This is a genomic window from Mesorhizobium sp. M4B.F.Ca.ET.203.01.1.1 (assembly GCF_004791025.1).
Lineage (GTDB): Bacteria > Pseudomonadota > Alphaproteobacteria > Rhizobiales > Rhizobiaceae > Mesorhizobium > Mesorhizobium abyssinicae.
The window spans coordinates 168993-225823 of record NZ_SRUO01000006.1 but is presented as its reverse complement, the minus strand read 5'-3'; the positions used below and the strand labels follow the sequence as shown (position 1 = coordinate 225823).

General features: G+C 64.4%; 55 protein-coding genes (2 of these 55 cut by a window edge). 27 read left to right on the top strand and 28 right to left on the bottom strand.

The annotated features are described in order from the left end of the window. The 4 genes from EN846_RS16100 to EN846_RS16085 all read right to left on the bottom strand — a co-directional run. Positions 1-504, bottom strand: partial view of a sugar-binding transcriptional regulator gene (locus EN846_RS16100; RefSeq protein ID WP_127392937.1) — the 5' portion only. 477 nt of this gene lie to the left of the window's left edge; only the first 504 of its 981 coding nucleotides appear in the window; the start codon lies at positions 502-504; its stop codon lies beyond the left edge, outside the window. A 1-nt stretch (position 505) separates the two neighbouring features. Continuing rightward, positions 506-1465, bottom strand: coding sequence for an ABC transporter permease (locus EN846_RS16095; RefSeq protein ID WP_245509051.1), 960 nt, complete (start codon positions 1463-1465; stop codon positions 506-508). Between the two features lie 44 nt (positions 1466-1509). Further along, a complete protein-coding gene (locus tag EN846_RS16090; RefSeq protein WP_127392936.1) occupies positions 1510-3036 on the bottom strand; it encodes a sugar ABC transporter ATP-binding protein in 1527 nt (508 codons plus the stop codon). 69 nt (positions 3037-3105) lie between these two features. Beyond that, on the bottom strand, positions 3106-4125 hold the full coding sequence (locus tag EN846_RS16085; RefSeq protein WP_127392935.1) for a substrate-binding domain-containing protein: 1020 nt from the start codon (positions 4123-4125) through the stop codon (positions 3106-3108). A gap of 65 nt (positions 4126-4190) precedes the next feature. Here EN846_RS16085 and EN846_RS35875 point away from each other — a divergent pair, with 65 nt between their 5' ends. After that, a complete protein-coding gene (locus EN846_RS35875; RefSeq protein WP_245509050.1) occupies positions 4191-5012 on the top strand; it encodes a hypothetical protein in 822 nt (273 codons plus the stop codon). 27 nt (positions 5013-5039) lie between these two features. On the opposite strand, the gene EN846_RS16075 is transcribed toward EN846_RS35875, so the two are convergent. Together EN846_RS16075 and EN846_RS16070 are read right to left on the bottom strand one after the other, a co-directional pair. Beyond that, positions 5040-5912 (bottom strand): MBL fold metallo-hydrolase, encoded by an 873-nt coding sequence (locus EN846_RS16075; protein ID WP_127392934.1) that lies wholly within the window; start codon positions 5910-5912, stop codon positions 5040-5042. A gap of 188 nt (positions 5913-6100) precedes the next feature. Further along, positions 6101-7363 (bottom strand): ubiquinone biosynthesis hydroxylase, encoded by a 1263-nt coding sequence (locus EN846_RS16070; RefSeq protein ID WP_128345964.1) that lies wholly within the window; start codon positions 7361-7363, stop codon positions 6101-6103. 98 nt (positions 7364-7461) lie between these two features. Between EN846_RS16070 and tesB the strand changes: the two genes are divergently transcribed. The 7 genes from tesB to EN846_RS16035 all read left to right on the top strand — a co-directional run bounded on the left by tesB (position 7462) and on the right by EN846_RS16035 (position 15749). Further along, a complete protein-coding gene (gene tesB, locus EN846_RS16065; protein ID WP_127309649.1) occupies positions 7462-8325 on the top strand; it encodes an acyl-CoA thioesterase II in 864 nt (287 codons plus the stop codon). 255 nt (positions 8326-8580) lie between these two features. Beyond that, complete coding sequence (locus EN846_RS16060; protein ID WP_127283490.1) at positions 8581-8919, top strand: P-II family nitrogen regulator; 339 nt, start codon at positions 8581-8583, stop codon at positions 8917-8919. Between the two features lie 31 nt (positions 8920-8950). Beyond that, positions 8951-10306, top strand: coding sequence for an ammonium transporter (locus EN846_RS16055; protein WP_127283491.1), 1356 nt, complete (start codon positions 8951-8953; stop codon positions 10304-10306). Between the two features lie 279 nt (positions 10307-10585). Then, positions 10586-10861: a hypothetical protein gene (locus EN846_RS16050; protein WP_127283492.1), complete on the top strand. Its 276-nt coding sequence runs from the start codon at positions 10586-10588 to the stop codon at positions 10859-10861. Between the two features lie 496 nt (positions 10862-11357). Continuing rightward, entirely contained in the window at positions 11358-14018 is a 2661-nt protein-coding gene (locus EN846_RS16045) for a DNA translocase FtsK (RefSeq protein ID WP_127391876.1), read from the top strand. Between the two features lie 142 nt (positions 14019-14160). Continuing rightward, entirely contained in the window at positions 14161-14826 is a 666-nt protein-coding gene (locus tag EN846_RS16040) for an outer membrane lipoprotein carrier protein LolA (protein ID WP_127283494.1), read from the top strand. Between the two features lie 116 nt (positions 14827-14942). Further along, positions 14943-15749, top strand: coding sequence for an exodeoxyribonuclease III (locus EN846_RS16035; protein ID WP_127309645.1), 807 nt, complete (start codon positions 14943-14945; stop codon positions 15747-15749). On the opposite strand, the gene EN846_RS16030 is transcribed toward EN846_RS16035, so the two are convergent. The 3 genes from EN846_RS16030 to EN846_RS16020 all read right to left on the bottom strand — a co-directional run bounded on the left by EN846_RS16030 (position 15746) and on the right by EN846_RS16020 (position 18334). Then, on the bottom strand, positions 15746-16837 hold the full coding sequence (locus tag EN846_RS16030; RefSeq protein WP_127391877.1) for a glycosyltransferase family 9 protein: 1092 nt from the start codon (positions 16835-16837) through the stop codon (positions 15746-15748). The two genes, EN846_RS16035 and EN846_RS16030, sit on opposite strands and share 4 nt — an antisense overlap. 135 nt (positions 16838-16972) lie before the next feature. After that, complete coding sequence (locus tag EN846_RS16025; protein ID WP_127283497.1) at positions 16973-17428, bottom strand: Crp/Fnr family transcriptional regulator; 456 nt, start codon at positions 17426-17428, stop codon at positions 16973-16975. Positions 17429-17650: 222 nt separating this feature from the next. Further along, positions 17651-18334 (bottom strand): response regulator transcription factor, encoded by a 684-nt coding sequence (locus tag EN846_RS16020; RefSeq protein WP_126057506.1) that lies wholly within the window; start codon positions 18332-18334, stop codon positions 17651-17653. A 144-nt stretch (positions 18335-18478) separates the two neighbouring features. Here EN846_RS16020 and EN846_RS16015 point away from each other — a divergent pair, with 144 nt between their 5' ends. Further along, positions 18479-19015, top strand: coding sequence for a L,D-transpeptidase (locus tag EN846_RS16015; RefSeq protein ID WP_187331387.1), 537 nt, complete (start codon positions 18479-18481; stop codon positions 19013-19015). A gap of 99 nt (positions 19016-19114) precedes the next feature. On the opposite strand, the gene EN846_RS16005 is transcribed toward EN846_RS16015, so the two are convergent. Beyond that, the gene (locus EN846_RS16005) at positions 19115-19360 is read right to left on the bottom strand and encodes a hypothetical protein (RefSeq protein ID WP_127283499.1); all 246 of its coding nucleotides are present in this window, start codon (positions 19358-19360) and stop codon (positions 19115-19117) included. A gap of 130 nt (positions 19361-19490) precedes the next feature. On the opposite strand from EN846_RS16005, the gene gcvA reads away from it, so the two are divergent. After that, positions 19491-20411, top strand: coding sequence for a transcriptional regulator GcvA (gene gcvA, locus EN846_RS16000; RefSeq protein WP_127391879.1), 921 nt, complete (start codon positions 19491-19493; stop codon positions 20409-20411). Positions 20412-20418: 7 nt separating this feature from the next. On the opposite strand, the gene EN846_RS15995 is transcribed toward gcvA, so the two are convergent. From EN846_RS15995 to tsaD, 6 genes are all read right to left on the bottom strand, one after another. After that, positions 20419-20835 (bottom strand): DUF1761 domain-containing protein, encoded by a 417-nt coding sequence (locus EN846_RS15995; RefSeq protein WP_127391880.1) that lies wholly within the window; start codon positions 20833-20835, stop codon positions 20419-20421. A gap of 82 nt (positions 20836-20917) precedes the next feature. After that, positions 20918-21574 (bottom strand): methyltransferase, encoded by a 657-nt coding sequence (locus EN846_RS15990; protein ID WP_127391881.1) that lies wholly within the window; start codon positions 21572-21574, stop codon positions 20918-20920. Next, positions 21571-21996, bottom strand: a complete 426-nt coding sequence (locus EN846_RS15985) for an EVE domain-containing protein (RefSeq protein WP_127283503.1) — start codon at positions 21994-21996, stop codon at positions 21571-21573. The genes EN846_RS15990 and EN846_RS15985 overlap by 4 nt, the downstream gene beginning before the upstream one ends. Positions 21997-22105: 109 nt before the next feature. Continuing rightward, a complete protein-coding gene (locus EN846_RS15980) occupies positions 22106-22402 on the bottom strand; it encodes a YciI-like protein (protein WP_127283504.1) in 297 nt (98 codons plus the stop codon). Between the two features lie 19 nt (positions 22403-22421). Then, complete coding sequence (locus EN846_RS15975; protein WP_128345966.1) at positions 22422-23441, bottom strand: NAD(P)H-dependent glycerol-3-phosphate dehydrogenase; 1020 nt, start codon at positions 23439-23441, stop codon at positions 22422-22424. Further along, positions 23438-24523, bottom strand: coding sequence for a tRNA (adenosine(37)-N6)-threonylcarbamoyltransferase complex transferase subunit TsaD (tsaD, locus tag EN846_RS15970; protein WP_187331386.1), 1086 nt, complete (start codon positions 24521-24523; stop codon positions 23438-23440). The genes EN846_RS15975 and tsaD overlap by 4 nt, the downstream gene beginning before the upstream one ends. 101 nt (positions 24524-24624) lie before the next feature. On the opposite strand from tsaD, the gene hemC reads away from it, so the two are divergent. The 6 genes from hemC (at position 24625) to EN846_RS15940 (ending at position 30725) form a co-directional block, all read left to right on the top strand. Then, positions 24625-25551, top strand: coding sequence for a hydroxymethylbilane synthase (gene hemC, locus EN846_RS15965; protein WP_127391792.1), 927 nt, complete (start codon positions 24625-24627; stop codon positions 25549-25551). A 1-nt stretch (position 25552) separates the two neighbouring features. Further along, positions 25553-26269, top strand: a complete 717-nt coding sequence (locus EN846_RS15960) for a uroporphyrinogen-III synthase (RefSeq protein ID WP_127391791.1) — start codon at positions 25553-25555, stop codon at positions 26267-26269. A 139-nt stretch (positions 26270-26408) separates the two neighbouring features. After that, entirely contained in the window at positions 26409-27863 is a 1455-nt protein-coding gene (locus EN846_RS15955) for a COG4223 family protein (protein WP_127391790.1), read from the top strand. Between the two features lie 10 nt (positions 27864-27873). Beyond that, positions 27874-29460, top strand: a complete 1587-nt coding sequence (locus tag EN846_RS15950) for a heme biosynthesis protein HemY (RefSeq protein WP_127391789.1) — start codon at positions 27874-27876, stop codon at positions 29458-29460. Positions 29461-29496: 36 nt separating this feature from the next. Then, a complete protein-coding gene (locus tag EN846_RS15945) occupies positions 29497-29973 on the top strand; it encodes a TerB family tellurite resistance protein (RefSeq protein ID WP_127311882.1) in 477 nt (158 codons plus the stop codon). Positions 29974-30008: 35 nt separating this feature from the next. Then, on the top strand, positions 30009-30725 hold the full coding sequence (locus tag EN846_RS15940; protein WP_127287384.1) for a glutamine amidotransferase: 717 nt from the start codon (positions 30009-30011) through the stop codon (positions 30723-30725). Positions 30726-30757: 32 nt separating this feature from the next. Here the strand turns inward: EN846_RS15940 and EN846_RS15935 are convergent, their stop codons facing one another. Then, positions 30758-31429, bottom strand: coding sequence for a peroxiredoxin-like family protein (locus tag EN846_RS15935; protein ID WP_127391788.1), 672 nt, complete (start codon positions 31427-31429; stop codon positions 30758-30760). 264 nt (positions 31430-31693) lie between these two features. Between EN846_RS15935 and EN846_RS15930 the strand changes: the two genes are divergently transcribed. The 6 genes from EN846_RS15930 to EN846_RS15900 all read left to right on the top strand — a co-directional run bounded on the left by EN846_RS15930 (position 31694) and on the right by EN846_RS15900 (position 38133). Beyond that, complete coding sequence (locus EN846_RS15930; protein ID WP_127283060.1) at positions 31694-31924, top strand: hypothetical protein; 231 nt, start codon at positions 31694-31696, stop codon at positions 31922-31924. 309 nt (positions 31925-32233) lie between these two features. Beyond that, positions 32234-32896: a hypothetical protein gene (locus EN846_RS15925; RefSeq protein WP_127391787.1), complete on the top strand. Its 663-nt coding sequence runs from the start codon at positions 32234-32236 to the stop codon at positions 32894-32896. A 579-nt stretch (positions 32897-33475) separates the two neighbouring features. Next, entirely contained in the window at positions 33476-34339 is an 864-nt protein-coding gene (locus tag EN846_RS15915) for a hypothetical protein (protein ID WP_127391785.1), read from the top strand. A 268-nt stretch (positions 34340-34607) separates the two neighbouring features. Beyond that, on the top strand, positions 34608-36692 hold the full coding sequence (locus tag EN846_RS15910; protein ID WP_127391784.1) for an adenylate/guanylate cyclase domain-containing protein: 2085 nt from the start codon (positions 34608-34610) through the stop codon (positions 36690-36692). Positions 36693-36951: 259 nt separating this feature from the next. Next, complete coding sequence (locus tag EN846_RS15905) at positions 36952-37611, top strand: L,D-transpeptidase (protein WP_128345968.1); 660 nt, start codon at positions 36952-36954, stop codon at positions 37609-37611. A 9-nt stretch (positions 37612-37620) separates the two neighbouring features. Continuing rightward, complete coding sequence (locus EN846_RS15900) at positions 37621-38133, top strand: OmpA family protein (RefSeq protein WP_135858941.1); 513 nt, start codon at positions 37621-37623, stop codon at positions 38131-38133. Between the two features lie 76 nt (positions 38134-38209). On the opposite strand, the gene EN846_RS15895 is transcribed toward EN846_RS15900, so the two are convergent. The 4 genes from EN846_RS15895 to EN846_RS15880 all read right to left on the bottom strand — a co-directional run bounded on the left by EN846_RS15895 (position 38210) and on the right by EN846_RS15880 (position 44138). Next, positions 38210-38956 carry a DUF4239 domain-containing protein gene (locus EN846_RS15895; RefSeq protein ID WP_245493227.1) on the bottom strand — a complete coding sequence of 249 codons (747 nt, stop codon included), beginning with the start codon at positions 38954-38956 and terminating at the stop codon, positions 38210-38212. 366 nt (positions 38957-39322) lie between these two features. Beyond that, positions 39323-41041 carry an adenylate/guanylate cyclase domain-containing protein gene (locus EN846_RS15890; RefSeq protein WP_127309192.1) on the bottom strand — a complete coding sequence of 573 codons (1719 nt, stop codon included), beginning with the start codon at positions 41039-41041 and terminating at the stop codon, positions 39323-39325. A gap of 504 nt (positions 41042-41545) precedes the next feature. Further along, the gene (locus EN846_RS15885) at positions 41546-42721 is read right to left on the bottom strand and encodes an MFS transporter (protein ID WP_127283068.1); all 1176 of its coding nucleotides are present in this window, start codon (positions 42719-42721) and stop codon (positions 41546-41548) included. Positions 42722-42743: 22 nt separating this feature from the next. Further along, on the bottom strand, positions 42744-44138 hold the full coding sequence (locus EN846_RS15880) for an FAD-binding oxidoreductase (protein WP_127283083.1): 1395 nt from the start codon (positions 44136-44138) through the stop codon (positions 42744-42746). A 134-nt stretch (positions 44139-44272) separates the two neighbouring features. On the opposite strand from EN846_RS15880, the gene EN846_RS15875 reads away from it, so the two are divergent. The 3 genes from EN846_RS15875 to EN846_RS35870 all read left to right on the top strand — a co-directional run bounded on the left by EN846_RS15875 (position 44273) and on the right by EN846_RS35870 (position 46259). Beyond that, complete coding sequence (locus tag EN846_RS15875) at positions 44273-45151, top strand: LysR substrate-binding domain-containing protein (RefSeq protein ID WP_245478145.1); 879 nt, start codon at positions 44273-44275, stop codon at positions 45149-45151. A gap of 483 nt (positions 45152-45634) precedes the next feature. Beyond that, complete coding sequence (locus EN846_RS15870) at positions 45635-46129, top strand: hypothetical protein (RefSeq protein WP_245494397.1); 495 nt, start codon at positions 45635-45637, stop codon at positions 46127-46129. Then, positions 46038-46259: a hypothetical protein gene (locus tag EN846_RS35870; RefSeq protein WP_245494399.1), complete on the top strand. Its 222-nt coding sequence runs from the start codon at positions 46038-46040 to the stop codon at positions 46257-46259. Before EN846_RS15870 ends, EN846_RS35870 begins: the two co-directional genes overlap by 92 nt. 229 nt (positions 46260-46488) lie before the next feature. On the opposite strand, the gene EN846_RS15865 is transcribed toward EN846_RS35870, so the two are convergent. The 7 genes from EN846_RS15865 to EN846_RS15835 form a co-directional block, all read right to left on the bottom strand. Next, positions 46489-47727, bottom strand: coding sequence for an MFS transporter (locus tag EN846_RS15865; protein WP_127392819.1), 1239 nt, complete (start codon positions 47725-47727; stop codon positions 46489-46491). 160 nt (positions 47728-47887) lie between these two features. After that, complete coding sequence (locus EN846_RS15860) at positions 47888-48988, bottom strand: aminotransferase class I/II-fold pyridoxal phosphate-dependent enzyme (RefSeq protein ID WP_127392818.1); 1101 nt, start codon at positions 48986-48988, stop codon at positions 47888-47890. A gap of 119 nt (positions 48989-49107) precedes the next feature. After that, positions 49108-49563, bottom strand: a complete 456-nt coding sequence (locus EN846_RS15855; protein ID WP_127283072.1) for a MucR family transcriptional regulator — start codon at positions 49561-49563, stop codon at positions 49108-49110. Positions 49564-49679: 116 nt separating this feature from the next. Beyond that, positions 49680-50384, bottom strand: a complete 705-nt coding sequence (locus tag EN846_RS15850) for an ROK family protein (protein WP_127283073.1) — start codon at positions 50382-50384, stop codon at positions 49680-49682. 11 nt (positions 50385-50395) lie between these two features. Continuing rightward, the gene (gene zwf, locus EN846_RS15845) at positions 50396-51772 is read right to left on the bottom strand and encodes a glucose-6-phosphate dehydrogenase (protein ID WP_127392817.1); all 1377 of its coding nucleotides are present in this window, start codon (positions 51770-51772) and stop codon (positions 50396-50398) included. Between the two features lie 17 nt (positions 51773-51789). Continuing rightward, a complete protein-coding gene (gene gnd, locus EN846_RS15840) occupies positions 51790-52803 on the bottom strand; it encodes a phosphogluconate dehydrogenase (NAD(+)-dependent, decarboxylating) (RefSeq protein ID WP_127392816.1) in 1014 nt (337 codons plus the stop codon). A gap of 97 nt (positions 52804-52900) precedes the next feature. Then, positions 52901-55306, bottom strand: coding sequence for a glucan 1,4-alpha-glucosidase (locus EN846_RS15835; protein WP_135858939.1), 2406 nt, complete (start codon positions 55304-55306; stop codon positions 52901-52903). 225 nt (positions 55307-55531) lie between these two features. Between EN846_RS15835 and EN846_RS15830 the strand changes: the two genes are divergently transcribed. Next, positions 55532-56803, top strand: coding sequence for a histidine kinase (locus EN846_RS15830; protein ID WP_127393216.1), 1272 nt, complete (start codon positions 55532-55534; stop codon positions 56801-56803). Beyond that, positions 56797-56831 carry the start of a response regulator transcription factor gene (locus tag EN846_RS15825; RefSeq protein WP_127283078.1) on the top strand. The gene runs 706 nt beyond the window's last position, so the window shows 35 of its 741 coding nt (coding positions 1-35); it begins with the start codon at positions 56797-56799; its stop codon lies off the right edge, out of view. The genes EN846_RS15830 and EN846_RS15825 overlap by 7 nt, the downstream gene beginning before the upstream one ends.

Below are 56831 nucleotides of genomic sequence, written 5' to 3'. Positions count from 1 at the left end.
GAGCCGCTCGGCGAGGCGCGTCGCCAGATGGTTGACGTCGGTATAGTGCTTGCCCTGGACGCCGCCGGTCAGCGGCACGACGGTGACGTCGAAGGCGCGCTCCGGCTGCAGGTTCTCGGCGAGGGCGCTGATCGCCTTGCCGCCGGTAATGGCGATGACGTCGCCGTCGCGCAAGGTCTCGAGCAACTGGTTGGCCGCCGCGCGCCCCACCTGCTGCAGCGTGCTTTCGGGACTGCCGGCCACGGTCGGCGTCACGATCGCTCCTGCCAGGCGGGCAATTTCGATCAGCTGCTTTTCGATATCGACCAGGGCCTGGAACGGGCTCTCGACGGCGATCCTCAGCATGCCGAGCTTGCGCCCCTGGGCGATCAGCCGATTGACCTTGGACGCCGACAGGTTGAGCGCCGCGGCGATGTCGTTCTGCTTCATGCCGTCGACGAAATGCAGCACCAGCACAGTGTGGATCTGCCGGATCGTCTCGAAATCTTCCCTGCTGTCCGCCATCTCAGCCCCGCCGCTTGTTGAAGTAATAATCGGCGGTGACCGCCGTCAGCAGAATGGACCCGCGGATGATGTCCTGCCAATAGACGGACACGTCGAGCAGGGCGAGCGAGCTTGAAACGACGGACAAAAGGACGGTGCCGAGGATGGCGCCGAGAATGGTGCCGATGCCGCCGGTCAGGCTGGCGCCGCCGATCACCGCGGCGGCGATGACGTTCAGCTCCATGCCGGCGCCGAATGTCGGCTGGGCCGAGCCGAAGCGGGCCATGTAGATGACGCCGGCAAAGCCGCACAATGTCGAGCACAGCGTCGTGGTCAGGAACACGACTTTCCTGGTGCGGATGCCGGAGTAGGCCGCCGCCTTCTCGTTGCTGCCGGTGTAGAAGACTTTGCGGAACATCGTCGTGCGGCGCAGCATGAAGTCGGACAGGATGACAAAGACGATGAAGATGATGATGACGACCGGAATGCCGCCGACCGCGCCCTGGCCGATGAACTTGAACTCAGGCGGCAGAGTGTAGAGCCCCAGCGGGCGGCCGCCGGTGCCGAGCAGGCAGAGCCCGCGTGCAATCACCATCACCGCCAGCGAGACGATGAAATGGTGCAGCCCCACTCTGGTGACGAAGAATCCCATGAAGGCGCCGATGGCAGCGCACGCCGCTATCGCGACCAGCGACGCCAGCCAAGGGTCCATCCCGTTGAGGAAAAGCAGGCCGGCGACCACCATGGCGAGCGCGGTGACCGAACCGACCGACAGGTCGATGCCGCCGGAAATCAGCAGGATCGTCATGCCGACCACGACGATGCCTTCCACGGCGAAGGCCATCGCCATCGCCCGCATATTGTCCCAGGTCAGGAAATAGGGCGATGCGAACGACATGACGCCAAACAGCACGGCGATGATGAGGATCAGGCCGGTCTCACGCATCCTGATCAGGCCGCCGAACCTTGCGCCGAGCCCCATCCGGGCAGCTTGCGTCGTGCTATCCATACTGTCCCCCACGATGCTCATGCCGCGCTCCGTTGCCGGCCTTCATCGGCAAGCGATGCCAGGACCATGATGTTTTCTTCCGTCATCTCAGCCCCCGCGACTTCGCCGGTGATGCGTCCCTCGCGCACGATCAGCACCCGGTCGCAGATACCGATCAGTTCCGGCAGCTCGGAGGAGATGACCACGATGCCGACGCCATCGCGCGCCAGCCTGCGCAGGATGCGATGAATTTCGGCCTTGGCGCCGACGTCGACGCCGCGCGTCGGTTCGTCGAGGAAGATCACCTTCGGGTCGACCGACAGCATCTTGGCGATCGCCACCTTCTGCTGGTTGCCGCCCGACAGCGTCGAAACCGGCTGACCGACATGGCCGCATTTCAGCGACAGCTGCTTGCCGATCGCTTCCGCTCGCTGCTTCTCGCGCCGCTCGTTGATGAGGCCGGAGCGCGTGGCGATCCTGTCGACCGCGAGCGCGGAGATGTTGGCGGCGATCGACATGTCGAGGAACAGCCCGTCACCCTTGCGGTCCTCTGACAGGTAGACGATGCCCGCGGCGATGCTGTCGCCGTAATGGGTCAGCGACAGGCGCTTGCCGCGCAGGATGACATCGCCGGTCACCTCGCCTTCGAGCCGGCAGATGCCCTTGACGATCTCGCTGCGGCCGGCGCCGATCAGGCCGCCAATGCCCAGGATCTCGCCCTTGCGCAATTGAAAGCTGATATCGCGGAAGGCAGTCGCCTCGCAGAGACCGGCAATCTCGAGCAGTATGTCTTCGGACCTTTCGTCGTCGCGCAGCTTCTCGGGGTAGAGGCTGTCGATGACGCGGCCGACCATGGAGGCGACTACTTGTTCGGGAGTCGTCTCTGCAATCTCGAGCGTGGTGATGTAGCGGCCGTCGCGCAGCACCGTGACGCGGTCGCAATTGTCGAAGATCTCGGCCATGCGGTGCGAGATGTAGATGATGCCGATGCCTTCGCCGGCAAGCTGGTGAATGATCTCGAACAGCTTTTGCGCCTCGCGCTCGGTCAGCGCCGCCGTCGGTTCGTCGAAGATGAGGATGCGGCAATCGAGCGTCAGCGCCTTGGCGATCTCGACCAGTTGCTGCTGGGAAATGGACAGGTTGCGTACCGTCGCGGCCGGATCGATGTTGCCAAGCCGCGCCAGGATCGCCGTCGCGCGCTTCTCGAGGTCGCGGTAGTTCATCAGCAGCGCCTTGCTGGCGTTGGTGAGCGACATGAAGATGTTCTCGGCCACCGAGATATCGGGGCACAGCGCGATCTCCTGGTGCACAAAGCCGATGCCAAGCTTCTGCGCCGCCAGCGGCGAAGGGATGGAGACAGAGCGGCCATCGACCTGGATGTCGCCGCTGTCCGGCGCCAAGATGCCGTCGATCACCTTCATCAGCGTCGACTTGCCGGCGCCGTTCTCGCCGGCAATGGCGTGGATTTCACCGGCGCGCAGCTCGAATCCGACATCGCGCAAGGCACGGACAGGGCCGAACGATTTGCTGAGGCCGGATATTTTGAGGAGGACCGGGGTTTCCACTGAGATTCTCGCCTGCTCAGGAATGGTTGAGGCAACCGCGCCGGTCGGCGCGGCTGCCCGCGGGACGGATCAGCTTGGATCGCGGCCTTGCATGTATTTGTTCAGGTCGAACGAGTCGGCGTTCTCCTTGGTAATGACGGCGAAGCCGTTATCGGCGAAGGGGATGCTCATCGGGTTGTAGCCCGACGTCTTGTAGTCGTTGAACGGGTCGATCAGTTCCGGATGCGCCGCCATGAAGGTGGCGACGAAGCCGAGATAGCCCTGCATGCCCTGGTTGGGGCTCAGCGCCATGTGGATGTTGCCGGCCTTGATCTGCTCCAGCGTCGCCGGGGTGATGTCGGCATGCATGATCAGCACCTTGGCCTTGGCCTCGAGGACGGCGGCGACCGCGCCCTCGGCCGAGCCGGCTTCGGGAATCCACAGCGCCTTCAGGTTCGGATTGGCCTGCAGCATCGAGGCCACCGCCTTGTTGGCGACATTGGCGTCCTGGTTGGAGGCCTGGCGGCCGACCAGCTTCATCCTCGGATAGTTCTTAGCGAGATAGTCGATGAAGGCGGTGACGCGCAGGTCGTGGTTGCTCTGCCCCGGATTCTCCAGCACGCCATATTCGGCGTCGTCGCCGACCTGCTTGACGATCTCCTCGGCGGCGAATTTGGCTTCCGCCAGATTGTCCGAGGTGATGTAGGACACGCGCTTGGATTTCGGCGAGTCGGCGGCGAAGGTGACGACGGTGGTGCCGTTCTCGACGGCGCGGTTGATCGGCTCGATGAACGGATCGGCCTGCATCGGGTGCAGCAGCACGCCGGCCGGCTTCTTGATCAGATCCTGTTCGAATGAGGCGATCTGCTTGGCGATGTCGTAGTCAGGCGTGCCCGAAAACACGGTCTTGCAGCCCATCGCCTGGGCCGCCTGCTTGAAGCCCTGATAGACCGGCACCCAATAGGGATGCGCGGAGACCATGACGTTCATCACATAGGTCTCGTCCGGCTTGCACTGAAACTTGCTCTCTGCCGACGCGGCGCCTGGCATCGCCAAGGTCAGCGTCATCACGGCGGCGCTCAATGCGCCCGCCAGCCCAATCCTGTTCATTCTCTCCTCCGGGTTCCCCGACGATGAAAGCCTCGTCGTGTCAGCTCTGCAAGAAATTTCAGCACATGAAATCTCTGGCAACATTGAATATTGCGGGATTTGTTGCGTGTCAATGGCATTGCACGAAATATCATTATGTGAAATTTCTTGCAGCGCGCGTCAACCAAACTGCGGCGTCGTCCGCAAGAGGCTGCATCGTTTGCCTTGCGGGTGAGCGACCGAAAGCCAGGACATTCGATCGGTGTGCGGATGCTTGCAGGGAATACCTCTCCCTCTGCACCGGTCGCAATTCTTGCGTGTTGAAGCAACGGCGCAGTTCTCTTATTGTCGCCGGAGTTTTCCGGGGGGATTTCGACATGCCTTTCCTGCTTGCTATCCTTGGCGTGTTGGGAGCGGCCGCGTTCTGGTGGTACCGGATGAAGGCCATGAACGAGGCCGCGCGCGAGGTCGCCGACGTCGTCGGCCGCGTTCAGGGCAACATCCGCCGCAAGAAGCTGCGCAAGCAGGCTGCGCTGTCGCCGCTGACGGCGATCGACAATCCGGTGGTGGCGGCGGCGACGCTGATCACCGCCATCGTGTCGGAACAGGGCCCCATCCTGCCGCAGCGCGAAGCCGTCATCCGCGAAGTGATTTCGGGGATTTCGGATGGCCAGAAGAAGACCGACGAGGCCGTCGTCTACGCCAAGTGGGCAGCGGCGCAGATTGATGACACCACGATCGTCATCGACAAGCTGGCGCCGTTCCTGCGCGAGCGCCTCGACCCGCACGAGCGGGAAGATCTGCTGCAGATGCTCAATCGTGTCGCAAAGGGCGGCGAGCAGAGCCTGAAGATACCGGACCAGCGAATTTTGCGGCTGCGGCAGAAGCTCGGCTTCGAGGTCAATTGACGCCAGCTGGCCGGCCGTTCCTTGTCGTCACCGCGGCAAATGCTCCTCGAACCAGAACGATGAGTGGCGTCGCGAGATGGTTCCCACCGACGGCAAGGGAAAATGCGATGTCATGACGATGCGTCCGCTTTCCGAGCAAGCCTCCAGGAATGCCCAGCGCGTCCGGCGCGCCTGGTCGGGGTCTGCGTCGTACCGAAAGTTCCAGTCGGGGTATATGCACTGCATCGGCCAGTGCATGAGATCGCCGGAGAACACCGCCCCTATGCCGAGAGATCTCAGTCCGATGGCAACGTGTCCCAGGGTGTGGCCGGGCGTCGGCTCCAGCCGCACTTCCTTGTCGAGTTCATGGTCCATGTCGACAAACACCGCCCGACCAGCCTCGACGATTGGCAGCACATTGTCCTCATAGGTCCGTGTGGCATCGCCAGAGGCCGCCTGTGCGGCCTCGAACTCACGCCGCGCCATGATGTAGCGGGCGTTGGGGAATGTCGGTATCCAGCGACCGTCCACCAATCGAGTGTTCCAGCCGCAATGATCGACATGAAGATGGGTGCACAGCACAAAGTCGATCTGCTCGGGAGCGACACCTGCATTCGCCAACCGCTGCAAGAACGTGCCGTCATTGCGGCGGTGCCAATGCGGGAAATCCGCGATTGTCTTGTCGTTGCCAACGCAACCGTCGACCAGGATGGTGTGGCGCCCGGTACGAACCAGAAAACTCTGGATGGGAAGAATAATCCGCCCGGTTGCCGGCGATATCGATCGAGGCGTGAGCCAATGAAGATGCGGTTCGAGTGCTTCGTCGGTGCAGTCGGGGAACCATTCCGACGGCGTCCGCAGTGGGTCGCACATCTCCAGAATTCTGGTTACCCGGATATTTCCGATTCTCCAGTCGTCCAATGAAGCGCCCCTGCTTCGGTCGAGGATGGATCGACCAAGGATATCATATGTAGCCGGCCGGTGTCAGACGCGCGCTGGAAAGGAGCGCCGGCGATCGACGCCATTTGGCACCAGCAATGCATTCCGCCATGGTGTGCAGCCGCTTGGGCAAGGGCATGGGCCAAGACAAAGACACAGCGCGGTTCGCTTCAGATCGCCTCGCCCTTCAACAGCCTCGGCGTGTCGCCGGACAGGCCCGAGGCCTGGCGGATGAAGAAGTCCTTCAGCTTCGGCATGCGCTCGACGAGGCCGAGGCCGATGTCGCGTGCCGCACGCAGCGGGCCGACGTCGTTGGAGAACAGCCGGTTCAGCACGTCGGTGGTGACGCCCATCTGGACGGTGTCGAAGCGGCGCCATTGCTGGTAGCGCTCGAGCACGTCGAGCGCGCCGATATCCTGGCCGAGCCGGTCGGCCTCGACCACCACCTCGGCCAGTGCCGCCACATCCTTGAAGCCGAGGTTGAGGCCCTGGCCGGCAATCGGATGGATGCCGTGGGCGGCGTCGCCGGCAAGCGCGATGCGGGATGCGACGAAGGCGCGGGCAAGGGTCAGCCCGAGCGGCCAGGCGCGCGGCTTGTCGGCGACGTGGATCTCGCCGAGCTTGAGGCTGAAACGCAGCTCCAGCTCGTGCTCGAAAACGAGGTCGTCGCCCTCGACCAGCTTTTGCGCATCCTCCGAGCGTTCGACCCAGACGATCGAGGAGCGGTTGCGGCCGTCCTTGTCGGGCTTCAGCGGCAGCGTGGCGAAGGGGCCGGCGGGCAGGAAATGCTCTTCGGCGCGGCCATTGTGCGGCCGCTCATGCGCCACCGTGCAGACGATGCCGGATTGGCCATATTCCCACTTCACCGTCTTGATGCCGGCCATCTCGCGCAGCTTCGAGTTGACGCCGTCGGCGGCGATCAGCAGCCGCGCCTTCAGCGTCGCCCCGTCGGCCAGATGCACGGTGATGCCGGCGCCGTCGGTCTCGAAGGCGCTGACGGCGAGGCCCTCGATGATGTCGATGCCGAGTTTTTCGGCGCGCCGGCGCAACGCGCCGTTCAGGTCCCGGTTGGCGACCATATGGGCAAAGGGCTCGCCAGGCGCCACTTCGCCGTCGAAGGTCAGGAATACCGGCCGCACCGGATCGGCGGCGCGCGAATCGGTGATGATCATCTCGGTGATCGCCTGCGCCTGCGGCGCGATCTCGCTCCAGACGCCGAGCTGCTCCAGCATGCGGCAGGCAGCGGCGGCAATCGCCGAGGCGCGGCCATCCTTTTGCCAGACGCCGGCGGGCGCGGCATCGACGACGGCGACGGCGAGGCTTGGACGCGCCTGTTTCAGCGAAACCGCGCTGGCCAGGCCGACATAGCCGGCGCCGGCGACGAGCACGTCGAGCGAGGCCCTCGATCCCGCATCTGCCTTACGGTCAACCATTGGCAAGTTCCTTTCGCGGCTCTGGAGCGCCTGGCCTTGACTGCCCGCCCTTCCTGTCCGAAACCGCCATAACATCTTTTGCGGCTGGAGCGCGAAACATGACGGCGGCCATGGACGAGCTTCTCGACATTCTCGACCTCGAGCAGCTCGAACACAATCTGTACCGTGGTCGCAGCCCCAAGCTCGACTGGCAGCGCGTCTTCGGCGGCCAGACCATCGCGCAGGCGCTGGTCGCCGCCCAGCGCACGGTCGAGCCCGAGCGCCACGTGCACTCGCTGCATGGCTATTTCATGCGGCCGGGCGACACCAAGGTGCCGATCATCTACGAGGTCGACCGCATCCGCGACGGCGGCTCCTTCACCACCCGCCGCGTCGTGGCGATCCAGCACGGCCAGGCGATCTTCTCGCTGGAGGCCTCCTTCCAGCAGGACGAGATCGGCCTCGAGCACCAGGTGCCGATGCCGCAGGACGTGCCGGCGCCTGACAATCTGCTGAGCCAGCGCGAACTGCTCGGCAAGTTCGGCGAGGCGGTCCCCGACGGCATCAAGCGCTACTGGGAGCGCGACCGGCCGATCGAGATGAAGCCGGTGATGCTGAAGCACTATACCAGCCGGGAAAAGCTGGAGCCGAAGCAGAACATCTGGATCCGCACCACCGGCCCGGTGCCGGCCGATCGCGCAAGCCAGGCCGCGGTGCTCGCCTATCTTTCCGACATGACGCTGCTCGACACCTCGACTTTCGCGCATGGCCGCGCCATTTTCGACCGCGACATCCAGGCGGCGAGCCTCGACCACGCCATGTGGTTCCATCGCAGCCACGCGCTCGACGACTGGATCCTCTACACGCAGGACAGCCCCTCCACGCAAGGCTCGCGCGGCTTCACGCGCGGCTCGCTGTTTGCCCGCGACGGCACGCTGATCGCCTCGGTCGCCCAGGAAGGGCTGATCCGGCTGAAACGTTGAGCAATAGCCGGCTTCCGGTTCAAGCCTGCCGAATGGGCATTTTTGAAAATTTGCCTATTTTTTAATCATCTGTCTTGCCGCGCCGCTCGACAGCTGACGTCGCCGGCCTCTCCAATCTCTTTGTTTGCAACAGGTTAACGGGCTGCTTCGGCAATTGGCACGGAGCTTGAATCCTTGTGGGCACTTACCGGCTCTCATTGGGATCGGTGAAGGTGTGCAAACGCGGGGGACCGCAACAGCAAAGGGTGAAACCTTATGAAAATCGTGATGGCAATCATCAAGCCGTTCAAGCTCGATGAGGTGCGCGAAGCGCTCACCGCAGTCGGCATCCAGGGCCTGACCGTCACCGAAGTCAAAGGCTACGGGCGTCAGAAGGGACATACGGAAATCTATCGCGGCGCGGAATACGCGGTCAGCTTCCTGCCCAAGATCAAGATCGAGGTCGCGGTCGGTGCCGACACGGTCGACAAGGCCGTCGAAGCCATCACGTCGGCAGCCAAGACCGGTCAGATCGGCGATGGCAAGATCTTCGTCTTCGGCATCGACCAGGCGGTGCGCATCCGCACCGGCGAAACAGACACCGACGCGCTCTGAGCGGCGATCACCCATTCCAACGGAGAGTTCAATGAATATTCCTTCCACCTTGAAGACGACGGGGCGCGCGGCCGCGCTCGGCGCGCTCGCCCTGACAGCCCTGGGCACGGTTGCCGCCTTCGCGCAGGAAGCGGCTCCGGCAGCCGCCGCCGCAGCGCCGGCAGCTGCGCCGACGCCGGTGCTCGATACCGGCAACACCGCCTGGATGCTGACCTCGACGGCGCTGGTGCTGATGATGACCATTCCGGGCCTGGCGCTGTTCTACGGCGGCATGGTGCGCAAGAAGAACGTGCTCGCCACCATCATGCAGAGCTTCGCCATCACCTGCCTGGTGACGGTGCTGTGGTTCATGTTCGGCTACTCGCTGGCCTTCTCCGACGGCGGCAGCACGAACGCCTATGTCGGCGGCTTCTCCAAGTTCTTCCACCACGGCATCACCACCTCGACACTGTGGCTGCCCGGCGTGGCGAACATCCCTGAATTCGTCTTCTCGATGTTCCAGCTGACCTTCGCCATCATCACCCCGGCGCTGATCGCCGGCGCCTTCGCCGAACGCATGAAATTCTCGGCGCTGCTCATTTTCATGGGCCTGTGGCTGGTGTTCGTCTATGCGCCGATCGCGCACTGGGTGTGGGGCGGCGGCTTCCTTGGCACGGCAGGCGTTCTCGACTTCGCTGGCGGCACGGTCGTCCACATCAACGCCGGTGTCGCGGGTCTCGTCTGCGCGTTGGTGCTCGGCAAGCGCGAGGGCTACGGCACCGCCAACATGGCGCCGCACAACCTCGTCTACTCGGTCATCGGCGCTTCGCTGCTGTGGGTCGGCTGGTTCGGCTTCAACGCCGGTTCGGAACTGGCTGCCGACGGCCTCGCCGGCGCGGCGATGCTGAACACCCAGGTCGCCACCGCGGCTGCGGCGCTCGCCTGGATGTTCGCCGAATGGATCATCGCCAAGAAGCCCAGCGTGCTCGGCATCATCTCGGGCGCCGTCGCCGGCCTCGTCGCGGTGACGCCGGCTTCCGGTTTCGTCAATCCGACCGGCGCCTTCATCATCGGCATCGTCGCCGGCGTCGTCTGCTACATCTCGGCGGTCAAGGTGAAGCACATGCTCGGCTATGACGACTCGCTCGATGCCTTCGGCGTGCACGGCGTCGGCGGCATCGTCGGCGCGCTGCTCACCGGCGCGCTGGCCGATCCGGAGATCAACGCGCTCGGCAAGGGCGCCTCGGTCGGCACCCAGATCTACGGTATCGTCTTCACCATCCTGTGGACGGCGATCGCGACCTTCGTGATCCTCTACATCGTCAAGGCGCTGGTCGGCCTGCGTCCGAGCACCCAGGAAGAGATCGAAGGCCTCGACATCAGCCAGCACGGCGAAGTGGTGCCGTAAGGCTATCGACATCCGGCGCCGGCATCCTCCCGCCGGCGCTTCAGAAGAATCCCGTCGTGACGCTCCGAAAGGTGCTCACGCATTGAGGCCCGGAAACATCTTCCGGGCCTCCTTTTTTGGAGAATCGTGCGCCTCGGAGAGGCAAGAGAGGAATCGTTTTTGACGCGATCACGGTCGCGTGATGTGCCAGCGGGAAGAAACATAGGGCCTTCCGGCTCCGTACTGGGGGTAGCGACCGCCGTTCTGGCGCTCGTTAAACATCAGGGAAGGAACCAACCGATGAACATCAAGACCATCTTCCTCGGGGCACTTGCTCTCTCCATGGTCAGCGGCGCCGCATTGGCCGGTGCTCTCGACGAACCGGACAACATGGCGCCGTTCTTCACCGATGCCGGCATGAAGACCATGAAGCCGGAGGCCGATTTCAAGGCGGCCTGGGCTGCGATGGCCAAGGACAAGCAGGACATGATGATGAAGGAGTGCCAGGACGCGGCGATGAGCAAGCCTCACGCCGAATTCTGCGCCAACCTGATGATGTATGCCGGTCACAAGTGATTGCGAAAGAGATAGGCCCGGACGGGCCCGTCGACTCGCCATCCCAATGAGCAATGGCGGGCCGAACGGCCCGCCATTGTCGCCCGACCGATAAAGCCGGCTTCAATCCCCGCGCGCTGCATCCATAGCGAACGACCCGTCGAGTCTTGCGGGAGCATCAAGCGAATGTGATTCAGAGTGATTGAGTTCGGCTCCGTTCATCGGCTAGTCTTTGCCCGATCCAAACCCCCGGGGATCATGGAAGGTGAAATCCCACTTTCGCTCTCCTCAACGAAAGGCCTCGCTGGCTCCGCTCGCGAGGCTTTTTTGAATCCGCGGGCCAGACTGCCGAAGGGCCGCGAGACCGGGAGTCGCAATTCAACCGCCGGTAAAGCGCCGGAGTCGTCTCAACTTCTTATAGTTAATGCGCCCTTAACCTTCCCACCGATAGTCTGTCATCCGAATCTGCCGGCCTGCGTCATGCGTCCGGCCAGGCACCTACAGACGGGGAAGAGGCATGCGTTCAGGGGCTTCAGCACCGCTCGCGCTGACCGATACGGGGCACGGCATCCAGGCATTCGCGCGGCGCCAGCTCGGCCGGCTGGTCGGCGCCGGCCTGTTCGTGCTCGTCGCCTTCGGCGTCGCCAGTCTCGCCACCTGGAACGTCGCCGATCCGAGCTTCTCGCATGCCACCGACAACATCGTCACCAACGCGATGGGCTATGCCGGTGCGGTGTTCTCAGACCTCGCCATGCAGTTCTTCGGGCTTGCCGCCGTCGCGGCCCTGGTGCCGGCAGTGATCTGGGGTTTCCTGCTGTTTTCGGCGCGCGGCGTCGACCGGCTGCCGAAACGCGGGCTCGCCTGGTTCGGCTTCGCGCTGCTGGCGGCCGCGATCGCCGGCTGCGTGACGCCGCCCAAGACCTGGCCACTGCCGACCGGCCTCGGTGGCGTGTTCGGCGACATGGTGCTGAAGATTCCCGGGATCGCTGTCGGCGGATATCCCAAAGGTCTCTTTGCCAGCATTATCGCGGTTATCCTTGCTGCGCCGGCGCTCTGGCTGTTCGCCTATGGCTCGGCGCTGCTCGCCCGCAAGAACGGCTTTGCCGTCATGGAGCGCGCCGCCGAGCCCGACCCGCGCGAGCAGGACAACTTGCTCTTCGACGAGGATGAGGACGAGGGCGACGAAGGCATACTGGCGCTCGGCGCGATCACCCATTGGTGGTTGTCGTTCAGGGCCTGGATGCATCGCCGCGCCGCGCGCCGCCAGCAGGAGCGCGACGAGTACGAGCCGGAGATGGAGCCGCGCGCCAGCGCCTGGCGTCGTGCCGCCGAGCGTGTCGAATCGGCCGAATTCGCCGAGTCGCGGATGAGTCCGGGCGGCCGCGCCCGCGTCGAGCCTGAATTCTTCGCCGCCATGGTCAACGACCGCAGCGTCTCGGTCGATCCCGACGATGACGACGTCTTCGACAATGACGAGGACGAGGACATGGATTTCGCCGACGAGGCGCGGGCCCCGCGCCGCGCCGCGCCGAAGGTGCAGAATTTCCGCTCCGATGCCGCCACCCGCGTCGAGGCGCCGGCGGCGCGCCCGGTGCCGGGCGCGCGTGTCCAGCGCGAGGCGCAGACCTCGCTGATCGGCTCGGACATGTTCGAGATGCCGTCGCTGCATTTCCTGTCGGAGCCGAAGAACGTCGTGCGCGACGCCAGCCTCTCCAAGGACGCGCTGGAGCAGAATGCGCGGCTGCTCGAGGGCGTGCTCGAGGATTTCGGCGTCAAGGGCGAGATCATCCATGTGCGGCCGGGGCCGGTCGTCACGCTGTATGAACTCGAGCCGGCGCCCGGCATCAAGTCGTCGCGCGTCATAGGCCTGTCCGACGACATCGCGCGCTCGATGAGCGCGATCGCCTGCCGCGTCGCGGTGGTGCCCGGGCGCAACGCCATCGGCATCGAGCTGCCCAACGCCAAGCGCGAGACGGTCTATCTCAGGGAGATCATGGCGAGCCGCGATTTCGAGACCACCAAGGCGAAGCTGGCGCTGGCGCTTGGCAAGACCATCAATGGCGAGGCGGTCATCGTCGACATCGCCAAAATGCCGCACGTGCTGGTCGCCGGCACCACCGGCTCGGGCAAGTCGGTCGCCATCAACACCATGATCCTGTCGCTGCTCTACCGGCTGACGCCGCAGGAGTGCCGGCTGATCATGATCGACCCGAAGATGCTCGAACTCTCCGTCTATGACGGCATCCCGCACCTTCTGACGCCGGTCGTCACCGATCCGAAGAAGGCGGTGGTGGCGCTGAAATGGACCGTGCGCGAGATGGAGGACCGCTACCGCAAGATGTCGAAGGTCGGCGTGCGCAACATCGACGGCTTCAACGCGCGCGTCCAGCAAGCCGAGAAGAAGGGCGAGAAGATCTCGCGCACCGTGCAGACCGGCTTCGACCGCCAGACCGGCGAGGCGATCTACGAGACCGAGGATCTCGATCTCGAGCCGATGCCCTACATCGTCGTCATCATCGACGAGATGGCCGACCTGATGATGGTTGCTGGCAAGGACATCGAAGGCGCGGTGCAGCGCCTGGCGCAGATGGCGCGCGCCGCCGGCATCCACGTCATCATGGCCACGCAGCGCCCCTCGGTCGACGTCATCACCGGCACGATCAAGGCCAATTTCCCGACTCGCATCTCCTTCCAGGTGACGTCGAAGATCGACAGCCGCACCATCCTTGGCGAACAGGGCGCCGAACAGCTGCTCGGCATGGGCGACATGCTCTACATGGCCGGCGGCGGCCGCATCCAGCGCGTGCACGGACCGTTTGTCTCCGACGACGAGGTCGAGCGCGTCGTTGCGCATCTTAAGCTGCAGGGCGTGCCGGAATATCTCGACGCCATCACCGAGGATGACGACGAGGACGAGGAGGAGGCGTCCGGCAAGGGCGGTTCAGGCGGCGGTGGCGGCGGCAATTTCGACGATTCCGACGACCCCTACGACCAGGCGGTGGCAGTGGTGCTGCGCGACGGCAAGGCCTCGACCAGCTACATCCAGCGGCGGCTCGGCATCGGCTATAACCGCGCCGCCTCGATCATCGAGAAGATGGAGAAGGAAGGCATTGTCGGTCCGGCCAATCACGCGGGAAAACGCGAGATACTGGTGCCGACCGAGGACGACAAGTTCTAGGGTTCCGGCGCCCATCGACCCGGTACCGGCAACCTTGAACCTTTCGGCGCGTTGAAGCGACGGAGCGTCACTGGAAGCGCCAAACTTAAGCCTAACTGGGGGCCCAGAGACTGCGACACCATCGAATCAGAGAGTGACCGGCATGAAAAACGCACCTTTCGCCCCGAATCGCCGCCAAGTGCTTGGCCTCGGCCTCGTGCTCGCCGGCGCGGCAAGCGTCAATGTCATACCTGGGTTCCAGCTTCTGGCGTCGGCGCAGGCGGCGATTCCGCCGGCGGCGCAGAAGATCGCCGACCACTTCTCGTCGGTCAAATCGATGAGCGGCGAGTTTGTGCAGTTCGGGCCGAAGGGCGAACAGACCGGCGGCAAGTTCTTCCTCGAACGGCCGGGCAAGATCCGTTTCAACTATGACGGATCGTCGAATTTCCGGGTCATCTCCGACGGCAAGTCGGTGGTCATCCTCAACAAGAAGCTCAACACCTCCGACCTCTACCCGCTGTCGAAGACGCCGCTGAAGCTTCTGCTCGACGACCGGATCGATCTCTCGGGCGGACGGGTGAAAAGCGTCAAGGAAGAGGACGACCTGACCACGATCCAGCTCTCCGACAAATCGGTGTTCGGCAATGCCAGGATCACCATGATGTTCGATCCGAAATCCTATGAACTGCGCCAGTGGACCATCACCGACGCGCAGGGCAAGGACACGACGGTGATGATCTTCAACGTCAAGGAAGGCGTCAGCTTCGCGCCCGATACGTTCGCCATCGACTATACGGCGAACCGCGAGTTGAATACCAAGACAAGATAACTTCCTTCGTCTTAGTGCTCTTGCGAGCGGCGGCGCCAGCCTCGGTGGTTGTCGCCGGCTTGTTTTTATGGCTGGCGGCTGGCAGTAGTTCGGCGACCTCTTGCCGGACCCGCCGCATGCCCTTTTCCATCGCCACCTGGAACATCAACTCGGTACGCCTGCGCATGCCGATCGTCGAGCGCCTGCTCGTGGAGCATGCGCCGGACGTGCTCTGCCTGCAGGAGACGAAGGTCCCGGACGAGCTGTTTCCCGAAAAGGCCTTCCGCAAGCTCGGCTACGAGCACATCGCCTTCCACGGCCAGAAGGGCTATCACGGGGTGGCCACGGTGGCGCGGCGGCCGATCGAGCTGGTCGAGAAGCGCCGCTTCTGCGAGATCGACGACAGCCGGCACCTGTCGGTCAGGGTAAGCGCCGGCGGCAAGTCGATCCTGCTGCACAATTTCTATGTGCCGGCCGGCGGCGACGAGCCCGACCCGGAGATCAACCGCAAGTTCAGGCACAAGCTCGACTTCGTCGCCGAGATGAACGGCGTGCGGGCCGAGCATGACGCGCTGTCCGGCTCGGTCCTGGTCGGTGATCTCAACATCGCGCCGCTGGAGCACGATGTCTGGTCGCACAAGCAGCTGCTCAAGGTGGTCAGCCACACGCCGGTGGAGACCGAGAGCTTCGAAGCGATGCGGCGCGCCGGCGACTGGGTCGACCTGATGCGGCTCAACGTGCCTGCCGAGCAGAAACTTTACACCTGGTGGAGCTACCGCGCGCAGGACTGGGAAGCGTCGGACCGCGGCCGGCGGCTCGACCATGTGTGGTCGTCGCCGAACCTGGTGGACCACTTCACCGGTTATGAGATCCTGCGCCCGGCGCGCGGCTGGGAGCGGCCGTCGGACCATGTGCCGGTGATTGCCAGGTTCGACCTGGACTAAAGGCCGCCGGCGGACGGGTAAACGCGAGGCGCGTCGAGCCGTTGGGCGGACAGATATTCCGTCGTGTCGACATGAGCCAGCAGACTGGGATGATCGCGACGGCGCGTCGCCAACATCCGGCGGGCAGCCTCGATGATCTTCGGCGGCGGGACATTGGCGACCAGGCCGGTTGGACTTGCCTGGCGTGCCTCGACCATGTCCACACTGTTCGAAAGCGGCCTCCAGCGCGCCATGTTGGCACCGCTGTTGACCATGACCATCGGCGTCATCACCGTGGCCATCAGATGCGCAGTACCGCCCTCGGCGCCAATGTAAAGATCGGCAAGCTCCCCGAGCGCGAGCAGGATGTCGCTGACGGCGATATCCGGCGCGGTGCCGGAATCGACAAGCTGCAATTTCGGCACTCGTCGAACCAGTTCGGCACTATCGGGGCCGACACCTGGCGTTTTCACATAGATAAGGTTGGCGCCATCGCTGATCATGGCGTCGGATATCGCGACGACCTGATCCGCTGTCATTCGCTTGTTGCCATCGCCATGGGCCGCGACAATGATCAATGGCGCCTGGCTGCCGCCCGCCAGGCTCCTGGCCGCCGCACGCGCGGCCGGCGTCGGCTCCAGGCGATGATCGAAAGGCAGCCGCTTCCCGGCAAGACGTTCGACAAGGCGGTGGTAGCGCCATGCATTGTGCTCGGGTCGTGCCTCGGGTCTATGGCGGGGGGGCAAGGAAAGGGCGAAAGCCGGAAAGTTTGCTTCATAGACGATGCCGCGGCCGATCAGCGACGCCCAGGTTTGAACCAGCCAAGGCGCCACGATACGGAAATCGACAACGGCCACTCGCTGCTGGGCCTTGCGGTGGCCGGCGACCAGATGCGCCAGCGGCGTCTCTACACTAATCGCGTCGACCAGGTGGCGGACATGGCCGTTGAGAGCATCCGCGAGAGTGGATGTCTCGGTGCTTCCGTATACGAGCAAACTGTCGGGAAATGCCGTTCTCGCGGCCCGCAAGGCCGGGATTCTAAGCAAGCCGTCGCCGAACGCATCCTTGCGTGAATACAAGATAATCGTCTCGTACCGCGCTGGCAGCATGCCTCGCTCCCCCCAGGAGCTTGGTGGTGGCGGTGCCGACGCGGCCCGCCCTACAGGTCCTGTAGGATTTCGCCTTTTGCCTGTCAACGGAACCTCGCCTCTCGGGTCCAGGCGATCAACGCCGGCGCTGTTGGCTTACTCGGTGAACCGCGGGCCGAGCTTTTCGATGCGGCTGATCATCTGCTGGAATTCCTCGAGGATGCGCTCGTGCAACAGCACCGCAATCTCCGGATATTCTTCCAGGATGCGGCGGAACATCTTGCGACTGAGCCGGATCACCTCCGAATCGACCGCGGCCGATGCGCTGGTCAGCCGGTTGGTATCGGCAATCAGCGCCAGCTCGCTCAGCATGGTGCCCGGACCAGCCGTGCCGATCGGGATGCGCTCGCCGCTCTGCTCGCGATAGAGGACGATGCGGCCGCTGACCACGATATAGGCGGAGTCAGCCACGTCATCCTCGCGGTAGAGCTTGTGGTCCGCCTGCAGCAGGGTGGTTTCGGCGCCGAAGGCGAGCAGGCGCAACTGCTCCTGCGTGAAGCCCTCGAAGAGCGTCACGGCGGACAGGATGCGGATGTCGTCATCCAGCGCCATCTAGCTATGTCCCCGAGCGGTCAGTCCAGTCCCTCCCTTGGAGCGCCGCGTCCTCCAGAACGCGCAAGGACGCTCCAACATCCTTGAGTCTACGCATCGTGCTCGCCAAAAATCGATTCCGATTTTTGGCCGATGCGCTTCGGAGCCGATCCAACCACCCTCCAGCACCAGGATCGCTTCCGAAGCGGTCCCGCCCTGACCGCTCATCGGATCATGAAAAGTTTAAGGAACCAGCTTGTAGCCGCCGCTTTCTGTCACAAGAATTTCGGCATTGGAAGGATCGCGCTCGATCTTCTGGCGCAGCCGGTAGACATGGGTTTCCAGCGTGTGCGTGGTGACGCCTGAATTGTAGCCCCAGACTTCTTCCAGAAGCACGTCGCGCGTCACCACCTTCTGTTCGGCGCGATAGAGGTACTTGATGATCGAAGCCTCCTTTTCGGTCAGCCGCACCTTGGCGCCGCGCTGGTCGATCAGCAGCTTCTGGCTTGGCTTGAAGGTATAGGGGCCGACCGAGAAGGTGGCGTCCTCGCTCTGCTCATGCTGGCGCAGTTGCGCGCGGATGCGGGCAAGCAGCACGGCGAAGCGGAACGGCTTGGTCACATAGTCGTTGGCGCCGGCCTCGAGACCGAGAATGGTGTCGGAATCGGTGTCGTGTCCGGTCAGCATGATGATCGGCGCCTTGTAGCCGCCCTTGCGCAGGATCTTCACCGCCTCGCGCCCATCCATGTCGGGCAGGCCGACATCCATGATCAGGAGGTCGACGAGGCCGCCGCGCGCCGCGGCGACGCCTTTTGCCGCCGTCGCTTCCTGCTGGACGTCGAACTCTTCGTAGAGGGCCAGTTGCTCGACGAGCGTGCCGCGCAGGTCGTCATCGTCGTCGACGATCAGTATGGTGCGTGAGGTCATGGATCAATCCGTTGTTTTAAAAAGAATATTCAGTTGACCGTCCCCCATTTATGCTGAAGCTGACCGGCACAACAGCCGATCACAGTGATTTGTTCCGTGACACGATCATACAAGAAAAAACGCCCATGCAATGCAGACGGCGCAATTTTGCCAAAAGGCCTCACCGTGCTCAGCGTGCGCGCCAGACCCGGCCATCCCAGCCAGGGCCTGCTGCAGGCCGGCAGCCTGGTGTTTGCCTGCGCCCTGGGACGCGGCGGCATTTCGGCGAACAAGCGTGAAGGCGACGGCGCGACGCCGCTAGGCGCCATGCGCCTGTTGTCGGGCTATTTCCGCGACGATCATTTTTCCGGCGGCCGCCGGACGCGGCTGGCGATGGTCCCGATCGGACCCGACCTCGGCTGGTGCGAGGTGCCGGACGACCGCAACTACAATCGCCCGGTGAAGATCCCCTATGGCGCCAGCCATGAGCACATGCGGCGCGCCGACAGGCTCTACGATGCCTGCCTTGTGATGGACTGGAACATCGCGCCGCGCCGGCGCGGCCGCGGCAGCGCCATCTTCTTCCATCTGGCGCGGCCCGGCTTCACGCCGACCCAAGGCTGCGTGGCGGTGACGGCGCGCACCATGGCGCGGCTGCTGCCGCTGCTGTCGGATCGGACGGTGGTGAGGGTGGTGAGGTGAGGGAGTAGGCAGTAGGCAGTAGGCAGTAGGCAGTAGGCAGTAGGCAGTAGAAAGAAATGCTCTCTTCCCCTATCTGCCTAATCCCTACCGCCCACTGCCTCACTTCTGCCAGCCGGTGCCGAGCAGCCCGATTTCGCGGATCTGCCGGTCCACAGCCTTTGCCACGTCCCGGCGCTCGGCGCCGATGTCACGCAACAGCTCGTCGGAGAGATCCTCGATGGATTCGTGGGGAAGCTGGGCAGCGACCCGCGCCTGGCGCAGCCAATCGAGGGTGGCGCGCAGCCAGACTGCGATGCCGGAGCGGGAATTGAGGGCGGTGTGGGACTTCAGAACGATCTCGGTCATGGCTCTATCCGGTTTCTCCGGATGTCAAATCCGGTTTGATAGTGTTTCGATGCTGCAATCATGCCGGATTGAAAAATAAACAGGAAACGAGTAGTTCTTGTCTGATCATCAAGTTTTATTTGGAGATCGAATGGCCCGCCTGCTGCCCGGAACGCGTGCGCTGAGGACGTTCGAAGCGGCGGCCAGGCACCTCAATTTCACCCGCGCCGCCGACGAGCTCGGCCTGACGCCGGCGGCGGTCAGCCACCAGATCAAGGAGATCGAGGACCAGCTCGACCTTGCGCTGTTCACCCGCACCAGCCGCACCATCCGGCTGACGGAGGCCGGAAACGTCCTGTTCGAGGCGTCGATCGACGCGCTCGACCTGCTCAACCGGGCGGTGTCGCGGGCCCGCAAGATGACGCGCGGCACGGCGCTGCTGAAGGTGACGCTCGACGCCCAGTTCGCGACAAAGTGGCTGATGCGTCGCGTGGACGATTTCCGCCAGCAGAAGCCGGGCATCGAGCTGCGTTTCGACATCACCTACGATGTCAGGGACTTCGAGCGCGACGATGTCGATATCGGCATTCGCTTCGGCACCGGCAAGTATCCCGGGCTTGCCGCGCATCGCCTGTTCGACAACATCATCATCCCGGTGTGCAGCCCGGCGCTGCTGGCGTCCGGCCCGCCGCTCAACGAGCCGCGCGACCTCTTTCGCCACACGCTCGCGCATATCGACTGGTCGCGCCAGGGCGTGACGTGGCCGAACTGGAGCATGTGGATGCACGCGGCCGGCGTCGACGATTTCGACGATAGCCGCACGCTTGTCTTCGGATCCTCGACCGATGCCACGCAGGCGGCGCTCGACGGCAATGCGGTGGCGCTGGCCGACTTCGCCATGGTCGCCAACGACCTTTCGCAAGGGCGTCTGGTGCGACCCTTCGAGCTCGGCATCAGGGTGGCGCCGGAGTTCGCCTATTTCCTGGTTTATCCGGAAGCCGTGAAGGACGACGCGCGCGTCGCCGCCTTTCGCGAATGGCTTATCGAGGAAGCGGCGAAGACGCCGACATGATGGCGCCCTAGCCGGCCGGCGCGCCGAACCACCCGATCACCGCGCCGATGAGGAGCAGCACGCCCAGCCAGTGGCCGGCGTCGATCAGCGTCAGGTCCCAGCCGAAGCCTTCGTAGCGGTGGTTGACCGACAGCGTGGTGGCGACGAAGCCCAGCCAGAGCACGAAGGCGAAGATCAGCCCGGCGATGAGGCTCGGCTCGCCGCCGGTCATCGCGCCGACGACGAGGCTCAGCACTAATGCCATGACCAGCTCGGCGATGAAGGAGATGATGAAAGGCAGCGGCGATCGTTTCATCGTCGCCGGATCGAGCTTGGCCGCCTTGAGCCACGGCTTGCTGAGCGTCGTGTACCAGGCAGCGCCGAACAGCCACGCCACCACGGCGGCAACGACCACCGCCAGCCAGTTCACCGCTGAGAAATCCATGCGTCCCCCCTCCCGATGCATGTCGTTCCAAACATGCACCCTCTTTGAATCGCGGCGATGGAACGCCTGTTCGGCGCTGCCGTCAAGCAAGGCGCCAGACGGTCGTGCGCTTGACCTCGGCATCCTCCAGCACGCGCGTCACGGGCACCTGGTAGACGGCCAGTGACCACAGGCCGTCCTTGGGCAGATAGGCGCGGCCGGGATCGCCGACGAGGATGTCGGCGCCGCGCGCCGTCAGCGCCTGGAACCAGGGCAGCAGCCTGTCGGCGAAGGACCTGTCGTAGAAGACGTCGCCGGCCAGCACGACATCCCAGCCCATGTCGGCGCCGACGCAGTCCTGGCCGAGGAATTCCGCCTCGGCCAAGTTGGCCTCGAGGTTGAGGGCGATCGCCGTCTCGCAGAACGGATCGATGTCGGCGGCGGTCACCGCCGCGGCGCCCGCCTTCGCGGCAGCGATGGCGACCAGGCCTGAGCCGGAGGCGAAGTCGAGCACCCGCTTGCCGCGAACGGTTTCGGGATGGTCGAGCACGTAGCGGGCAAGGCCCTGGCCGCCAGCCCAGGCGAACGCCCAGAACGGTGGCGGCAGACCGATCGCCGCCAGTTCCTCTTCCGTGCGCAGCCAAAGGTCATGCGCCTCGTCGGCGAGATGCAGGAGCACTTCCGGCACATGCGGCGGCGCCATCAGCGCCGTGTTGTCGAGAATGAACTTCTTCGCGCTTTTCGGCGTCAGCCGGGTCACGGCGCCGGCGAGAGATCGGCCATGCGGCAGACCTCTTTCCATTCGGCCGGCGTCACCGGCTGCACGGAAAGCCGGCCGAGCCGCACCAGCGCCATCTCGGCGAGCTTGGGATTGGCCTTGACCTGCTCCAGCGTCACCGGGGTAGGCACCTCCTTGAAGGCGCGGATGTCGACGCATTCCCAGCGCGGATCGTCGCTCGTGGTGTCGGGATGGGCGAGCGCGCAGACCTCGGCGATGCCGACGATGTTGAGCCCTTCATTGGAATGGTAGAAGAAGCCGAGATCGCCGATCTGCATCGCCTTCATGTTGTTGCGCGCCGCATAGTTGCGCACGCCGTCCCATTGCGTGCCGGCCTTGCCCTTGGCCTTGAGCGCCTCGAAGGAGAAGACCGAGGGTTCGGACTTGAACAGCCAGTAGTTCATCTCAGTTGTCCCCTTGCCATTGTCGGTTGGCTACAATGAAGCGTTCGCGCTCCCACTACCCTTACCCTTTCCCCGTTCTCGCGAGGAGAGGGGCGCGCCAAGCGATCGATCAAGCGCCGGCGGGCTTCTGGAAGACCCAGTTCCACGGGCGGATTTCGACGCTTTCGAACAGGCCGGCCTTGGCATAGGGATCGCTGGCCGCCAGGACTTGCGCCGCCGTCATATCCACTGCCTCGATCATGACCAGACTGCCGTCGGGCTTGCCGTCAGCGTCGAGGAAGGGCCCGGCAAAGGCAAGTTTTCCTTCGCTGATCAGGCCTTGCAGGAACGCCGCATGCGCCGGCCGCGTGTCGACCCGTAACTGCAGCTTGCCGGGCTTGTCCTTGCAAATCAACGCAAACAGCATGGTCTAAAACTCCGATGGTTCAGATGTCGGTTTCGGTCTTGAGCGGCCGCGTCATCAGCGCCGTCACGGCCTGGCCGATGGTCACGGTGCCGTCGAGAATGGCGGCGACAGCGGTGATGATCGGCGCGTCGATGCCGCGCTCGGCGGCGAGGCGGGCGGCGATCGCTGCCGTCGGCACGCCCTCGGCGAGCGGCAGTCCGGCAAGCGGCTTGCCCTGGCCGAGCGCCAGCCCATAGGCGAAATTGCGCGACTGCGCCGAGGAGCAGGTGAGCAGGAGGTCGCCGAGCCCGGAAAGCCCCATCAGCGTCTCCGGCCTGGCGCCAAAGGCGGCGCCGATGCGGCGCAGTTCGACGAAGCCGCGCGTCACCATGGCGGCCTGGGCGCTGGCGCCGAGCCTCGCGCCGGTGACGGCGCCGGCGGCGATGGCGAAGACGTTCTTCAGCGCGCCGCCGATCTCGACGCCGACGAGGTCGTCGCTGGAATAGCAGCGCAGGTTTTCGGCCGAGAAGCGGGCGGCAAGGTCTGCGGCAAGGTCGGCGTCGCGGGCGGCCACCACCACCGCCGTCGGCAGGCCGCGGGCGACATCGGTGGCGAAGCTCGGGCCGGACAGGGCGGCAACCGGATTGTTCGGCAAGGCCTCCTCGACGATCGCCGACAGCAGCGCGCCGGTGTCGCGCTCGATGCCCTTGGCGCAAAGAACCAGCGGAACGCCCGACGGCACATGCTCCCTGGCGCCAGCCAGCATGGCGCGCAGCGCCTGCGCCGGCGCCACCGCGAGCACGCAGTCGGCGCCGTCGAGCGCGGCCGCGATGTCGGTTGTCGCGACGATGCCGGGCTGCAGCGCGATGCCCGGCAGGTAGCGCGGGTTCTCGCCGCGATCGATCGCGGCGACGGTTTCGGGGTCGCGCGCATAGAGGCGCACGAAATGGCCGGCGCGCAGCATGGCCAGCGCCAGCGCCGTGCCCCAGGCGCCGCCGCCAAGCACTGCGACGCGCCAGCCGCTCGGCGCCTCGTGCCCGCTGGTGACCAGCTCGGTCATGCCTTGGCACCGCGCCGGCCGGAGCCGACCATCGGGGCAGAGACGCTGTCCAGCGGCCAGCGCGAGCGCGGCACGAAATCGGCGTCGTTCGTGTGCGCCATCCCGGCGCGCAGGCGCTCGATGCCGGCCCAGGCGATCATCGCCGCATTGTCGGTGCAGAGCTTTTGCGGCGGCGCTATGAAGTCGAAGCCGGCCTCGGCGCAGAGCGCCTCCAGGGTCGCCTTGATTGTCCGGTTGGCGGCGACCCCGCCGGCGACGACGAGCGCCGGCTTGGCCCTGTCAGGGAATTCCTGGCGGAAACGGTTGAGCGCGCGCGAAACACGGTCGCCCAACGCATCCGCCACCGCCGCCTGGAACGAGGCGCAGATGTCGGCGACATCCCGGTCGCTCAAGGGCGCAATGGCGGTCGCGGCCTGGCGCACGGCCGTCTTCAGGCCGGAGAAGGAGAAATCCGGCTGCGCCGAGCCCTTCATCGGGCGCGGCAAGGCAAAGCGGCCCGGATCGCCCGTGGCTGCCGCCTTCTCGACATTCGGACCGCCGGGATAGGGCAGGCCGAGCATCTTGGCCGTCTTGTCGAAGGCTTCGCCGAGCGCGTCGTCGATGGTGGTCGCCCAGCGCTGATAGTCGCCGACGCCGCGCACGGCGACGATCTGGGTGTGGCCGCCGGACACCAGAAGCAGCAAATAGGGGAAGTCGAGCCCGTCGGTCAGCCTTGCGGTCAGCGCATGGCCTTCGAGATGGTTGATGGCGAGCAACGGCTTGTCGGCGGCCGCGGCAATCGCCTTCGCCGTCATCAGCCCGACGATCAGCCCGCCGACAAGGCCGGGACCGGCGGTCGCGGCGATCGCGTCGACCTCGTCCAGCGCAACGCCCGAATCGGCAAGGGCCGCCTCGACGATGCCGTCGAGCGCCTCGACATGCGCGCGCGCGGCGATCTCCGGCACGACGCCGCCGAACGCGGCATGCTCCTCGATCTGGCTGAGCACGATGTTGGAGAGGATTTTGGGCGCGGCGCGGCCATCCAGCGCCACCACGCTGGCCGCGGTCTCGTCGCAACTCGTCTCAATGCCCAGAACGCGGATCAATTGGTCGCTGTCCTCGAAGATTGTATCACCAGCCTTTCCTAGATAGGACATGTGCCGGCAAGACCTCGTGTGCCGGGGGTTATCACGGACAGCGCGCCATGCAAACAAGCTTGAAAATCGGAACACGCGGCAGCCCGCTGGCACTTGCCCAGGCGCATGAGACGCGGACGCGGCTGATGGCGGCGCACGGTCTGCCGGAACAAGCATTCGAGATCGTCGTCATCTCGACCAGCGGCGACCGCATCCAGGACCGGCCACTGTCGGAAGCCGGCGGCAAGGGCCTGTTCACCAAGGAGATCGAGGAAGCGATGCTGGCGGGCAGGATCGACATCGCCGTGCATTCCTCGAAGGACATGCCGACGCTGTTGCCGGAGGGGCTCGAACTCTCTGCTTTCCTGCCGCGCGAGGACGCGCGCGACGCCTTCATAGGCAAGGCGGCGAGGACGATCGCCGAATTGCCTCGGGGCGCCAGGGTCGGGTCGTCGTCGCTCAGGCGCCAGGCGCTGATCCGGCGGATGCGGCCGGATCTCGAGGTGGTGATGTTCCGCGGCAATGTGCAAACCAGGCTGCGCAAGCTGGATGAGGGTGTCGCCGACGGCACCATCCTCGCCTATGCCGGGCTGAAGCGGCTCGGGCTCGGCGATGTCGTCACCGACCTGATGACGCTGGAACAGTTTCCGCCAGCGCCGGGGCAAGGCGCGATCTGCATCGAAAGCCGCATCGGCGACGCCGATGTCGAGCGCATGCTGGCCGCGATCCACGACGCGCCGACCGGCCAGGCGCTGGCCTGCGAGCGAGCCTTCCTGGCGGCGCTCGACGGTTCCTGCCGCACGCCGATCGCCGGTCACGCGACGATAGCGGGCGACAAGCTCTCCTTTGCCGGGCTGATCATCTCGCCCGACGGCGGACAGTCGCATGAGGTCAGGCTGGACGGACCGGCGCCGGATGCCGCCCGGATCGGCGCGGAAGCCGCCAGGGCGGTGCGGGCCAAGGCCGGCGAATCCTTCTTCGACGGCTGGGCCTGACATGCTGCGCGTTCTGGTGACGCGGCCGGAACCGGGCGCCTCGCGAACCGCGCATCGGCTCGAGCAGATGGGCTTTCAGCCGATTCTGCTGCCGCTGACCGAAACGGTGGCGCTGCCGGCCAAGGCAAGCGAAGCGCCGAAGGATGCCATGGCGGTCGCGGTTACCAGCGCCAACGCGGTGCGCTACGCGTCGCGCGAGCTCATCGCCGCGCTTGCCGCTCTGCCCTGTCATGCCATTGGCAAAAGGACAGCGGAAGCGGCGCGCAAGGCAGGATTTACCACGGTCAACGAAGGCCCGGGCGATGCCCTGGCGCTGGCCGATGCCATCGCCGGCGGCTCTGCGGCAGGGACGATCGTCTATCTTTGCGGCCGCGTGCGCTTTCCTGCCTTCGAGCAGCGCCTCTCGGCGGCCGGCATTCCAGTCCGCGCCGTTGAAACCTACGACACGATCGCGCTCGACCATTCCGACGCGGACGTGGCTGCGACCCTGTCCGGCGGGCCAGTCGACGTGGTCCTGCTCTATTCGGCCAAGGCTGCCGTGGCGATGCAGGCCCTGATCCGGCGGCCGGCGCTCGGCGGTTATTTTGAAAAGACGGGATTTTTCGCGCTGTCGGGACGTATCGCCGCAGCGCTCGACGGCGTCGCTCCCGAACGGGTCCGCGTCGCCGCCGAACCGCAGGAAGACGCGCTGATCAGGCTAGTGCTGGCCGGGCGCTAGGCAGAATCTGCGACATGACAGGATGCCTGCTCAGGTCTGTGTCATCACGCCGCCCCTTTTCACCGCTTGGTGATGTGCTAGAGCATCCTTCAGCTCTAGACCCGTTGAACCATCCCAAGCCAATTTGCGGAGCCCAAGCATGGTCAAGACGCCGAAGATGCGACATTCGAAGAGCCGCCGCGAGCCGGTGACGATCGAACTCGAGCCCGGCGCCGTCTCGCGTATTGTCGAGGAGGATGGGGCGAAGACCGTGGAGGCCGAGGCGGAGGAAGCCGCGAGCGCTTCGCAACCCGAGGCTCCGGCGGAGCCGGTGCATGCCGACCAGGTCGATCATGAGCCCTGGGAGCACAGCGACGCTGCCGCGCAGGCCGGAACGGAAGACACCGCCAAGGGCTCGGATGAGGCGGAGCGCCCCTATCCGGCAGGTTCCGAGGCGTCGCCTGATCAGACGCATGGCTCCGACTACAATTTCGAGGATGCCTCGACCAAGGCGGCCGCCGCCGGAGACGCGCCGAAAACAAACCTCGGGAGGGAGGACTATATGGCACCGCAGCCGAAACGCGGCGGCCTCAATGGCATTGCCGCCGGCGTGATCGGCGGCGTCATTGCGCTGGCCGCAGCCGGCGGCCTGCAGTTCGCCGGCCTCATCGGCGCGCCGGGGTCGGGCGGCGCTTCCCTCGACGGCGTCAATGGCGAGATCGCCGCGCTGAAGAGTGAGGTCGCGGGCCTGAAGCAGGCCGGCGGCAATGGCGATGCCTCGGCCAAGGTCGATGGGCTGTCGTCGGCGCTGGACCAGGTCAAGTCGGACGTCGCGGCGCTGAAATCGGCGGTCGAGCAAGGCGGCGCCGGCGACGCCGCCGGTGTTGCCGCGCTTGGCGACAAGCTCAAGCAGGTCGAGACGGCGATCGCCGACCTGCAGAAGGCCGGAACTGCCGCGCCTGTCGATCTCGGGCCGCTCAATGAAAAGCTGGCCGGGCTCGACGCGCTGGTGAAATCCGCCGGCGAGGCGGCGAAGGCTGAGGACGGCCGGCTGGCGGCGCTGGAGCAGTCGGTGTCGCAGCTCTCCGGCAAGGTCGAGGCGCAGGCCTCGCAGCCGAAGATCGCGATGGCCATCGCGGCATCGGCGCTGAAGTCGGCGCTCGACCGAGGCGCGCCGTTCGCTGCCGAGCTCGAAACCTTCGCGGCGATTTCGCCTGACGCGCCGGAGATCGCGACGCTGCGCGCCTATGCCGAGAAGGGCGTTTCGACCCGGACGGACATCGCCGCCGAGGTCGATGCCGCCGCCAACGCGATGGTCGCGGCCGCCACGCCCGTCGATGAGAATGCAGGCTTCCTCCAGAACCTGATGTCGAGCGCCGAATCGCTGGTGAAGGTCCGGCCGATCGGCGCCGTCGAGGGCAAGGGCGCGCCGGAAACCGTGGCGCGCATGGAGGTGGCGGTCAACCAGGGCGACTACGCCAAGGCGCTCAGCGAGTACGACACGCTGCCGGAAGCGGTGAAGGCCGCCGGCGCGGATTTTGCCGGCAAGCTGAAGGCGCGACTGGAGGTCGAAAAGCTGATCGATTCGTTGATTGCCGGCGCGATGAAGGCGTGAGGGAGACCAGATGATCCGCATCCTCATCTTCCTCGCCGTCGTCTTCGCGCTCGGGCTCGGCTTCGCCTGGCTGGCCGATCGTCCCGGCGACATGGTCGTCACCTTCAACGGCTATCAGTATCAGGTCAGCCTGATGGTGGCGGCGGTGGCGGTGGTCGCGGTCGTCGCCGCGGTGATGATCCTGTGGTGGCTGGTGAAGTCGCTGTGGAACAGCCCCTATACCATCTCGCGCTATTTCCGGGTGCGCCGCCGCGACCGCGGCTACCAGGCGCTGTCGACCGGCATGATCGCGGCCGGCGCTGGCGACGGGGCGCTGGCGCGCAAGAAGACCAAGGAAGCGGCCAAGCTGATCCGCTCCGACCAGGAGCCACTGATCCATCTCCTGGAGGCGCAGGCCTCGCTGCTCGAAGGCGATCATGAAGGCGCACGCGAGAAGTTCGAGGCGATGCTCGACGATCCCGAGATGCGGCTGCTCGGCCTGCGCGGCCTCTATCTGGAGGCCGAGCGCCTCGGCGACCGCAACGCCGCCAGGCACTATGCCGGCCGCGCCGCGGCGGTGGCGCCGCAACTTGCCTGGGCCGCCGAATCGACGCTGGAGGAACTGACCGGACGCGGCGACTGGGACGGCGCGCTGAAGCTGGTCGAGGCGCAGAAGTCGACGCGGCAGATCGAGCGCGACGCCGCCAACCGCCGCCGCGCCGTGCTGCTCACCGCCAAGGCGCAGGCGCTGATCGACAGTGACGCCAACGCGGCAAGGGCCGCGGCGCTCGAAGCCAACAAGCTCGTGCCCGAATTCGCGCCGGCGGCGGTCGCCGCCGCCAGGCTGCTGTTTCGGCAAAACGATGTGCGCAAGGGCTCCAAGATCCTCGAAGCGGCGTGGCGGGCCGAGCCGCATCCGGAAATCGCCGAGCTCTATACCCATGCCCGCCCCGGCGATGCCGTCGGCGACCGGCTGAACCGGGCGAAGAAGCTGCAGGATCTGAAGAAGAACCATGCCGAGTCGTCGATGGCGGTTGCCCGCGCGGCGCTCGACGCGCAGGATTTCGCCACCGCCCGGCGCGAGGCGGACGCTGCGATCCGCATGGACCGGCGCGAAGGCGCCTATCTGCTCCTGGCCGACATCGAGGAGGCCGAGACAGGTGACCAGGGCAAGGTGAGGCAATTGCTGTCCAAGGCGGTCCGGGCGCCGCGCGATCCGGCCTGGGTCGCCGACGGCGTCGTCTCCGAGCATTGGGCGCCGGTGTCGCCAGTCACCGGCAAACTCGACGCCTTCGAATGGCGGGCGCCGATGGAGCGGCTCGGGCACCTGATCGACAGCCATGAGGACGGCCCGGAGACAGTCGTGCCGGCGATCACCGTGGCGCCGGCGGCGGAGAAGGAAAAGACGATAGAGGCCGTTGCGCCGGACGGCTCGGTCGCGACCCCGGCCTCAGACGAGGACCAGGTGAAGCCGGTCACCGCGGCCGCCTTTGCCGCCGTGCCCGACGATGCCGAAGGGGTGGAGCCGGCGGAGGAACTGGCGAGGCTGCCCGACGATCCCGGTGTCGATCCGGACGATGAGGCGGAAAAATCGCCGCGCCGGTTTCGTTTGTTTTGAGGCCGGGATCGATCCGGGCCGTATGGGAATGAAATGATGTTCGAACGTGTCCTGTCTTTCCTGAGGGATCTGCCGGCGGGTGCTGCCCGCGCCAACGCGGACGATCCGCGCGTCGCCGCGTCGGCGCTGCTCTACCACGTTATGAGCGCCGACGGCGTGCGCCAGGATGTCGAGTGGGAGCGGTTCAAGGCTGTGTTGGCGCAGACCTATTCGATCAGCGGCGAGGAGCTCGACGCGCTGGCCGCCGCCGGCGAGCGGGCCGACAATGAGGCGATCGACCTCTATGCCTTCACCAGCGTGCTGAAGCGCCATCTCGACGCCGAGGCGCGCAAGGCGTTCGTCGGCCTGATGTGGGAGATCGTCTATGCCGACGGCGAACTGCACGAGCTGGAGGACAACACGGTGTGGCGCGTCGCCGAGCTGATCGGGGTCGAACGGCGCGACCGCGTCGAGGCGCGCCAGAAGGCCGCCGCGCAGGCGCCCGGCGCTCGCGGAACCCCAAGTGACGAATAGACTGGGCGACGAATAGACAGGGGTTCCGCCTTCCGATGCCGCCGAGACCGCGTTCGAAACCAAAGATCCTGATCGTGCTGCATCAGGAGAGTTCGAGCCCCGGTCGCGTCGGCCACATGCTTCTGGAAGAAGGCTTCGATCTCGACATCCGCCGGCCGCCGCTCGGCGATGAATTGCCGGGCACGCTGGACGGCCATGCCGGCGCGGTGGTGTTCGGCGGGCCGATGAGCGCCAATGACGAGGACGATTTCGTCCGCCGCGAGACCAACTGGCTCAACATTCCGCTGAAGGAGAACCGGCCATTGCTCGGCATCTGCCTCGGCGCGCAGATGCTGGTCAACCATCTCGGCGGCAAGGTCGAGGGCCACGGCGAGGGGCTGGTCGAGATCGGCTGGTATCCGCTGAAGGCGACCGAGGCCGGCAAGAAGCTGATGCACTGGCCGGAGATGGTCTACCAGTTCCATCGCGAGGGTTTTTCGCTGCCGAAGGATGCGACGCTGCTGGCGACGGCCGAGACCTATCCCAACCAGGCCTTCCGCTATGGCGACAATGCCTGGGGCATCCAGTTCCATGGCGAACTGACCCGGGTGATGATGCAGCGCTGGGTGGTGCGCGGCGCGCACCGCTTCGAACTGCCCGGCGCGCAGCCCGGCCGCGACCATCTCGGCGGCCGGCTGATCTGGGACATGCACCTCAAGCGCTGGCTGGGCGAATTCCTGGGGCTGATCTTCGGCAAGCCGGCGGTGGGGTAAAGACCAATTGCTTTGAGCAGCGGAGCTTGACCTTAGCTTCCGATTTGTGACGCTGCCGACATCAGCTCCCGAGTGTTCGGGGCGCCGAACAGGCCGCCATCGAGGACCTCGTTGGAGGCCCAGCGAACGACGCCATCGCGGTCCAGCAGGAACTGGCCGACGAGCTGCCCTATGCCGGTTGCCATCATCTGGTGATCCGCTTCAGTGATGTCGTAGCCGTCTTTCTTGTTCAGATATTCGAGCGCCGCAAAAGGGTCCATCGGTTCCGGCATCTCGTCCGGCAATTCGACCCGTATCGACCTCACATCGCTCATCGAAACCTTTTGCGGCCATGCGCTCTCGTCTTCGGTGATCTGCATATTCGGCAACCCAAAGGCGCGGTGTGAAGTCCGCTCCGGATCGGATGCCGCGAGGCCTAGCATCGGATGGTAGCGGAGATAAAGGCGCGCCCGCTCGACAGGTGTGTTTACCACCGTCAGGCTTTCGATGCCCTTCGCCTTGAGGGCTGGGGTGAGTTGCGAAAGTATGGCGATATGGCGCCTGCAAAAGGGGCAATGCAAGCCTCTATACAGTCCGACCAGCACTGGTTTCTCGCCTCGGAAATCGTCGATGGCGATCTTGCCCTCGCGGGTAATCGCGTCGAGCACGAAATTGGGCGCCGTTTCGCCAAGTTGCAGCGGGCCTATGTTGAGACGTTCTGGCATGCTGATCCCTCCTCCCGGGTCAATTCACGACGGATGTGCGGGCGGGCGGCTTGAGCTCATGTGCGGCACATACGTCCTTGGGCATGCTGAAATCGCGGTCGGCCTTAGTCAGGTCGGCGTCGATAGTCCAATTATAGCACGGAGTGGGCGGACGCTAAGGCGTTCTTAAGGAGGGCCACGCTTACCAGATGGCGCTGGTGTCGCTCTCGGCGGCGCCGCGAATCTGTGCTAAGCGCCGCTCAAATCAATCAAAGGACGACAGCTTTGAACGAACTCACCGTGGCCGAGGCGACCGAGAACATCTACGCCTCACTCCGAGCGGACAATGCCGACATCGATGCACATATCGCGACACTCAAGGCGGCGCTGGCACGAGAGGGGAAAAAACAGGCGGTGTTCGATCCGGCCAAATTGGCGCAGAGCAACCGCTCCGGTCGCAAGTTGATGCAGGCCTATTTTCGGCAGCGCGGCGTGAGCGTGAGCTTTTCGGAGTAAGTCTGCCCGCGCCCTATCCCGTTCATCCACGGCGCAGCCTGATTGGCCGAAGTGAACGACAGTTCTGCACCTCATATCGTCATTCCGGAGGTGGGTCCGCTCTCTGACGCCGGACATTGGCGCGGTTGAGACCGGCACGCCTTTCGCGCAAGCAGGCACTGTTCCCCACCCGATCCACCGCGAACTGCTTGCCATGAAAAGAAATGGTTAAGTTCGGGCCCTGCTTGCTTCGCCCCTACATTGTTTTCAAATCAGTCCGTCTTTAGGTTTGCTGCTTAAGATGGCTGCGTTCACGGAAAGGGCGTCGAAGTGCGTTTCATCCTTCTGTTGTCGTTTCTCGCTTCTCTCGCGTCGTCGACCGTTTTGGCGAAGGAGGTCTATCACAACGTGGCCAGCCGAGATTCGTTGTATCGCGCCAACATACTCGGCCGCATGATGAACGCTCTGACGCTACACAAAGAATTTGACGATAAATGCGATTTGGTTCCACTGATAGATATTAAGGCATTGGAAAATTACTACAAAAAGCTGACTTGGAGTCTTAGCCCTTCAGATATCACACTGGTACAAAAAATCTACTTCGACGCCCAAAGCACTTGGAGTGGCAAAGACGGCGGGATACCCGGAGAAGAGTGTGATGACCTGGGCGCTGAAATTCTTGATTTCGATATTGGAACCTCGAACCCCCGCGAAGAGATGCTAAGTCTACTCGATGCGACGCCGCGTGGCAGTTCACAGTATAAAATCCACGCAGCAGCGGTGGCATGGGGTGGATATCTCGGGGCTTCCATTACCTGTCCAGACTACTCTGTCAGTTCGGTCGCCGTGAATAAGATCCAAGAAAGCAACAGGGACGAGTTCCGAATTCCGTACCTATTGGCACTGATGGCCGCCGTTAAAGCTCCTCCTGATTGTCGAGATGTAGAGCCTTTCGCACGTGATGGCGGTGTGTATCGCGCTAGAAAGAAGTGAGAAGACCTGAGCCTACGCGTTCGTCCCATGGCAGCCCGGCCGCAGTCTATGAGCTGTTGGAGCTGGCGAGAGGTGGAGTCAAGCTGGGTGCAGTGAGGCGCAGGCGCGGCCTTCAGGACCGCGCGGCTTCCTCCGAAACCCATTTGCGGAACGCAGCGATAGGACCAGTTCCCCGGTGGTGATCTCCTCGTGGAGCACGGCGAGGTCTCCGATCGCGACGCCCTGGCTCATGGCCGCGGCGCGATAGGCCATATCGGCGCTGGGAAAGGCCTCACCCGAGTTCAAATCGAGAAGATTAGGCGCGAATTGCCCAGCCCAAACATTCCAATCGTGCCGATCAGGCGTTTCATGCAGCAGGTTATGGTGAACCATGTCGGCAGGACAGGTTAGTGGCACGCGATGACCCACCTGGCCGGTCCGGCGGTTCGCCGTGCTGACGTCGCGTGCAGGCAATCTTAGGTACTATGTGGCAAGATTGGCTTCCCACTACCGGCAAGCCGATCCCGAGACCCAATGCACCCATCTGAACGGCTCAGATTCTGGAGCGAGCGACTTGCGGACGATGTTTCGCCTCGCGCCATGCTGGCCAGCATCTCCGACGATGCGAGCAAGCGCCTGGTCGCATTGCGAGCGGCCATGCGCGCCTTCCCTGGAATTGCACGCATTGGCGATGGGCCCTGGGGATTGGGGCGCGAAATAGAGCTTCCCATTCGCTTGCATTCAATCCGGGCAATCTTCGTCACCTGGAGCGAATTCGTATTCGATGGTGTTCGCAACGATGCGCGGCGTGAGGCCTTCGACGCCCTTGCGACGCCGCTGGCCAAACTCGACGAGGCGCTTCCCGACTTCTACCAGCGCAATATAATAAGCAGCGACTATGCCGTTGCTGCCTGGCAGGACGCGACCGAAGCTGCTCGAAGGGGAGTTTCGCTTGTCGAAGCGATTGCGGCGCTGGAATTTCGCGACCTCGCATTCGATCGGGACCGCTCCTATCGGGATTTGCTCGACACGCTCAGCATATACGGTCCGACCGGACGCGATGACATGGCCAGGTGGCGGGCGGCGCAACGCGTCGCCATAGCGGCGGATTGCGCTGTCCTGCGAGAAGGCGAGATGACAAGATCGGAACTTGCGCTTGCTCCGCTTTGGCCTGATGCGACCACAGCCGCCCTGGAAACCAATCTCACGATGAGCCTGAGTTTCAAAAACGCGCAAGATCTGGGACATGGCATTGAGAAGTGGCTACGCGAGCGCAAGGACGGTTCCCTGATCCTCGGCATCGGCGTTGAGCAAGCGCGAGAGCGCGTCGTGCGGACGGCGAATCTCGCCTGTTCATTCTGGGAAACCCGGCCCGCTACCGACGCGTGCCATGCTTTCGACTATTGCCTGCACGGAGATTTGCAGAACCCGACCTGGGGCAGCGAGACAAGCCGCCGACCCTGACTGCCGAAAGTTCGATGAGTGATAGAACAAGCGGACGGTGTCCGTGCGACCGCGACGCTTCTGCCGTGCGGTCCCACTGGCAAATCGACAACGCATTCCCGCACACGTCTCGCAGCAAATTTGCTATGCATATGCGAGGGAGAAGGGGGAAACAGATGAAACACGATTCTGGCTTGCCGTCAGACGCGACGCCCCTAACGCAAAAGCAAAGTAAGATCTCGTGTCGTCTTCAGATGTAACGGGTTCATCCAGCCACGCGGGCTGGGGATTGGCTGCAAAGCTGTTTACAACCCTCGTCCTTCTTGGCGCCATCGCGGTCATGGTCAGCGGGGCGCTCGGTTACTTCCGCGCCCGCGACGCTCTCGAAAAAGCAGTCTTTGACCAACTCACGGCCGCTCGCCAGACCAAGACGCGCCAGGTTGAAAACTACTTCCGCACGATCCAGGCGGAACTGCGACTGCTTGCGACTTCCAAGATGGTGGTCGATGCGACACGCGAGTTCCGGACCGCGGTCGAGCAACTCGACCGGGCAGGCGCGCCGCCTGAGTTGCGGCAGAGGGTCGGCGATTGGTACACTGAGAACTTCATCCCCGGAATGACGCGCACCCTGGGCAGGGAACCAGCCCTGTCGGACTACCTGCCGGTCGATGGTGCCCCCTACGATCTGCAGTATCACTACATTGTGGAAAATCCGAACCCCGCGGAGCGGCGCAAGCTTCTCGACGACGCCGGCGACGGAAGCGAATACTCCAGGCTGCATGCCATATATCATCCATTGATGCGCGCGGCGGCTACCACGGTGGGCTTTTTCGATCTCATGATTGCCGACCCCAAATCAGGTCGCCTGATCTATACGGTCGAGAAGGAGGTGGATTTCACCACGTCTCTTCAGTTGGGTCCGTATCGCAGCGCCAACGTCGCGGCTGCCGTCGCCCGCTGCTCGCAGATCGCAGACCCATCAGCCATCTGCCTCGTGGATTTCGCCTCTTATGCGCCGTCAGGCGGCGCGCCGATCGCCTTCATGGCAGCACCGGTGATTGCCCAGGGCGCCGTCATCGGCGTGCTGGTCGCGAAACTGTCGAATGATGAGATCGACAGTGTTGTCACCGGCAACCGCCGCTGGCGGCAGGAAGGGTTCGGCGGCACGGGTGGGGCCTATCTCGTCGGACCCGATTATCTGGCGCGCTCTGGCCCGCGGGCATTCTACGAGAACCGGGATAGCTTCTTCGCCGACCTCAAGTCCGTCGGCGCCTCGGAAGAGGAGATCGCCGCCATTCAGCGTTACGGGACACCAGTGCTGCATCAGCGCATTGACACCGAGGCCTCCCGTGCCGCGCTCGCCGGTGTCGAGGGCACGGGCGAGATCATCGGATACCGTGGCGTCCCAACGCTCGCTTCATGGGGACCGCTCGCGATTTCCGACCTCAAGTGGGCTCTCGTCGCCAAGGTCGACAGCGCCGAGGCCTTCGCACCGATCGCCGAACTCCGCCGGGATCTGTTGCTCGTCGGAGGACTGGCGATGCTTGTGGTCGCGGCCACCGCCGCCTGGCTTTCGCGCGCGCTGCTCGGACCGCTCCGCGATCTCACTGCCGGGGTGAAACGCTTCTCTGCCGGCGACTATGCGACCAGCGTGCCGGTCCGCACGCGCGACGAGATTGGCGAACTCTGCTCGGCCTTCAATGGCATGGTTGAGGATCTGCGCCAGAAGAATGTCGTGATCGAGAACAAGAACCGCGAGAATGAGCAGCTGCTGCTCAACGTCCTGCCGGCACCGATCGCCAATCGGCTGCGCGCTGGCGAGGAGAGGATCGCCGACGGCTTCGCCGAGGTCACGGTCGCCTTCGCAGACCTGGTCGGGTTCACGGCACTGACATCGGAAATGCCGCCGCACGATGTCGTGGTGTTTCTCAACGGACTCTTCACGCGCTTCGACGTTGCCGCCAACGATCTTGGCATCGAGAAGATCAAGACGGTGGGCGACTCCTATATGGCGGTGTGCGGCCTGCCCGTGCCGATGGCCAACCACGCCGAGCGCATGGTCCGCATGGCCATCCGCATGGTCCACATTACCCGTGAGCACGCGATGGAACACAACGTCTCGATGAAGCTCAGGGTTGGCGTCAACAGCGGGCCAGTGGTCGCCGGAGTCATTGGGAAGAGTAAGTACATCTATGATTTATGGGGTGACACGGTGAACCTGGCGAGCCGCATGGAGTCTGGCGGAGTTCCCGATTCTGTTCAGGTAACGCGCCCCGTCTACGAACAGCTCAAGCACCAATTCGTCTTCGAGCCGCGGGGCGCCATCGAAGTCAAAGGCAAGGGAAAAGTGGAAGCCTGGGTGTTGAGGTTCTAGTCGCGGGGGGCAGCTCCGATGGTGTCCATGCGTTCAATGAGCCGATCCAAGATCAAGGCCACAAATGGCAAAGTGGCTGCTTTGGGGACGCGACGAAAATGTTGCCGACGACCGGGATGAGGTCCGAAGTCGAAATGGCTTGTCGCGCTCACCCCCCAAAAGCGGATGGACGGCTTCCAGCTAACTGCGGCATTTTCCACTTTGAGGCGAAATAGTTCTCAACTATGGTTTGCCAGCCTAAAGGCATGGGGGATTGCCGATGGTTTTATCACGCAGGGGTGTCGTGACCGGCGGCCTGGCATTGGTCGCGGTCGGTGCAACCGGCAATACTGTTCGAGCCGCGGCGGCAAAATCCTATTTCGCCGGTACCGCCACCGACAACAATTTTGTCTATCGAAAGACCAACTTCGCCAAGATCGACAAGAGATGGCATCGCCAGATCGTCAAGTATTTCAGCAGCGAGTCGGTCGGCACCGTCGTGGTCGATACCCGCCACCACTTTCTCTACCTCATCATGGAAAACAAGACCGCCATCCGCTACGGCGTCGGCGTCGGCAAGGAGGGCTTCAAATGGTACGGCCGCGCGACGATCGACCGCCGCGCGCTGTGGCCGCAATGGGTCCCGCCCCCCGAAATGCTTAAGCGCAGACCGGAGCTACCGCCCATGATCGCAGGCGGCGCGCCCAACAATCCGCTCGGGCCGCGCGCGCTCTATCTGTATCGCGACGGCGCCGACATCGGCTACCGCCTGCATGGCACGCTGGAACCGTGGAGCATCGGCACCGACGCTTCCAGCGGCTGCATCCGCATGTTCCCGGAAGACATCATCGACCTCTACCAGCGGTGCCCGATCGGCACTGCGGTGGAGGTCCTGCCGCACATCGCCGACCAGGCGCCCGCCTCCACCACTGTCGAATGATGGCGCACCATGAACCGCATGATTGAAAACACGCGTCGGCTGCTCGCCGCCGGCCTGCTGGTGGTGGCCGCATCGTGCTCGACCAGCAACACGCTGGCCCCGCCCACGCCCGACGTCACCAACGCCGAGATTGCCGGCTTCCAAAACGTGCAGCCGGGTAGCGAGGAGGATTTTATCCTCAATGTCGGCCGCCGCACCTTTTTCACGAAAGGTTCGGCGGAGCTCGATTCTGTCGCCAAGACCACCCTCGACACCCAGATCGCCTGGTTGGCAAAGTATCCGCGCTGGCTGCTCAAGCTGCAGGGTTTCGCCGACGATCCCGGCGCAAGCGAAACGGCGCTGTCGCAGCAGCGCGCCGATGCCGTGATGAACTACCTCGCCGCCGGCGGTATAGACCGCAACCGCATGTGGGCGAAGGGCTACGGCAAGGACAGGCTGGTCCGCGACTGTCCCGACACCGCCTGCAGGTCGCAGAACCGCCGCGTTGTGTCCAATCTGCGCGACGAGAGGGACGACTCGTAGGGGGCAGTTTTGCCTGTCACCAAATCAGAGCCTCACAGCGCGACGGAATTTACCCGTCTTGGCACTCCGGCCTGTATCATCCGCCAGCGCCCGCATTGGCTTCGGGCATAACCTGCAGCAACGGTTGCGGTGATACTGCGATCTCTCCCGTGAAGGGCCGGTCGTGGGCGAGAATTAACAAAACGGATGCCGCCACGCCGGTCGCAAAACTTCCAAGAGCGATCGCCGATGCCATTCGGTTGTCACTATGGACGACCGCGATCGCGAGAAGAGCACAGAAGGCTTGCAGGATCAGGCAGGCCCACTTCGTGGGGTTGACTTGTGCCGAGCTGACGAGAACCCGTTGGCGACGCGCCTCGAAGGCATCTTCAAGCGCCCTCGTCATCTCGCGCTGCGCGATCTCCTGGCCGGGATTGGCTGGCGCCAAAGCCAGCGTCGTCCGCAGCGCCTCGTTAAGCGCCGGCGGGATTATGGTGAGGGTCGCCGCGCTCTCGGCCATCAGCGGCCACTCCCGGCTCGTCGTTTCCTCGATATAGCTGCGCACCAGCGCCAGTAGGCGCGCCTCGGGCTCCCCTGGAAAACTGCTCGCCAGAACCACGGCCGACCGCAACGCACTGGCCTCACGATTGACTGACGCATTGGCGCGATCGTTGTCGCTCCAGACCTGAGCCGCGGTGAACGCCACAAATAGGCCAAAGATGATCCCGAGCGGCGGCAACATGCCAGGCGAAAGCGCCTTGAACGACCGCGCCGCGGAGCCCGCAGACAGAGCGGCGATGACTTGGTGCAAGATCAAGGCGACGATATAGGTGGCCCCGAACACTACGACAGCCATCCAAGCGAGTGGAAGAGTATGCAACCAGCCACTCATAGTAGCCCCTGCCCTATCCTGAGAATTCGTCGTCAGGCGTTTGTAAGGCCGTCATTCCGCTCGTGGCAATGCCACTGTGTTCCTTCGTGTCGACAATCTCTACGCATGGCAGCGAGTGTCAGCTTTGCGCCTAATCTCGGTCGTCGCACGGATCCTGCCCGCACCCCAATAGCAGACATCTGAGTGAACAGGCGAAGGTGAGGGGCGTTTGCGCCCTCAACGGACATTGATCGATGAAACCCACGGGCATTGCCCTCATAGTCAAAAGACGAGCCTATATCTGACGAGAGCAAGCCGGCGATCCAAAGGATGCGCCCTTTAGTCGGGAAGGCCAGCCTTGCGGTAGCCTTCGACGAAGCGCTGGAGCACTTCCTCGTCGTCGAATGGCTGTGATGTTGCCCAGTGCCCGATGCTGAAATGGGGATCGCTCATCAGGAAGAATTCCGCCTCTTGACGAGCTTCATCAAGGCGCCCGAGCTGCGCAAGGGCTGCCGCTAAGATGCGCCGCGACGTGGTGCGGTAGGTTTCCGGCCTGCGTAAGGCCTCGACCGCAGATTGATAGTCGCCGAGCGCATAATAGGCTTGACCGGCCATCCAGTAGTACCATCCCGGAGGGTGCGGATTGAGCCGCAACGCCCGCTTCACAAATTCGACGCCCTTGACGGCGTCGCCCCTTAAGGTGATGAGATCCGAGCGCATCGCCCAGGCATCGGCATGATTGGGATCGAGCTTGAAGGTCGCTTCGAACTCAGCATCCGATTCCGGGAAGCGCCGTTCGTGACTAAGTATGATACCCAGCAACCAGCGGTTCCCGGCATCGTTAGGGTCGAGCGCCACTGCCCGCTGAGCTTCCGCGAGGGCGCGAGGCTGGTTGGTTTCCCTCGGCTCGTTCCAGAACAGCCAGCCGAGCCAAAGATTGAGGGCCAGCAAGCTATGTGCTTCGGCATAGTCGGGATCGAGTCCGATCGCCTTTTCCAGGAGGGTGCGCGCTTCCCGCGCGCCTAACCCGGTCTGAAAACTGACACCGCGGGCTCGCACACAGAGGTCATACGCTTCGAGACTCGTCGGCCGTTTGCGCGCCGGCTGTCCGGCCAATCGACCGACGAGGGCTTCGACGATCTTGGCCGTGACCTCATCCTGCACTGCAAAGATATCCTCGAGGCTGCTGTCGTAACGCTCGGCCCAGATATGATCGCCGCCGACCGCGTCGATCAGCTGCGCATTGATGCGCACGCGCCCCGCGGCGCGCCGGGCGCTGCCTTCAATCACATAGCGCACCCCAAGATCACGCGCGGCCAAACGCACATCGACCGACCGCCCCTTGTAAGCAAAGGTCGAGTTGCGCGCGATGACGAAGAGGCCGGCTGAGCGAGACAGGTCGGTGATCAAGTCTTCGGTCAAGCCGTCGACAAAGGTTTCCTGCTCCGGATCGTTGCTCATGTTGGTAAAAGGCAAGACCGCGATCGAGGGCCTGTCGGGCAGTTCCAGCGATGCCAGTCGCCCTACCGGAGCCGCTCTCGGAAGCTGCAGGTTCACGCGATAGCAGTATACCGGCTCGGCTATGTTCTTCACCCGCTGCTCGCCCATGGGCTCGAACGCAAACGCTAGCTTCTGCCTAACCTCCTTGGACACCTTCTCCGAAACGCAGATGCCACCGGGCTCGGCGAGTTGTTGGAGGCGCGACGCCACATTCACACCCTCGCCATAGCGATCGTCCCCTTCGACGATCACTTCCCCAAGGTTGATTCCGATCCGGACTTCGAAGCGCTGGTCTTCGGCGACGCTCGCGTTACGTTCCGCCATGCCGCGCTGAAGCGTGACCGCGCATTCGACTGCATCTACCACGCTGCCGAACTCCGCCAGCAGGCCGTCTCCCATCAGCTTGAAGATTCGCCCGTGTCGCGTCTCGATTTCCGGCTCGAACAGCTCTTTGCGGCCACGTTTCAGCCGATCGAAGGTGCCCGCTTCATCCGCCTCCATGAGCGCCGAGTACCCTACGACATCGATGGCAAGGATGGCAGCGAGCTTCCGCTCCATGTTGAGCCCCAGTCAAGATTCGCGACACGCAAGCCGCGGGCCCGAGGGACCGGCGCCTCCAGCGTGCCCTCACCGGTCTATCATACCACAGATCACGCTTCTTGAGGCTATGACTCGCGCGACGCCTTGGCGATCCCTGCCGCAGCGCCACTGACGAGCGGGTCCCACCTTACCTGCTGCTTGTTCGCGGCAGTTGCCCCGCAATCGGACAGTGACGGCTTCGGGTCCAATTCAGGACCTTAGCTCCATCGGTTAAAATGTCCGCTATTCGCTTCGCATACAAACGCCAGAACGGCCTTTCCGCGTCTCGATAATCGCACGTTTAGGGTCGCCTTTGACGCGGATCCGTTCAGTTTCGCATGCCGAAGGAACCGCGGCTTTGCGCTGCATGTCGGCCGTATAGTTCACCTTTGCATTTCCTGAAAGCTGACGTGCAGCGACTGCACTCGCGACCTGGTGATGCCAAGTGAAGGTCTAACCGACGAACGGAAATGCAGAGCCGTCTTACCCGATTGGATCCACCATCGCCTGTGACAGGCGGGTGAACCGGTGGAATGGCCACAGAAGAAAAGGGCAAATGAGGAGGGCGGCAGCGCCCAGGTCGAGCGCGGCCGTCGCGGTGCCAGCCCAAACGGCAAGCCTGCCGCCGATCGCTGGCGCGGCCAGCATGCCGGCATAGTAGACGGTGTAGAACACTCCCATCCCGATCGATCGCGTCCTTTGATCGAGCACGCGCGTGGGCAAGCTCATGATCGCGCCGGCCGGCAGGCCGCATACGATCCCCGTGGCGATGATGAGGGGCAGCAATGGTCCGTTCCGCGACAGAAGGAGCATCAGCATTGCGAAACCCGCACAGCCTAGAGTGAGAATCGCACCGCCCCGTCTGGTGCGATCGACCAGCAAGCCACCCAGCGGGACTGAAAGCATAGCCAGCCAAAGCACGACACTGATCGCCGAGCCTGCCGCCGCGTTGGACCATCCGCGATCGACAAGCATCTCGGGACCGAAGCTGAAGACCATTGCGAAGCCGACATTGTAGAGGCACCAGATCAGGCCGGCGGTGACCAGCGCATAGCTTGTACCGGCTGAAATGGCCAAGCGCGCTATTCTCCCGGCATGTGACGCCTCCGGGGCGCGATAGACGAAGGCCATGAGGCCGATGCCAACCATAATCAGAACCGAAACGGCAAGGCCGACTGCGGCCATCCCGAACGTCGTCCCGATTGCCGGCAGCAGCATGAGAGCGATGGCGATACCCGCTGGCCACGAGTTGATGTAGATAGCCATCGCGGTTGCGATCTCCCGGCCGGCAAACCAGTCGGCGACCATCTTGGTCATCAGGACATTCAGGAGGACACCGCCTGTGCCGCCGATCAGTCGGCCACCGATCTGCAGGCTCCAGGATGTCGAAGCCGTCGTCAGCATTTCACCCGCCAGCATCATCAGCAGGCCGGCGAGAACGGTCGACTTGTCGCCATGGCGCTGGCCGATCGTCGCGCCGGGCAGGGCCAGTGCGACCCCCGGCGCCAGATAAAGGCCGATCAGAATCCCGATGTCGGCCAGGCTCGCCCCGAGGCTGTCGCCGACAAGGGGCGCGACAGCGGCAATGCTCTGAAATTGAAAGGCCATTGCGGTGCGGGCGACGAACAGGACCGCAAGGATTGTCCAGCGACTGCGCACGGTTCCCCCCACGGAGCCCGAACTAGCCAGGCCGTATGTTTTGGTTCAACCGGAAGAAATTGGTCGGGTCGTATTGCTTCTTGATGGCGACGAGGCGCGCATAATTTCCGCCGTAAGCATCCCGCACGCGCTCGTCGCCCTCATCGCCGAGATTGTTGGCATAGACACCGCCGGTGGAGAATGGTCTGACCGCGTTCCACAACTCGCGCGCCCAGCGGATGTTCGCCTCGTCATCGGCCGGATTGTCCCAGATGGCGATCGGGAAGCAGTCAAGGGCCGCGTCGCGGTTGGCATAGGGCGAGTGTGACGCGGGCACGCGAGCGATCGCGCCGCCGACCTGCTGGAAAACCAGCAGGGACGAATGATTGGGAGCCCTCGCGTAACTGCCGAGCAGCGCCTCGATCGCACCATCGCTGATCTCGCGCAGGAACTGCGCCTTCCAGTAATAGCGCCGCCCGCGCGGAAAGAGGCTGTCGCCCGCCGATTGAATCTGGAGATAAGGAACGGCCTGAAGGCGGCTGTCGATGGGCGATCCGAATTGCATCAGCGGCGCGATGACGGATTCGCCCGCTTCGGGCGACCCGACATAGCAAGCCGAGATATTGAAGGCGCGGTCACCCGAGGGCAGCGTGACGAGCGCGGCGTCGACGCTCACCTCGTCCGGGGCGCCGCGGGAGAATCTGTCGTAGAACCGCATGGCCTCGCGCGCATGATCGTAAGCATGAAGCACCGAGCCCACGAGAAGCGACGGGCCGATCGGGTGCAGCCGGTATTCGAACCTCGTCACGATGCCGAAATTACCGCCGCCGCCGCGTAAGGCCCAGAACAGGTCGGGATGCTCAGTGGCGCTTGTTCGCAACAGCTGTCCATCGGCCGTGACAATTTCGGCCGCGATCAGATTATCGCAGCTCAGGCCGTGCTTTCGTCCGAGCTTGCCGAAGCCTCCACCGAGCGTGAGGCCGGCAATACCGGTGTCGCCATTGACGCCCATGGTCGTCGCAAGACCATACGCTTGTGTGGCAGCGTCGAGCTCGCCGAGGGTCAGACCAGCCTCGGCCCTGGCGATGCGACGCTCAGCATCGACCGCGATCGTCTTCATGCGGGACAGATCGATCACCATCCCATCGTCGCAGACGGACAGACCGGCGACGTTGTGGCCGCCGCTGCGAACCGCCACGAGGCAGCCTTGCGACCTGGCATAGGTCACGGCATGGACGACGTCATCGGGATCGGCGCAAAAGACGATTGCGGCGGGACGTTTGTCGATCGCCCCGTTCCAGACCCTGCGCGCTTTGTCGTAGGCAGCGTCCTTCGGCAATACCAGTTCGCCCCGTAAGCCTTGGCGGAACTGTTCGATCGCCGTGATCGAGGAATCGGATCGGCCCGATGGCACGTCGGTCTGTCGCGGAAGCTCCATCCTTGCTGTCCTCGGTTCCAACAGGACCACGGTCTCATAGCGTCCGGCCTTCTGCAAAAGCGAAATTCTTAGCTACTAGGTGAGAGGAATTCATCTACACTGGCAGCATGAGGAACACTCCGCCGCTCCGCGCCTTGCATGCCTTTGAGGCCGCTGCCCGGCACGGCAGCTTCAAGGCCGCGGCGGTGGAGCTCGGCGTGACCCCGACGGCGATCAGTCACCAGGTCCGCCTGCTGGAAGAGATATGCGGCCTGAAGCTGTTCCAGCGCCGACCGCGCCCGCTCGCGCTGACGAGCGCGGGAGCGCGCCTGTTCCCGATCCTGCGCAACGGCTTTGATATTCTCGCTGGTTCCCTTGCCGCGGTCGCCGACTCGGATGTTCAAACGCCGTTGCGGGTGACAAGCCCGAACGCTTTCGCGAGCCGCTGGCTCGTGCCCCGGTTGCCGAAATGGCGAGAGGTCAACCCGGCCGTGCCCCTGGAGATCATCGGCACGGACGCGCTGCTCGATCTGCGCGCCGGCGCCGCCGATGTGGCGGTCCGCTACACACGGCGCCCGCCTTTGGGATTTGCCGCGCAAGAGCTGTGCCGCGATTCCTTCTTTCCGATTTGCAGTCCGCGATTGCTGGCAGGCGATGGGCGGCCGGTCGAGCGTGCCGCCGACCTACTGCGCTATCCGTTGATCCATTTTGACTGGATGAACCGGGATCCGGACGCTCCCACCTGGCGCCGATGGCTGGCAACGGCGCGTTCAATCGATCCGGACCTGATCCCGGACAAAGCCTGGGATTTGAGCTTTCGCGAAGAGCTGCATGCGATCGATGCAGTTGTCGCCGGGCAAGGCATTGCAATCTTAAGTGACGTCGTGGTTGGCCGTGAACTGGAAACTGGCACGCTCGTCAAAGCCCATCCATTGTCCTTGCCGGGCTACAGCTTCTATGTCGTATGGATAAACCACAGTCAGCGATCCGCGGTGATGGAGTCTTTCCTGGCGTGGATGAGAACCGTGATCTAACGGCTGGCGCATGCGGTTGCATGGATGGGTGAGCTTCAGATCTACTTAGGCGATCCGCAAGCGGCACTGATAGCTTGTGGCGCGGCCCTCCGTATAAATCCTCGTCCACCCGGTTGGTATTTCTGGATCATGGGAATAGCGCAGATTTCCTCCGGTCACTATGAAGAAGCTGTTGCTTCGTTGAGCCGGGAAGAAACGTACGGGACGGGTTCGAGGGAGCACTTGGTTCCCGCGCTTGCCCTTGCCGGTCGCGTTCCTGAGGCAGAGGAGGAAGCCCGCCTATTTCTTGCGGGCAATCCAAATTGGAGGGTCGGTGATTTGGTGGCGAACTCACCTTTTAAGAGGCCGAGTGATGCGCAGCCGTTCGTTGATGGCTGGCGTCTGGCGGGCTTGCGGGACTAGATGGCGCTTGAAGCGGATTGAAATCGGTAAGAAGTTTTCCGTCTGGACAATTCGAAGGTTTTTGAGGAGATCGCCACCATCATGAGCGCTCAAGGCTTGCCCAGCGTTCTCGCATTTGAACGCTACGACCCGACTGACGCCTCGCTGGACTGGCTGCGCGAGCGTGGAGTCAACGTCATTTTCGGAAATGGGCTCTGGGAAATGCCGTTCGAGCGCTTCACCGAGGATGAGCTGATTGCCAAGGCACACGGCTGTGTCGCCTTGATGGGGGCAGGCGGCACCCGCATCACCCGGCGTGTCATGCAGGCGCTTCCGGATCTGCGCTACATCTCCAAATATGGCATTGGTGTCGACAGCATCGACATCGACGCCGCCACCGAGCACGGCATTCTGGTTTCCAGCACGCCGAACGATTTTCAGATCTTCACGGTCAGCGAGCACGCGGTCGCTCTGATGCTGGCAGTCCGCTGGTGCGGCGCTCGACGTGTTCGACCAGGAGCCGCCGAAGACCGACGATCCGCTGTTTTCGCCACCCAACGTCTTGTGCACGCCGCATGTCGCGGCCTGGACGACTGAAGGAACTCAGGCCATCGGCTGGCATGCGGCCAAGAACCTCTGGGCGATGATGAGCGGCGAAGGACATGCCGATATCGTCAACCCGCAAGCCAAGCAGCGCAGGAGTGCGCCCTTGCTCAGCGACGTGTGATTCCAGGAGGCTGCGTGAATGCCCAACCCCCCTCCTCTCTCGATTGTGGCCACCTGCTTCCATGTTTCGGCATCGGGTCATGTCTCGACGATACCCACCTAACCTGAATGTCAGCTCTCGAGGATTCGCAGTCCGAACCCGCCGGTCTTCTCTCGGCTCCATCTCAGCATTATCGGCGCAAGCTTGATTGGCCCGAGCGTCGGATCCAGCGGCTTAGATACGGCGCTAATCAATTCCGGCCGTTGAGGTGCCGTACCCGCCGCAGTGCCGGGAACAGCCAGGCCCACAGGCCTGCGACCGCGACGGCGCCAATGCCGCCGATCACCACCGCCGGCACGGTGCCGATCAGCGCCGCCATAGTGCCGGCGCGGAATTCGCCGACCTCGTTGGAGGCGCCGACGAAGACCTGGTTCACCGCATTGACGCGGCCGCGCACCTCGTCAGGCGTCCACAGCTGGATCAGCGTCTCGCGGATATAGACGCTGAACATGTCGGTGGCGCCGAGCAGGGCAAGGGCCAGGATTGACAGCCAGGTGATGGTTGAAACGCCGAACAGAACCGTGACAGCGCCGAACAGACCGACGAAGCCCAGCATGATCTTGCCGGCATGGTCGCGGATCGGGTGGCCGGCCAGCCAGACTGCGACGCAGATGGCGCCGATGCCCGGTGCCGAGCGCAGCAGGCCGAGGCCCCAGGGTCCAAGCTCGAGGATGTCGCGCGCATAGACCGGCAGCAGCGCCGAGGCGCCCGACAGGAGCACGGCAAACAGATCGAGCGAGATGGCGCCGAGCACGATCTTCTCGCTCCAGATGTAGCGGAAGCCGGCAAACAGCGTTTCCATCGTCGGCTTGTCGGTGGCGGTCTGCTGGGCGGGCTTCGGAATGGTGAAAACGAGCAGCGCCGCAACCAGCATCAGGACGGCGGCGGTGATGTAGGCCGTCCCCGCCGAAAGCCCGTAGAGCAGGCCGCCGGCGACGGGCCCGACAATGGTTGCCGTCTGCCAGGCCGACGAATTCCAGGCGATCGCATTGGCGAAGTCCTCCGGCGGCACCAGATTGGCGAACAGCGAGGATGAGGCCGGTCCATAGAAGGCGCGCGCTATGCCGAACATCGCAAGCACCACAAAGATCGGCAGCGGGCCGGCGAGGCCGCGCAACGTAAGCAGCAAGAGCGCAACCGCACAGCCCGCTTCGATCAGCGACGACAAGGTCATGATCAGGCGGCGGCCGAAGCGGTCGGCGACGACGCCGGTGACCAACACCAGGAGCAGCGACGGCAGGAACTGGACGATGCCGACGATGCCGAGGTCGAAGGGATCGCGGGTCAGATCGTAGACCTGCCAGCCGACGGCGACGGAGACGATCATGGTGGCGAAGGTGGTGAGGAAGCGCGCCGCCCAGTAGCTGAGGAAGGGCCTGTGCCGGAAGGCGGCATAGCGCTGGTCCGGCGATGTCTGTTCGGCAGTCATGGAGAGAAAGGCCCCATTGCGAAAAAAGGCCGGCGGGGCAACTTCCACGATGGGCGCTGGTCCGGCCAGATGACCTTCTAGCAAAGATCGCGGCGGGATGTGTGGCAGAATCGGCGCTGGATCAAGAAAATTCCGGCTGGCGGCAACGCGGGACGGAAAGTCAGTCCCTTAGCGCGGCGGAGATGGCCTCCAGCCCGCCGCGCAATTCGGCCTCCTTCGGCCAGCCGAAGCCGATACGGAAGAAGCGCTTAGGCATCTCGAACCAATGGCCGGGGCCAACATAGGTGCCATGGTCTTCCAGCAGCCTTGCGTAGAAGCGGTCGAGGTCGAAATCGGCGCCGACATTCAGGCGAGGGAAGCCGACGACGCCGCCTTCCGGCCGCACCCAGCCGACCAGCGGCTCGCGGTCTATCCAGGCCTGGACGATGTCGCGGCGCTTGGCCATGTCGGGCAGCAGTGTCGCCAAAAAGGCGTCGCGCCGCTGGAGCATGCCGCGCGCGATGGCTTCGTCGATGACGCTGCCGCAGATGCCGATCTGCTCCTTGGCGGCGAGGAACCTTTCCTGGAGCGCGGTGTCGCGCGTGACCAGCCAGCCGATGCGGACGCCGGGAATGCCGAAAGCCTTTGACAGCGACGAGACGCTGATCGCCGAGCGGCTCAGCGATGCCGCCGCCGGCAGGCGCCGCCCGTAGGAAAGGTCGCGATAGGTCTCGTCGACCAGCAAATGGCATTGCCGGCTTTCGGCCAGCGCCACCAGCGCGTCGAGATCGGCCCGGCCCATCGTCGTGCCTGTCGGATTGTGCGGGCAGGTGACGCTGATCAGGCGGGTGTTAGGCCGCATCGCCGCGGCGAGACGATCGACATCGACGGCGAAGTCGTCGTCGAAGTCGAGGTCGACATAGGAGATGGCGCAGCCGATCGCCCGGGGCGTCTCGATGTTGGTGGCGTAGTTGGGCCTGACGACGACGAGGTGGTCGCGCTCGGACAGCAGCGCGGTCGAGATGATGAACAGCGCGCCGGCGGCACCCGCGGTGACCAGCACGTCATCCGGCGAAAGCCCGTCGTCCTGTGCCGCGACCAGGGCGCGCAATTCCCGGTCGCCGCGATGTTCGCCGTAGAACAGCGTCAGATCTGGCAGCGACAGACCAATGTCGGAGAGCTTCTGGTCGGCGATCGAGCTTTCGGAGAGATTGAAGCGGATGCGGTCGTAGCCGTATTCCTCCGGCGCCTCCTTCTCGATCACCATCCGTGCGTAGTTCATGGCTGCCCCCGACACTGTCGGGGTTATCCAAGCCCAAAAGCATGAAGCCTGCCAAGGCGGATTCGCCGGCAGGCTTCTGTTCCAGTCGTTGAAACTATTGGCTCAGCGCCGTGGGTAGCTCAGGCCGAAACCTTTTTCCTGCCCCTGGTCTTGACCGGCTCGGCGGCCTTGCGGCCAAGGCCGATCGACTTCGCCAGCTCGGAACGCGAGGCGGCATAGTTGGGGGCGACCATCGGGTAGTCGGCCGGCAGGCCCCACTTGGTGCGGTAGGCTTCCGGCGTCAGCCCGAAATGGACGCCAAGATGGCGCTTCAGCGATTTGAACTTCTTGCCGTCCTCGAGGCAGATGATGTAGTCCGGCGTCACCGAACGCCTGGGATTGACCGCGGGGACGAGCGGCGCGGCGACCGGTTCGGGCGGCTGGCCGAGGCTGCTGATCGAGGCGCTGACGCTGGCGATGAGCTCGCTGAGGCCGGAGGCAGGCAGACGGTTCTTCTCGACGTAGGCGGAAACGATGTGGGCGGTAAGCTCGAGCAGGTCGATTTCCTTGCGAGCGTCATTGCTGTCGTCGGCCAATTTATTTCTCCGTCGGTAGGGGGTGGCGCGACTCCTAGTCGGCAAATCTGCTCAACGCAATGAGTTCGCGCCGCGAAACACGTTATTTTGAATAACTATACTGAGATGTAATACTATCAGACGATCAGCGCCTTGTCGCGCCACAGTCGAAAACCGCCTTCGAAAGCACGCGTATTGTCGCCGCGCCTGGAATCGGCGGGCATTTGATCAAGCTTGTCGACGTTGCCGCCGCCGATGACGACGTAGTCGGGCTGCAGGGCGGCGCGAAGCCTGTCGACGACGTCGAACACGGATTTGCGCCATTTCCTCTTGCCGCGCTTCTCCAGCCCGCGCTCGCCGACATAGTCCTCGAAGCTGCCGCCCTTCTTGTAGGGAAGGTGGGCGAGTTCCATCGGCTGGGCGACATTGTCGACGATCATAGCGGCGCCGAGGCCGGTGCCGAGGCCGAGAAACAGCATGCGCCCGCCCTCATAGCTGCCGATGGCCTGCATCAGCGCGTCGTTGATCACCTTCACCGGCTTGCCGAAGGCGGCGGCGAAGTCGTGGCCCGCCCAACCCTTGCCGAGATTGGCGGGGTCGGCGAAAGGCCGGTTGTGGGCGACCGGGCCGGGGTAGCCCATCGAGATCACGTCATAGGAGAGGCCCTCGGCCAGCGTCTTCACCGAGGCGATCATCTGCTGCGGCGTCAGGCCCGGGCCGGACTCGGCGCGGCGCATCTCGCCGCCGGCGCTGGTCAGGATCTTGACGTGCGAGCCGCCGATGTCGATCGTCAGCACGATCGGTTCCGCGTCCGCCGCCGCCGGCTTTGCCGCCTTGGCCATGTCGTTGCCCCCTATTTCGATGGGTTGATCCAGCCGTTCGGCGGGCCGAAGCCGTTCATGGCATCGGCCGGTCCCCAGCTCTTCGGCGCGTAGACGTGCGGCGCCGTCGTGTCGCCAAGCACCGGGCCGACAATGCGCCAGGCAAGCTCGGCCGCATCCTGGCGGGTGAACAGCTGGCCGTTGCCGTTCATGGCGTCGCCGATCAGCCGCTCATAGGGCGGCATGTCACCCTTCGAGTCGTCGAGCGCCGTCAGTTCCACCTGCTCGCCGACCATGTCGTCGCCGGCCACCTTGCGCTGGGCGCCGATCGAGATCGCCACCTGCGGGTCGATGCGGAAGCGGACATAGTTGGCGTCGTCCGGTTTGATCGGGTCGAAGACATCGAGCGGCGGCCGCTTCAGCCGCACGATCACCTCGGTGGCATGCACCGGCATGTTCTTGCCGGCGCGGATGAAGAAGGGCACGTCCTGCCAGCGCCAGGTGTCGACGAAGAAGCGGACCGCGGCGAAGGTCTCGACCGGGGAGTTGGGCTTGACACCCGGCTCCGCCAGATAGCCGTCGAACTGACCGCGCACGACATCTTCCTTGGTCAGCGTGCGGATGGCACGGAGCACCTGCACCTTCTCGTCGATCAGGTCGTCGGCCGAGCGGCCGACCGGCGGCTCCATGGCGAGCAGCAACAATATGTTGAGCAGGTGGTTCTCGATGACGTCGCGGATGCAGCCGACATCGTCATAGAATTTGCCGCGGCCGTCGATGCCGAAATCCTCGGCCATGGTAATCTGCACGCTCTCGACGAAATTGCGGTTCCAGATCGGCTCGAGGAAGGCATTGGCGAAGCGGAAATAGAGCAGGTTCTGGATCGCTTCCTTGCCGAGATAGTGGTCGATGCGGAAGATCGACTGCTCGTCGAACACCAGGTGCAGCACCCGGTTGAGCCAGCGCGCCGACTGCAAATCGTGACCGAAGGGCTTTTCCACCATCAGCCGCGCGCCGCGCGCGGTGCCGGACTGCTCCAGCCCCTGGACTACGGTCTCGAACATGGTCGGCGGCACCGCCATGTAGTGCAGCGGGTGCTGGGCGGAGCCGAGCGCTGTCTTCAGTTTCTCGAAGGTCGCGCCGTCGCGGTAGTCGCCGCTGACATAGCGCAGTTGCGAGGCCAGCTTGGCGAACACCGTCTCGTCGACGCTACCCAGCGCGGTGGCGATGCCGTCGTGGGCGCGCGCCTGCAATTTGCCGATGTCCCAGGGGTCGAAGGCGACGCCGATCACCGGCTCGGTCAGCGTCGCCTTGGCGACCATCTGGTAAAGTGCTGGGAATATCTTCTTGTGGGCGAGGTCGCCGGTCGCTCCGAAGAGCACCAGCGTGTCGGACCGTTCCTGGCTCATCAATGTCTTCCCCGCTCTCAGGCGCCGGTCTTCGGCTTCTCGACATGGCCGCCGAAGGCGTAGCGCATGGCGGAGAGCAGCTTGTCGGCGAATTCGGATTCGCCTTGCGAGGAGAAGCGGTCGAACAGCGCCGAGGACAGCACCGGCGCCGGCACGCCGGTGTCGATCGCCGCCTTCAGCGTCCAGCGGCCTTCGCCGGAATCCGAAACGCGACCGCCGAACTGCGTCAGCGCCGGGTCGTTCTTCAGCGCGCCGGCGGTGAGATCGAGCAGCCAGGAGCCGATGACGCTGCCGTGACGCCAGACCTCGGCGACCTGCGGCAGGTCGATGTCGAACTGGTAGTATTGCGGGTTTTCCAGCGGGCTGGTCTCGGCGTCGGCGGTGCGCGCGCGCTTGCCGGCATTCGCCGACTTCAGGATGTTGATGCCTTCCGCGTAGGCGGCCATGACGCCGTATTCGATGCCGTTGTGGACCATCTTGACGAAATGGCCGGCGCCGCTCGGCCCGCAATGCAGATAGCCGTAGGGCGCGGTGCCGGCGTCCTTGGCAGGCGTGCTGTCGGCGTCGGCGCCGGGTGCCAGCGTGGCGAAGATCGGATCGAGATGGCGAACCGCCTCGTCCGGGCCGCCGATCATCAGGCAGTAGCCGCGATCCAGGCCCCAGACGCCGCCGCTGGTGCCGACATCGACATAGTTGATGCCCTTGGCTGCAAGCTCGGCGGCCTGGTCGACGGCGTCGTGATAGTAGGAATTGCCGCCGTCGATGATGATGTCGCCGGGCTCCATCAGCGCCGCCACCTGGTCGGCGATCTTGCCGGTGATCGCCGCCGGCAGCATCAGCCAGGCGCTGCGCGGCTTGGAAAGCTTGCCGACGAACTCCTCCATCGAGGCCGCGCCGATGGCGCCGTCTTTGACCAAAGCGGCGACGCTTGCCGGGTTGATGTCGTAGACGACGCATTCATGGCCGTCGCGCATGAGGCGGCGCACCATGTTGGCGCCCATCCTGCCCAGTCCCATCATTCCGATCTGCATGGTCTTATCCCAGTCGCTCGAGGAAAATAGAATCTACTGGCCGTGCTGTCTTGATCGATCATGATCTTTTCCGAAAACCGGTATCCACTTTTCGGGATCATGACCGGGCATCGACGCCGACGGTGAAGTCAACATTCTCCCAACGGCCGGTGTCGGGCCAGAAAAAAGTGAAGACGATCGTGCTTCCCGGCGGCAGGCGGTCAACGGGCAGATCCACCAGATGGACGCCGAAGGCGTTCTCGGCGGTCCTGTCGTCGCGCACCGTCAGCCACTTGTCGCTGCTCCAGTGCACCACGCCTTTGGCCGCAAGCTCGACGCGCAGATTCTTGCCGGCGGGGATGGCGCGGATCTTGTTGTTGAAGCGCCATATCCTCGTGGGCGAGGTGGTCCTTGCCTTGATGTAGCGCTCGACGCCTTGCGGCGGCAGGTCGAACACGGCGCCGTCACGGAGCGAACGCAACAGCTTGATATGCTCGGCATGCGCCCAGACCAGCGGCATGGCGCTGCCCGAGGGTGCGCCGAGGCGCAACTCGCGCTGCGGCAGGTCAGGGCCGTCCCAGACCTGCTCCGGCAGCAGGCCGCCGACCCCGGCGGACGCCTCGAGCGTCGCAAGCAGGCTTTCCGCTCTGTCCCTGTGGCCCGCCGCGAGCTCGTAGTGGGCGCGCTCGCCCGCCAGCAAGGGCCACGCACGGCCCAGGCCGGTGCCGTCGAAGGGTGAGCCGTCCTCGTGCTCGCCATAGCCGTCGCCGGAGTAGCGGTACCAGAGCGGTCCCTGCGGCAGGTCGCGGCGCAGCCTGGCGTCTATGACCTTCAAAGTGTCGAGGATGCGAGGATCATCCGCGGCCCTGAGCCCAAAGCGCACCAGCGCCAGCGCATCCGGGCTGATGATGGCCTCGGCCGGCCTGTCGGTGTCGGTCGGCGGCCGGTTCTTGATCGGCACATAGCCGTCCTTCGGCGATGCGGCATCCGACGCATCCGGCGGGGCGATGCGGACATAGTAGCCGTTGACGCCCACTTCGGCGCATAGCGGCGTACCAGCGACATAGGTCCAGCGCTCGATCTGGTCGTTCCAGCAATCGGCGGTCTCGCGCAGATAGTTTGCCGGCTCTGTTTTTCCCATGATGTCGAGCATGTCGGCGGCCGCCAGCAGGGCGGCGATCTCGACGGCCAGCGTGAACGGGCTGTAGCCGGCATCCTCTTCCCAGCGGTCCTCGCCGGTGACCGGCCCGTTGCGGACCACGTAGGACGCGGCACTTTCGATCATCGGCAGGAAGTCGGCGAGCTTGGCGCGCGGCAGATGGCCGGCACGGCGCAGGGCGTCGGCGAGCAGAAGCGGAAAGGCGCATTCGTCCATCTGGATGCCCGGCCAATAGGCGGTACCGTCGGACCAGGCATTTTGCGGCCAATGGCCGTCCGGCTGCTGGATCGAGCGCAGATAGGCCAGGATCTGCAGCGCCTGGCTGCCGTCGCCGGCGGCGAGGAAGCCGCCGGCCGTCTCGACCAGGTCGCGCGGCCAGATTAGGTGATAGCCGCCGAGGTCGTCGTCGCCCTTGTTGAAGCCCCAGGGGATCGACAGGCTGGCGACGGCGGCTCCCGGCCTGGCGACCGACAGATGCGAGGCCAGCACCGCCGTGCTGGCGCGGTAGGTATTCAATCCCGACACTGCCTGCCGGTCGAGCTTAAGCAGCCCGGCCTGCCATTCGCGCCAGTTCCCGACATAGGTCGTGGCGGCCGCATCGAAGCCCTGCTCCAGGCTGGCCGAAGCCATTTCGGCAGCCTCTTCCGGCGAGCTGCCGAAACCGAGCGCCAGCAGCGCCGTGCCGTTGCCGGCGGAAAAGCCGATCTCGCCGGTCAGCGCGACATTGCCGTCCTCGGCCCGCTGGCAGGCCGGATCGAGCGCGCCGCCATGCTGGAGCTGCTGCCAGCCGTCGGAGAAGCCGACATAGCCGGCCGAGCAGGCGCCCCAGGGCAGCGACGAGGCAAGCGCCAGGCAGGTGCCGCGTCCCGAGGCGAACAGCACAGGCCTGCCGTGGTGCTCGCCAACCCAGGCGGTGTTGCCCATGCCGGCATTCACGAGATGCGGCGCCAGAAGCGCGTAGACACGGTAATCGGAAGGCCGGCCCTTGAGCGGCGTGAAGGTGATCTCCTGCAGCAGGACCGGGCGTTTCGGGTCCGTAATGATCCTTTTTTCGATCCTGTATGACCCGTCCCTCGCGGTGTTGGTCAGCCTGTAGCCCGGCACGCCGTCCTCGAAAGGCGCGACAGCATGCACGGCATCGCGCTTCTCTTCCGAAAAAGCGCCGGCGGGGCCGGTGACGATCAGCCCCATGTCGCGCGTGCAGGCCTTGTCGAGGCGCGGATAGTAGATTTCGTTGACGATGCCGTGGCTGATCGTGAACCAGATCCGACTGGCCTCAGAAAGCGCCGTGCCGACGCCGCTCTTGGCGCTTGACGTCCAGCGCGCCGGTATTCCCGGGGCGCCCTGAGCAACGGTCGCTGCCATGCATCATCTCTCCTGCCGTCGTTCCTAAACCAGGAGCAGAAGGCTTTTCAATCGTCGCACCTGAAGTTGATCGCCGGTCGCAAGAGAGGCGTCGTTGACAGCGGCATCGGCAAGCGTTCACTATTTCAGCGCAGGGAGGACTGCAGGCAAACCCGGTATCGGCCGCGCTGGCGAACGAGGCGTCGTGGCGTGTCGCTTGGTTAGCCGGATTGCAAGGGAGGAGACATGTCGGACGTATCTCCCCAGCTGATCGACAGGCTGCTCGCCATTTCGCGAGCGCTGGCAGGCCATATCGATCCGGGCTCGGCATTTCGGGCAACGGCGATCGAAATCGGCACGCTCATCCCGCACGATCATATCGACCTGGCGGTGCTGTCGCAGGACGGACGCATGCATGCCTGCTACGAGGCCGGCTTCCACACCAGCTGGAGCGAGTTGGCGCAGCATCCGGTAGAAGGCAGCCCGATCCGCTACGTGCTGTGGGGCAAGACGCCCTACCTGTTGTCGGACAACGCGCTTGTCGACGACCGCTTCCACTTTGCCGGCGCCTTCGATGGGCCGATTTTCGCGGCCAAGCTGCGCAGCCGCATCATCGTACCGCTGAGGGCGCGGGGCAGCGTCATCGGCGCGCTCAACATCAGCCGCCACGAGATCGGCTGCTACACGCTGGCGGATGTCGCGGTCGCCCAGCAATGCGCCGATCTGATCGCGCCCTATATTTTCGCGCTGATCCAGACCGAGGAGGCGCGGCGCGCCATGCTTGCCGAAAGCGAGACGCGCAACCGGGCGGAGCTGCTCAGGGTCGGCGCCTCGCAACTGACCGAGGGCATGGAGCGCGAGCGCCGCCGCATGGCGATGGACCTGCACGACCAGACGCTTGGCGACCTTGCCCGCATCGCGCGCCAGGTCTCGGCCTTCCGCAGCCGGGGCATGGCGCGAACGGCGCAGCTCGCCGACCTCGAGCAGGAGATCGCCGGCTGCCTGGCGGAGCTGCGCCACATCGTCGACGACATGCGGCCGAGCGTGCTCGAGCTGTTCGGCCTGCGCGACGCCGTCGAAGCGCATCTGAACCGCAGCGTCGCGCGGGCGAAACCGCCGATCGCGGTGCGCATCGCCGACACCAGCGACGGCAGCGCCGACAGCCTGTCGGAGACGATGCGCACGGCGCTCTACCGGATCGTCCAGGAAGCGATCAACAATGCCGTGCGGCACGCAGCGCCCGGCCGCATCGAGGTGCTGCTGACGTCGACCGACAGCGTGTTCAGTGTCGTCGTCACCGATGACGGCCATGGCTGCGGCACGATCGACCCGGCGGCGCAGGGCGGCATCGGCCACATGCACACGCGGGCAGCGCTGGTCGGCGCGCGGCTGCGCTTCGAGCCGGCCGGTCGCAAGGGCGGCACCAGGGTTCTGATCGAGATCGATCGCGCGCCGGCGGACGGCAAGCCGGCCACGGCTGGCGAGCAGCAGGCGGTATCGGAGGTGGCGTCGTGCTGATCATGATTGCCGAGAATGACGGGCTGCA

What these genes read in the sequence shown, in the direction of transcription:
- EN846_RS16095 (WP_245509051.1), bottom strand. Translation starts at nt 1,465, where the DNA reads ATGGGGCTCGGCGCAAGGTTCGGCGGCCTGATCAGGATGCGTGAGACC.
- EN846_RS16085 (WP_127392935.1), bottom strand. Translation starts at nt 4,125, where the DNA reads ATGAACAGGATTGGGCTGGCGGGCGCATTGAGCGCCGCCGTGATGACG.
- EN846_RS35875 (WP_245509050.1), top strand. Translation starts at nt 4,191, where the DNA reads ATGAAATCTCTGGCAACATTGAATATTGCGGGATTTGTTGCGTGTCAA.
- EN846_RS16070 (WP_128345964.1), bottom strand. Translation starts at nt 7,363, where the DNA reads ATGGTTGACCGTAAGGCAGATGCGGGATCGAGGGCCTCGCTCGACGTG.
- tesB (WP_127309649.1), top strand. Translation starts at nt 7,462, where the DNA reads ATGACGGCGGCCATGGACGAGCTTCTCGACATTCTCGACCTCGAGCAG.
- EN846_RS16060 (WP_127283490.1), top strand. Translation starts at nt 8,581, where the DNA reads ATGAAAATCGTGATGGCAATCATCAAGCCGTTCAAGCTCGATGAGGTG.
- EN846_RS16055 (WP_127283491.1), top strand. Translation starts at nt 8,951, where the DNA reads ATGAATATTCCTTCCACCTTGAAGACGACGGGGCGCGCGGCCGCGCTC.
- EN846_RS16050 (WP_127283492.1), top strand. Translation starts at nt 10,586, where the DNA reads ATGAACATCAAGACCATCTTCCTCGGGGCACTTGCTCTCTCCATGGTC.
- EN846_RS16045 (WP_127391876.1), top strand. Translation starts at nt 11,358, where the DNA reads ATGCGTTCAGGGGCTTCAGCACCGCTCGCGCTGACCGATACGGGGCAC.
- EN846_RS16040 (WP_127283494.1), top strand. Translation starts at nt 14,161, where the DNA reads ATGAAAAACGCACCTTTCGCCCCGAATCGCCGCCAAGTGCTTGGCCTC.
- EN846_RS16035 (WP_127309645.1), top strand. Translation starts at nt 14,943, where the DNA reads ATGCCCTTTTCCATCGCCACCTGGAACATCAACTCGGTACGCCTGCGC.
- EN846_RS16030 (WP_127391877.1), bottom strand. Translation starts at nt 16,837, where the DNA reads ATGCTGCCAGCGCGGTACGAGACGATTATCTTGTATTCACGCAAGGAT.
- EN846_RS16025 (WP_127283497.1), bottom strand. Translation starts at nt 17,428, where the DNA reads ATGGCGCTGGATGACGACATCCGCATCCTGTCCGCCGTGACGCTCTTC.
- EN846_RS16020 (WP_126057506.1), bottom strand. Translation starts at nt 18,334, where the DNA reads ATGACCTCACGCACCATACTGATCGTCGACGACGATGACGACCTGCGC.
- EN846_RS16005 (WP_127283499.1), bottom strand. Translation starts at nt 19,360, where the DNA reads ATGACCGAGATCGTTCTGAAGTCCCACACCGCCCTCAATTCCCGCTCC.
- gcvA (WP_127391879.1), top strand. Translation starts at nt 19,491, where the DNA reads ATGGCCCGCCTGCTGCCCGGAACGCGTGCGCTGAGGACGTTCGAAGCG.
- EN846_RS15995 (WP_127391880.1), bottom strand. Translation starts at nt 20,835, where the DNA reads ATGGATTTCTCAGCGGTGAACTGGCTGGCGGTGGTCGTTGCCGCCGTG.
- EN846_RS15985 (WP_127283503.1), bottom strand. Translation starts at nt 21,996, where the DNA reads ATGAACTACTGGCTGTTCAAGTCCGAACCCTCGGTCTTCTCCTTCGAG.
- EN846_RS15980 (WP_127283504.1), bottom strand. Translation starts at nt 22,402, where the DNA reads ATGCTGTTTGCGTTGATTTGCAAGGACAAGCCCGGCAAGCTGCAGTTA.
- EN846_RS15975 (WP_128345966.1), bottom strand. Translation starts at nt 23,441, where the DNA reads ATGACCGAGCTGGTCACCAGCGGGCACGAGGCGCCGAGCGGCTGGCGC.
- hemC (WP_127391792.1), top strand. Translation starts at nt 24,625, where the DNA reads ATGCAAACAAGCTTGAAAATCGGAACACGCGGCAGCCCGCTGGCACTT.
- EN846_RS15960 (WP_127391791.1), top strand. Translation starts at nt 25,553, where the DNA reads ATGCTGCGCGTTCTGGTGACGCGGCCGGAACCGGGCGCCTCGCGAACC.
- EN846_RS15955 (WP_127391790.1), top strand. Translation starts at nt 26,409, where the DNA reads ATGGTCAAGACGCCGAAGATGCGACATTCGAAGAGCCGCCGCGAGCCG.
- EN846_RS15950 (WP_127391789.1), top strand. Translation starts at nt 27,874, where the DNA reads ATGATCCGCATCCTCATCTTCCTCGCCGTCGTCTTCGCGCTCGGGCTC.
- EN846_RS15945 (WP_127311882.1), top strand. Translation starts at nt 29,497, where the DNA reads ATGTTCGAACGTGTCCTGTCTTTCCTGAGGGATCTGCCGGCGGGTGCT.
- EN846_RS15940 (WP_127287384.1), top strand. Translation starts at nt 30,009, where the DNA reads ATGCCGCCGAGACCGCGTTCGAAACCAAAGATCCTGATCGTGCTGCAT.
- EN846_RS15935 (WP_127391788.1), bottom strand. Translation starts at nt 31,429, where the DNA reads ATGCCAGAACGTCTCAACATAGGCCCGCTGCAACTTGGCGAAACGGCG.
- EN846_RS15915 (WP_127391785.1), top strand. Translation starts at nt 33,476, where the DNA reads ATGCTGGCCAGCATCTCCGACGATGCGAGCAAGCGCCTGGTCGCATTG.
- EN846_RS15905 (WP_128345968.1), top strand. Translation starts at nt 36,952, where the DNA reads ATGGTTTTATCACGCAGGGGTGTCGTGACCGGCGGCCTGGCATTGGTC.
- EN846_RS15900 (WP_135858941.1), top strand. Translation starts at nt 37,621, where the DNA reads ATGAACCGCATGATTGAAAACACGCGTCGGCTGCTCGCCGCCGGCCTG.
- EN846_RS15890 (WP_127309192.1), bottom strand. Translation starts at nt 41,041, where the DNA reads ATGGAGCGGAAGCTCGCTGCCATCCTTGCCATCGATGTCGTAGGGTAC.
- EN846_RS15880 (WP_127283083.1), bottom strand. Translation starts at nt 44,138, where the DNA reads ATGGAGCTTCCGCGACAGACCGACGTGCCATCGGGCCGATCCGATTCC.
- EN846_RS15870 (WP_245494397.1), top strand. Translation starts at nt 45,635, where the DNA reads ATGAGCGCTCAAGGCTTGCCCAGCGTTCTCGCATTTGAACGCTACGAC.
- EN846_RS15865 (WP_127392819.1), bottom strand. Translation starts at nt 47,727, where the DNA reads ATGACTGCCGAACAGACATCGCCGGACCAGCGCTATGCCGCCTTCCGG.
- EN846_RS15860 (WP_127392818.1), bottom strand. Translation starts at nt 48,988, where the DNA reads ATGAACTACGCACGGATGGTGATCGAGAAGGAGGCGCCGGAGGAATAC.
- EN846_RS15850 (WP_127283073.1), bottom strand. Translation starts at nt 50,384, where the DNA reads ATGGCCAAGGCGGCAAAGCCGGCGGCGGCGGACGCGGAACCGATCGTG.
- zwf (WP_127392817.1), bottom strand. Translation starts at nt 51,772, where the DNA reads ATGAGCCAGGAACGGTCCGACACGCTGGTGCTCTTCGGAGCGACCGGC.
- gnd (WP_127392816.1), bottom strand. Translation starts at nt 52,803, where the DNA reads ATGCAGATCGGAATGATGGGACTGGGCAGGATGGGCGCCAACATGGTG.
- EN846_RS15835 (WP_135858939.1), bottom strand. Translation starts at nt 55,306, where the DNA reads ATGGCAGCGACCGTTGCTCAGGGCGCCCCGGGAATACCGGCGCGCTGG.
- EN846_RS15830 (WP_127393216.1), top strand. Translation starts at nt 55,532, where the DNA reads ATGTCGGACGTATCTCCCCAGCTGATCGACAGGCTGCTCGCCATTTCG.